Here is a 57,438-nt window from a genome sequence, read left to right as displayed (position 1 = left end):
GGAAGAACGTGGACACTTTGATGCCCCCGGCCGTGCTGGCGCTGCCGCCGCCGATGAACATCAGCACGATCAGCAGCGGATAGGTCTCCTCCTGGAGTTCGGCGATGTTCAGCACGCTGAACCCGCCGGTGCGGCTCAACGCGATCTGCGTGAACGATGCGAGCGTCTTGCCTGCGGCGTCGTACGAGCCGATGGTGTTGGCGTTGGTCCACTCGGCGGCGAGCAGGCCGGCGAAGCCCAGCAGCAGCAGGACGAGGCTGCCCCAGATGGTCAACTTCGTGGCCACCACCCACCCCGCCGGCCTCCGCCACTCGCGGACGGCCTCGAACAGGGCGGGAAACCCGAGCCCGCCGACGATTCCACCGAACGCCAGCGGCAGCGACACCCACGGATCGCGGGAGAAGGCCAGTAGACCGTCGCTGTAGAGCGCGAATCCACAGTTGTTGAACGCCTGGACGGTGTGGAACACCCCCGACCAGAGGGCCCGGCCCGGCCGGTAGTCGTACGCCCACCAGAGCCGGCCGGCGACCAGCGCGGTCATCACCGCCTCGCAGGCGAAGACGGTCACCGCGATCCGACGCAGCAGGCGGGCCACGTCGGCGATCCCGAACTCCGCCGTCTCGGCCTGCACCAGAAGGCGGTTGCGCAGGCCCAGTTGGCGCGAGACCGCCAGGATGACCAGCGCCGCCGCGGTGAGGATGCCGAGACCGCCGAGCTGGGTGAGCAGGGTGATCACCACCAGCCCCGCACCGGACCAGTAGTTGGGGGTGTCGTTGATCGCCATTCCCGTCACCGACACCGCTGAGGTGGCGGTGAACAACGCGGTGACCAGGGGTGGGCGTTGGTGATCGACCGTTGCCCAGCGCGCCATCAGCAGCCCGGTGCCCAGCAGGATCGGCACCAGGAACCCCAGCGGCACCAGCCGCACGGGGTTGCGGAAGAACCAGCGCACCAGACAATCTTCCTTTTCCGGGCGAGCGCCGGAGCGGGAACGCCCATTCCGGAGATTCACCTCCCGGCCAGTCGCCGACAAACTCCCGGCCAATCACGGGCGGTCTGCTGACGGGCAACCCCCGACGACAGGAGACGGCGTTGCGACGTACCCTCTCGACCCTCGGCGTGGCCGGCGCGCTGCTCGCCGCCGCTGTGGCCGTGCCCACGATGGCCGCCGCCGAGCCCTCGACCGGAGCGGACCGCACCCGGGCGACCGACCGTCCGATCGTGATCGGTCACCGAGGCGCCAGCGGCTACCGGCCGGAGCACACCCTGGAGGCGTACCGGCTGGCGATCCGGATGGGCGCCGACTACATCGAGCCGGACCTGGTGTCGACAGCCGACGGCATCCTGGTCGCCCGGCACGAGAACGAGATCTCCGGCACCACCGACGTGTCGACCCACCCGGAATTCGCGGCCCGCAAGGCGACCAAGACCATCGACGGTGTCGCCGTGACCGGCTGGTTCACCGAGGACTTCACCCTGGCCGAGCTGAAGACGCTGCGAGCCAAGGAACGACTGCCGCAGGTACGGGTGGCGAACACCGCCTTCGACGGCCGCTTCGAGGTGCCGACCCTCCAGGAGGTCATCGACCTGGCCCGGACCGAGGGGCGGGCACGGGGCCGCACCATCGGCATCTACCCGGAGACCAAGCACCCGACTTACTTCACGTCGATCGGCAAGCCGTTGGAGGAGCCGCTGCTGAAGGTGCTGCGGCAGAACAAGCTGGACCGGAAGAACTCGCCGGTGTTCATCCAGTCGTTCGAGACGGCGAACCTGCGTCGGCTGAGCCGGCTCACCGACGTGAAGCTGGTGCAGCTACTCGACGCCACCGGCCGCCCGTACGACTTCACCGTCGCCGGTGACACCCGCGGCTACCAGGACCTCGTCACGCCGGCCGGGTTGAAGTGGATCGCCGGGTACGCCGACGGCATCGGCGCGAACAAGAACCTGCTGGTGCCCCGGAACGCGGCCGGGGCCCTGCTCGCCCCCACCACCGTCGTACGTGACGCGCACCGCGAGCGGCTGCTCGTGCACTCCTGGACGTTCCGCGCGGAGAACCAGTTCCTCCCCGTGGACTTCCGGATCGGCACCGACCCCAACGCTCGCGGCGACATCACCGCCGAGTACGAACTCTTCCTCGGCCTGGGCCTGGACGGCGTCTTCAGCGACCACCCGGACACCGCCGTCGCCGCCCGCGCCGGCCTCGCCTCCTGACCCCGGCCCGGAGCTGACCCGCTCCGAGCCGACCGCTGGGCCGATCACGCCCGGCCCACCCGCTGGCCCGTCGTCCGCCACCCGGACGGCGGGCCGGCGTTGTGCCCGCCCTGCCCTCGCCGCAGTGCCCTGCCCCGGATGCCTGGCGGCGTGATCGACTCCTGGTCGGCGATGTGGGGGTGTCCGCCGCTCGGGATGGCACCACCTCGTCGAGGTGGAGTCGATCATCGAACGGCTGAGCGGCGGATGGCGCGAGGAGACACACGTCGAGTGCGGTCCGTGGTGATTCGGGCCATCAGCGCCGATTGCTCTCCGGTGGGCGGGCGGCCCGTTGTAACCTCCGGCCACCTCATTCCCGTTACTTGTGTGTTTCCGCCACATAGCCCGTGGGTGACGTCACTTCTAGCGTGAGCCGACAACACAGCATCCTGTCCTCACCTGGAGTCGCGATGACGGTCCGGCACACGCGGCGGGCGTTCCTGTCCGCCGCCACGATGATGGCCGCGGCGCTGGCCGCCACGGCCTGTGGTAGCCCGCAGGACACCGCCACCGGCGGCGGCGACAGCGCCGCGCCGGTCAAGGTCGGCTTGGTGTACTCCCAGTCGGGTGCCCTGGCCAGCTACGGAAAGCAGTACATCGAGGGGTTCAAGGCCGGGCTCGACTTCGCCACGAAGGGCACCGGCAAGGTCGGCGACCGGAAGATCGAGTTGACCGAGGTCGACGACGCGGGTGACCCGGCCAAGGCGGTCTCCGCCGCGAAGGACCTGATCGGCAAGGGCACGAAGATCATCGCCGGTTCCACCGCCTCCGGCGTCGCGTTGCAGGTCGCGCCGATCGCGGCGCAGAACAAGGTCCTGTTCATCAGTGGGCCGGCCGCCACCGACGCGGTGACCGGCGCGAACAAGTACACGTTCCGTTCCGGCCGGCAGTCCTACCAGGACGTGGTGACCGCCAAGTCGTTCATCGGCGACCCGACCGGCAAGAAGGTGGTGGTCTTCGCGCAGGACGGCGCGTTCGGTGACGCCAACGAGGCGGCCGTCAAGGCCGTCATCGGCGGGGCGGGGGCCACCGTGAGCAGTGTCCGGGCGCCGGCGAGCGCCACCGAGTTCACCCCGTTCGCCAGCCAGATCAAGGCCGCCAAGCCGGACCTGCTCTTCGTGGCCTGGGCGGGCACCACCGCCCCGGCGATGTGGCAGACCCTCGACCAGCAGGGCGTGCTCGCGTCCACCACGGTCGTCACCGGCCTGGACATCCGTGCCTCCTGGCCGACCTTCGGGGCCGCCGGCACCAAGATCTCCTTCCTGTCGCACTACTTCGACGGTGCCAGCGACACCGAGGCCAGCAAGGCGCTCAAGGCGAAGGTCAACACCATCGACCTGTTCCACCCGGACGGCTTCGCGGCCGCGCAGATGGTGGTCCGGGCGGCACAGGAGGGCGGGGACGACGTCGACAAGATGGTCACCGCTCTGGAGGGCTGGAGCTTCGACGGGGTCAAGGGCAAGATGACCATCCGGGCCGCCGACCACGCGCTGCTCCAGCCGATGTTCCAGGCCAAGCTGACCGGCAGCGGCACCGAGTTCACGGCCACCGCGCAGAAGAGCCTCACCGGTGACGAGACCGCGCCACCGGCCGTGGCCATGAAGGGCTGAGCCATGCTCGCCACCCGCGGTCTGACCTGGCGGATCGGTGAGGTCGCCATCGTCGACAGCGTCTACCTCGACCTCGAGCCCGGGGAGTTCCTGGGCGTCATCGGGCCGAACGGCGCCGGCAAGACCTCACTGTTCAACCTGATCACCGGCCTGCGCCGGGCCACGGAGGGCCGGATCACCCTGGACGGGCAGGACATCGGGGCGCTTCCGCCGCACCGGCGGGCCCGCCTCGGGTTGGGCCGTACCTTCCAGGCGTCCTCGGTCTTCGGCTCGCTCAGCGTGCGGGAGAACGTCCGGCTCGCCGTGCAGGCGCACTGCGGGGGCTCGATGGCACTGTGGCGGCGGGCGGCGGCCGACCGGGAGGTCGCCGCCGCCGCCGACACGGCGCTCGACCGGGTCGGCCTCTCCCACCGGGGTACGGCGCTCGCCGGCACCCTGGCCCACGGCGAGAAGCGCAAGTTGGAGATCGCCCTGCTGCTCGCCGGTGAGCCCCGGGTGATGCTGCTGGACGAGCCGATGGCCGGGGTCAGCGCCGAGGACATCCCGGAGCTGGTCGCCGTCATCAAGTCACTGACCGGCGACAGCGGCCGGGCGGTGCTGATGGTCGAGCACCACATGGACGTCATCCTGGAGTTGGCCGACCGGATCGCCGTGATGCACCACGGCGCGCTGCTGGCCTGTGACACCCCGGAGACGGTGATGGCCAACCCCACCGTGCAAGAGGCCTACCTGGGGGAGTCGCTGTGAGCGCGAGGAGTGAGCCGGGTTTGCGAGCCCCGCAGTCGCGAACGGAGGCAGCGCTGTGAGCGAACCGATCCTCAGTGTGGAGGAGCTGTCGGTCCGGATCTCCGGGCTGCACATCCTCCAGGGGGTGTCCTTCACTGTCGCCCCGACCGGCGTGACGGTTCTGCTCGGCCGCAACGGCGTCGGCAAGACCACCACGTTGCGCGCCATCCTCGGGCTCACCCCGCCCGCCGGGGAGGTCCGCGGCACCATCCGGATGGGCGCGCAGAGTCTGCTGACCCAACCCACCCACCGGCTGGTCCGCGGTGGGCTCGGCTACGTGCCGGAGGACCGGGACGTGTTCGCCGGTCTCACCGTCGCCGAGAACCTCCGGCTCGCCGAACGGCGCGGCACCAGCCCGGCGTACGACAAGGTCTTCGCGCTCTTCCCGGAGCTGGACCGGCGCGGACGGCAACGGGCCGGCTCGCTCTCCGGCGGGCAGCAGCAGATGCTCGCGATCGGTCGGGTGCTGCTCAACGACAACCGGCTGCTGCTCGTGGACGAGCCGACGAAGGGGCTGGCGCCCAAGGTGGTGACCGAGGTGGCCGAGGTGCTGGAACGGGTCGCGGAGTCGGTGCCGGTGCTGCTCGTGGAGCAGAACCTCGCCGTCGTACGCCGACTGGCCCGCGACGCGGTGGTGCTGGCCGCCGGTCGGGTGGCCTGGACCGGCGACGCCAACGAGCTGCTGTTGGAGACGGCGTTGACCAAGTCACTGCTGGGTGTCGGCTCGGCGGAGGTGAAGCACTGATGGGGACCGTCATTCTCCTGGCGTTGACCGGGCTCGGCCTGGCGGCGCTGTACTTCCTGGTCGCCTCCGGCCTGTCCTTGGTCTTCGGTCTGGCCGACGTGCTCAACTTCGCGCACGGGCTGTTCCTCGGCGTCGGCGCGTACGGCACCTGGTGGGCGGCGGGCAACCTGCCCGGCGCGGGGCCCGACGGGTTCGGCTTCGTGCTGGCCGTCGCGTTCGGGGTGGCCGCCGGCACGCTGGTGGCGATCCTGGTCGAGCTGGTGCTGATCCGTCCGCTCTACTCCCGCACCATCGAGCAGGTGTTGGTCACCGTCGGCCTCTCGCTGGCCGGGGTGGCGCTGTTGCAGGCCACCTGGGGTGCGGACGCTCGACCGTTCCCGCGTCCGGACTGGACCCGGCAGGTGACCGGGATCCTGGGGGCACAGGTGCCGAACGGGGGCCTGCTGCTGATCATCGCGGCGGTGCTGGTGCTCGGCGCGATCCTGGCGTTCCTGCGCTGGACCCGGTACGGCCTGGTGATCCGCGCCGGGGTGGAGAACCGGGAGATGGTGACCGCGCTCGGCATCGACGTGCGGAAGGCGTTCACGCTGGTCTTCGCGATCGGCGGGGCGGCGGCGGCGCTCGCCGGGGCGCTCGGCGGCGTCTACTTCGGCACCGTCTCGCCCGGTCAGGGCAGCTCACTGCTGATCTTCGCGTTCATCGTGGTGGTGATCGGTGGGATGGGCTCGGTGGTCGGCTCCGCGTACGCGGCGGTCGTGGTCGGGCTGGTGCAGCAGTTCGTCAACTACTACGGCACGTCCGGGCTGGGTGACATCTGCGTGGTCGGGCTGCTGGCCGTGGTGCTGCTGCTGCGCCCGCAGGGCATCGCCGGAAAGGTGGCAACGGCATGACGGTGATCGACGCGCCTCCCGCGCAGGTGCCTGACGAACTGACCCCGCAGCGCGGGCGGTGGCACCGGTTCCGCCCGTTCCTGCCGCTCGTCGCGCTCGTCGTGCTGGCGGTCCTGCCGTACTCGACGATCTCGCTGCCGGGGATCTTCGAGGGGCCGGTCAACTCGCCCGGCACCCTGCAACTGCTCGCCATCTGCCTGATCTTCGGCGGGCTGGCGGCGGGTTACGACCTGCTCTTCGGCCGGACCGGGATGCTGTCCTTCGGGCACGCCCTGTACTTCGCCGCCGGCGTCTACGGCACCGACATCCTCGTCACCCGGGCCGGCCTGCCGCTGTGGCAGGCGGCCCTGCTGACCGTCACCGGCGGCACGATCCTCGCCGCGCTGCTCGGCGCGGTGGCGCTGCGGACCGTGGGCATCGCGTTCGCCATGGTCACATTGGCCTTCGCGCAGGTCGGGGCGATCCTGGTGGCCCGCGACTTCGGTGGCCTCACCGGCGGTGAGGAGGGACTGCCGCTGGACGTGTCCGGGCTGCCCGCCGGGCTGGTCGGGGTGACCAACACCGTCAACCTGTACTGGCTGGCGCTGGCGTACCTGACGCTCGTGGTCTTCGTGGTGCACCGGGTGAGCGGGTCGCCGACCGGTCGGGTGCTCGCCGGGCTGCGCGACGACGAACGGCGGATCGGCGTGCTCGGGTTGGACCCGTACCGCTACAAGCTTGTCGCGTTCACCCTGGCCGGTGGGTTGGCGTCGACGGGTGGGGTGGTCTACGTCCTGATCGTCGGCGGCGCGTCGCCGCACATCACGTCCTCCGAGCTGACCCTGTCGCTGCTGGTCATGGTCGTGCTCGGCGGGCCGGGCACCCGGTGGGGGCCGGTGCTCGGCGGTGTCCTCTACATGTACCTGGACCACCGGCTCACCGCCTTCGGCACCAGCGACGCCGTCGACAACCTGCCGGCCGTCCTCAGTCACCCGTTGAGCCAGCCGCTGTTCGTCCTGGGCACGGTCTTCATCCTGGCCGTCTACTTCTTCCCCGGCGGCCTGGCGGGCCTGGCCCCCCGCGTAGCCCACCTGACCCGAGCCCTCCGCCCCCGCCGCTGACCCCGCCCCCGCCCCCGCCCCCGCGCCTGACCATGTTGATCAAGAGGTTTGCGTCAGGATACGGCCGAACGATGACGCAAACCTCTTGATCAACAGGGATTGGGCGGCGGCCCCCCGTGTGGCCGCCGCCCGCCCGTATGGGTCAGCCGTTGAGCATCTCGTACGCCATGGCCGGGGCCTTGGTGGCGGCGCTGCCGGTGGGGACGGTGATCTTCGGTGCGGTGCCGTAGTCGGTGTAGTTGACGACGTAGTCGTACGCCTTCGCCTTGCCGGCGGCGGGGATCTTCAACGTCAGCGAGGTCAGGCGCTTCTCCTCGTCGACGACCGCGGTGAACGGCACCGTCTTACCGGCTTCGCCGAGTGCCGCCGCCTCGCCGTCGTCCAGCACCTCGGCCGCGTTGCCAGCGCTCACGTCGACGACACCGACGTACTGGCCGGGGCTCTGCTCCTGGACCGAGGTGGCCGCCTCGATGAGCGGACCGGCGTTGCCCTGGTCGGCGCTGTCGTAGGCCGGGATGGTGTCGCTGCCGGTCAGCTTCGTGCGGTCCAGCTTCATCCACTTGTCCGGGAACTTCGGCAGGCCCGGCTTGCCGCTGAACTTCGCCTTCAGCCACGCCTCCTCGCCGATGAGTAGGAACGACATCTTCGTGGTGATGCCGTCGGAGCCCGGCGCGCCGGTGATGCTGAGTTCGACAGCCTTCGACGCGGGGTCGACCCGACCGGTGTGCGTGTTGGTGGAGTCCTTCCCACTGAACTGGAACGTCCCCTCGGTGCCGTCCGGGACGGCGTCGAGGAGCGCCCGCTTCGGATCGACCGTCGGGCTGGCGCTCGGGCCGCTCCGCGGTGCCGCGGCGGGCTCGTCCTTCGGCCCGCAACCGCCGAGGAGGGTGGTCGCGGCCAGTACGGCGGCGATCGTGCCGACCGTCCGTCCGAAGGTGCCGGCGGTGCCCGTTGCCTGTGTCATCGCATGTCTCTTTCTCGCTGCGTGGCTTCTGCCGATGACGATGTTGCGGACCATCACGGCCGTCCGGCTGCCGATATGCTGCCGTCCGGCTGCCGGGCACTGCCGTCCGGTGCACACGGGGGTGTCAGGAGCGGAAACTCGCATGTCAGGACAGCTGCGTTTCGAGATCCTCGGGCCTCAGCGGGCCTGGTATTCCGACCGGGAGATCGACCTCGGTCCGGGCAAACAGCGCGCGGTGCTGACCGTGCTGCTGCTTTCCGCGGGCCGTCCGGTGTCCACCGGGCAGATCATCGAGGCGGTCTGGCCGGAGGATCCGCCCGCGAACGGCCCCAACGTCGTGCAGAAGTACGTCGCCGGGCTACGCCGGGTGCTGGAGCCGGACCGTTCGCCGCGTACCCCCGGGCAGGTGTTGGGCCTGACCGATGCCGGTTATCTGCTCCGCGTGGATCCGGACGCGCTCGACGCGGTCCGTTTCCAACGGGGCATCCACCGCGCCCGGCAGCGGCGGGCCGAGGGCCGTGCCACCGAGGCACTGACCGAGCTGGCCACCGCCCTGGCGCTCTGGCAGGGCGAGCCGTTCAGCGGCTTCACCGGGCCTCCCCTGGAGGCGGCCCGGCAACGGTTGGTCGAGCTGCGGGCCGTCGGGTTGGAGACCCGGGCCGACCTGATGCTGGATCTCGGCCGGCACCGGGAGATGGTCGGGGAGTTGGTGGAGTTGGTGGCCGAGTTCCCGGTCCGGGAACGACTGCGGCACCAGCTCATGCTGGCGCTCTATCGCAGTGGGCGGCAGGCGGAGGCGCTCGCGGCCTACCGGGAGTTCGGTGACCTGCTCCGGGAGGAGCACGGCATCGGACCGGGCGAGCCGCTCCAGGAACTGCACCGGCGCATCCTCCGCTCCGACCCGACCCTCGTGGTGGCGGAGCCGCCGGGTGAGCCGGAGTCGCCCCGCCCCCTACCGACCCCCAGCCCACCCGCACCGATCAGCCCACCGGCGCCGACCAGCCCGCCCGCGCCGACGAACCCGGCCGCGCCGGCCAGCCCGCCCGCGCCGACGAACCCGCCCGCGCCGACCAGCCCGCCCGCGCCGACGAACCCGGCCGCGCCGGCCAGCCCGCCCGCGCCGCCTGGCCTGACCGGCCCGATGCCCGTCCCGCAGCCTGTCCCGTCTCCGCCCTGGGCGCCCAGGGACCGGCACTCATCCCGGGACACCTCGGCGCACTCGGTGCCGCGCTGGCTGAGTGTCACCTCGACGATCGTCGGCACCCTCACCGCCGTGTTCTCCTTCGGTCTCCTCACCTGGTTGGTGGTGCTGGTCTACGCCAGTTGGCGGCGGAGCTGGCGCAACGGGCTCTTCGCCGTGGGGTACCTGGCGCTGTCGGTCACCTTCATCGGCGTACTCGGTAGCGGCGACTCGGAGGAGGTGACCGACGCCGAGGGTGTCCTGATCCTGGCCTGGCTGCTCGGCTGGTTGCTCGGCGTCCTGCACACGATCCTGCTCAACGGTGCGATCTGGTCGGCCCTCACGAACCGGATCGGGGGGTCGGCCGAGCCGGTGGTCGACGACCGTCGGGTCCGCCGCGAGCAGGCCCGCTACCTGCTGTACCACTACCCGGCGGCGCGGCAGGAGCTGCACATCGGCCGACCCGACCTGCCCCGCACCTTCGACGACGGTGGCCTGGTGGATGTCAACGCGGTCCAGGAACGGACGATCGCCGAGCTGCCCGGGGTCACCGCCGGGCAGGCGCGGCAGGTGGTGATGGACCGTTGGCTTCGTGGGCCGTTCGGCTCGATGGAGGACCTGGCTGCCCGCTGCCTCCTCCCACCGGCGCTCACTGATTCCCTGCGCGAGCTGCTCATCTTCCTTCCCCCGCCGGCCGTGCCCGCCCCACCCACGGCCGCACCCGGCCGGGTCGAGTGAGGCGACCGGCACAGGGCGCGACGGGCCGGACCGTCCGCCACTGCTGGTAGAAATGCCGGATGAGCCACGATCGAGCGGCGGTACGGGAGCGGGCCGAGGCGGTGCTGCGCCGGCTCGCCGGTGACCATGCCCGGCTGCGCGAGGACCAGTGGCGGGCCATCGAGGCGCTCGTCGTCGACCGGCGGCGGGTGCTCTGCGTGCAGCGCACCGGTTGGGGCAAGTCGGCTGTCTACTTCGTGGCGACAGCGCTGCTGAGGGACGGCGGGGAGCACGGCCCCACGGTGATCGTGTCGCCGTTGCTGGCGTTGATGCGCAACCAGGTCGAGGCGGCCGCCCGGGCGGGCATCCGGGCCCGCACGATCAACTCGGCGAACCTCGACGAGTGGGACGAGATCACCGCCGAGATCCAGTCCGGGGCCGTCGACGTGCTGCTGATCAGCCCGGAACGGCTCAACAACCCGGACTTCCGCGACGGCGTACTGCCCAAGCTGGCCGCGACCACCGGGCTGCTGGTGGTCGACGAGGCGCACTGCGTCTCCGACTGGGGGCACGACTTCCGGCCGGACTACCGGCGGCTGCGCACGTTCCTCGCCGAGCTGCCCGAGCGCACGCCGGTGCTGGCCACCACCGCCACCGCCAACTCCCGGGTCACCCAGGACGTCGCCGAGCAGTTGGGCGACGCCCTCGTCCTGCGCGGGACCCTGGACCGCGAGTCGCTGCGCCTCGGGGTGCTCGACCTGCCCAGCCCGGCGCACCGGTTGGCCTGGCTCGCCGACCATCTGGACCAGCTGCCCGGCTCCGGCATCATCTACACGCTGACCGTGGCGGCAGCGGGGGAGACGGCCGAGTTCCTGCGTTCCCGGGGCTACCCGGTGGCGTCGTACACCGGGCAGGCCGACGACGCCGACCGGCGGGCCGCGGAGCAGGACCTGCTCGACAACAAGATCAAGGCGTTGGTCGCCACCAGCGCGCTCGGCATGGGCTTCGACAAGCCCGACCTGGGCTTCGTCGTGCACCTCGGCGCACCGCCCTCGCCCATCGCGTACTACCAGCAGGTCGGCCGCGCCGGTCGCGCCGTGGAGCACGCCGAGGTGTTGCTGCTGCCCGGCGTCGAGGACGCCGCGATCTGGCGATACTTCGCCTCCCTGGCCTTCCCACCGGAGCAGCAGGTCCGGGCCGTGCTGGCCGCCCTGCAGACCGACCGCCCGCTCTCCACCCAGGCCCTCGAACCCCTCGTCGACCTGCGCCGGGCCCGCCTGGAACTGATGCTCAAGGTTCTCGACGTGGACGGCGCGGTCCGTCGGGTGCGCGGTGGCTGGCTCGCCACCGGCGAGCCCTGGACCTACGACGAGGCCCGGTTGCGCCGCGTCGCCGAGGCGCGCACCGTCGAGCAACAGGCCATGCGGGAGTACGCGACCACGTCCGACTGCCGGATGCGGTATCTACGGGAACGCCTGGACGACACCGGGGCGGTCGACTGCGGCCGCTGCGACAGGTGCGCCGAGCCCCTCTTCGCCGCCGACGTGTCGACGGCCGCTCTCGCCGCCGCGCAGACCTTCCTGGGCCGACCCGGTGTGGAGATCGCCCCGAAGAAGCTCTGGCCGACCGGGCTCGACGCGGTGGGCGTACCGCTCAAGGGCCGGATCGCCCCCGCGGAGCAGGCCCTGCCGGGCCGGGCCGTCGGGCGTCTCTCCGACCTGGGTTGGGGTGGTCGACTGCGGGATCTCGTCGGCCCGGAGGCGGCCGACACGCCGGTGCCCGACGACGTGGCCGCGGCCGTGGTGGAGGTGCTGAAGGCGTGGGCGCACGGCGACGACCCGTGGCCCCGCCGTCCGGTGGCCGTGGTCGCGGTCGGCTCCCGGCGGCGGCCCCGGCTGGTCGGGTCGCTCGCCGAGCGGATCTCCGCCGTGGGCCGGCTGCCGCTCCTCGGGCAGGTCACACCGGCCGGTGCGGGCGGCCCAGGCGGGCCGCGCGGCAACAGCGCCCAACGGGTACGCGCGCTGCACGACACCTTCACCGTGCCGACCGAGCTGGCCGACGCGCTGGCCGGCCTGGACGGCCCGGTGCTGCTCGTCGACGACCTGATCGACTCGGGTTGGACGATGACGCTCGTGGCGCGGGCACTGCGCCGGGCCGGTGCACCGGACGTGCTCCCGCTCGCCCTGGCCGTCGCCGGGTGACCCGCGCGGCGGCTCGCTTCGGTGCCGGTCGGTGGACAAGTCCCCGCGTAGCGGCTCGGTGATCGCGCGGTGGTGTGGTGGTCGCGCGGCGGCTCGCTCAGGTGCCGGTCGTGGAGAAGTTCCCGGGCGGCGTCGAATGCGATGGTCGCCACGCCGTCCGGGCGTCGGTCCGGGTCGGCCCGGCGCGACGGTACCGTGGGCGGCATGACCGACCAGCAGCCCGACACCCGCGCCGTCGCGGGCCGGACCGCCGCCGACCAGGCGGTTCACGTGCTGGGCGTCGGCGGTGCCTGACCAGGTCTCCGCCGCGCCGGTGCCTGACGAGGTCTCGGCCGCGCCGCTGCCTGACGAGGTCTCGGCCGCGCCAGACCGGGCCACACTCCGGCTGGCACTGGTGGTCGGCGGGCTGGTGCTGGCGGTCCTGCTCGGTTTCGGCCTCGGCCGGCTGAACGAGGGCGGCACCACCACCGGCGCGCCTTCGCCGGCCGCCGAACACACCGACCCACCCGGCGTCGGCCCGCACAACCACGGCGCCGCCACGGGCACCGACCAGGGCGCGCCCACCGAGCCGGGTGGCCTGGCGGTCAGCTCGGCCGGGCTCACCCTGGTGCCGTCGTCCACCGAGTTCGCGGCCGGTCGCCCCGGACAGCTCCGCTTCCAGGTACGCGACGTGCAACGCCGACCGGTCACCCGCTTCGCCGTCGTGCACGACAAACCGATGCACCTCATCGTCGTCCGCCGGGACCTGACCGGCTACCAGCACCTGCACCCGACCATGGCGGCCGACGGCACCTGGTCGGTGCCGTTGACCCTGGCGCAGCCCGGCGTCTGGCGCGCGTACGCCGACTTCACAGTCGTCGCGGACAACGGCGCGCAGACCGCGGTGACCCTCGGCACGGACCTGGTCGTGCCGGGTGACTACCAACCCCGTCCGCTGCCGGAGCCGGCCACCTCGACGACTGTCGAGGGGTTCGCGGTCGGCTACCAGGGCACCCCGCAGGCCGGGACGACGGTGCCCCTGACCTTCCGAATCGACGGCGCGGACGGTGCCGCCCGGCTGGAGCGTTACCTCGGTGCGTACGGGCACCTGGTGGCACTGCGCGAGGGGGACCTCGGCTACCTGCACGTGCACCCGGAGCCGGAACTGGTCGACGGCCAGGTCAAGTTCTGGCTGACCGTCCCCGGCCCGGGTCGCTACCGCCTCTACCTCGACTTCCAGGTGGGCCCCACCGTCCACACGGCCGAGTTCACCCAAACCGTCCCCTAAAGCCCGCTGGGCGCCTCCCCAGCCCCGGCCCCGTTGGGAGTCGGAGTCGTGTCGGTCATCCCTGACGTCGTGCCTGCCGGCACCGGAGTGTTCTTCACCGGGAGATCCGCGCAACATCGGGGATGTTGCTGTGTCCCGCGTGTCTGAGGCAGCAACATCGCCGATGTTGTGAGGATCTTGGGCGCGGGGCGCGGGGCGCGGGGCGCGGGGCGCGGGGCGCGGGGCGCGGGGCGCGGGGCGCGGGGCGCGGGGCGCGGGGCGCGGGGCGCGGGGGTTAGCCGGCGCGGCGGATGGGGCGGCGGGCGAGGTAGCGGAGCAGGTCCCGGATGTGGTGCTTCTCCTCGGCGGGGACCGTGGGGTCGGCCAGCCGATCCAGGATGGCGCGGACGTCCGCCTCGACCGGGCCGTCGTCGTGGCGTCGTCGGGGCGTGGGGCCGGCGTCGGGTAGCCCGAGCGCGCGGAAGGCTGCCGCGACCGGAAGATCCAGTGCGGCGCAGAAGCCGCGCACCTTGGCGAGTTCGGGATAGTCCTGCCAGTCACCCGCGAGCCAGCGGAACACGGTGGAGCGACCGACGCCCGTGTGCGAGGCAAGATCGGTCACGGTCCAGCCACGCTCGTCGCGGGCGTCATCGATGGCGCGCCGGACGAAGCGGGCGAAGGCCATCTGCGGTGATACGTCGGCTGATGCCATCCCTGTGTGACTTTCCCTCCTGCCGGAGCACGGGACGATGCGCCTTCCGAGGGTAGTACGCCCAGCGGCGGAAACAATTGACTGACCGCACAAACTGTCCCGTGGATGAGACTTTTCTCCGGCAGCATGATGCGGACCGGAACCTGCATCGAGCGATCATCATCGTTGTTCCACTAAGCTCGGTGCCCGTCCCGGCCTGGCGTCCTTCGCCTGCCGACGTCCGACCGCACCACCGCCGAGGAGCACCATGGCCGACCCGAGCCGCCCCCAGCCGTACCAGCCCGGTGCGGTGAGTCTCTTCTTCGTCGCCAAGGCCGGCGTCTTCGCTGCCGGGTTCTGGATCTGGCTGCTGGTCCTGGTGCTCCGCACCGGTTCCGCGACCGGTCTGCACGTGTTGGCCGCCACCGGCGCGATCACCACGACGCTTGTCGGTGTCGTGCTGGGTGCCCGGATGGCGTTGCAACACAACGCGGCCACCCGGCACGCCGAGGTCAAGAAGCTGCTGGTGGACATCTCCTGGAACGCCTTCGCGGCGGCCGGCAACGCCGAGAGCGCGGGCAAGGTCGTTCCGTTCCCGACCGCCCCGGGGGACAACCATCGGTCCGGCACCGACCGGGTGTCCGTCCTCGACGGCGGCGCCCGCGACCGTAGCGACCGCCGCCGTTAGGGGCTGCGTTCCCAGGGGCTGTTTCACAAGAGCCGGCGGGCCCGGACGACGCCCGGTGGCGTTGCGGTCGCGTCGGGATACGACACCGGTTTCCGAACGCGACCGCGTCTTGCCGGATCGCCGCCCGGACTCCGCCTCGGTTCGCCCGCCCCTATGAACTCGGCTCGACCGCCCTTATGTAACAGCCCCTACTCGCCGGAGAGCAGGGTCTCCAGCCGAGGTGTGACCTGCCACTGGTCGACCAGCTCGCGGTACTCCGCCCGCTGCGCCTCGGTCTGCCCACCACCGGTACGACGGGCACGGATCAGCAGGTTGCGCGGCGTGTGCTGGGAGTCCACGAACTCCACCACCTCGGCCCGGTATCCGTGGACTCGCAGCAATCCGGCGCGCAGCGCGTCGGTGAGCACGTCGGCGAAGCGCTCACGCAGGATGCCCTGCCGGGTCAGCAGCTCGTACGGGGACGGGGTCGGCTGGGCGCGGAGCTGCTTCGCCAGGTCGTGGTGGCAGCACGGGGCGGCCAGCACCCAGCGGGCGTCCCAACGCACCGCGCGGGCCAGCGCCTCGTCGGTGGCGGTGTCGCAGGCGTGCAGTGCCAGCACCAGGTCGGGTGCGGGGTCGACGACGGCGTCGGCGATGGTGCCGGCCACGAAGCTGACCTGGTCGGCCCAGCCCAACCGTTGTGCCAGCTCGGTGTTGCGCTGCCGCTGGTCCTCGCGGACGTCCACGCCGACCAGGTGCACGTCCAACCCTCGACCGGTCAGGTAGCGGTACGCGGCGAACGTCAGGTAGGCGTTGCCGCAGCCCAGGTCGACGACCCGCAGCGGGCCGGTCAGGTCGTCGGGCAGGGTCGCGGCCAAAGCCCGCAGGAACGCGTCCACCTGGCGGCGTTTGGCCGCCGAGCCGCCGATCTCGGCGAAGATCGGGTCGCCCGGGTCCAGCAGGTAATCCTTGGCCCGGTCGTTTCCGCTGGGCGTGGCCGCGACGCGGGTGGTAGCGGCCCGGTGTACCTGCGCCTCGCCGGACTTGGTCACCCGCAGTTGCAGCGTCGCGTCGGCAGTCTCCACGTGCCAGTTACCGAACGGCTCGGCCAACAGTTCGTCGACCGCCACGGCGGCCTCCGCGCCGGGGGCGACGTTGCGGGTGTACGGGCGAGCGCCGTCCGACGTGGCGATCTGGATGCGGGGCCCGGCCTTGAGCGTCACCGGCCGCAGTTCGGCCCGAACCACGGAGGGGCGGTGGCCCCGGCGTCGTCCGGCGGCGACCGCCCGGGTCAGCGCGGGGTCGAGTAGCAGCGCCCGGACCTCGGTCAGGGCGGCGTCCAGTGGTTCCGGCATCGTTCCATCTTCGGCAGGCGGGGTGGGAAGGGAACATCCCCCGTACCGCGCGGGGCGGTGCGGGGGATGTCAGGTGTGGCAGTCGGTCAGTCGGCGGTCGCCTCGGCCGGCGTACCCGCACCGGAACCGCCACCACGGCGACGCCGGCGGCGACGGGGCTTCGACGGCTCGCCGTCGGATGCGGCGGCCGGCTCGGTCGCACCGGGCTCGGCGGCGATCACCGTGGTCGCCTCGCCCGCGACCACCTCGCCGGCCCGGCGGCGACGCCGGCGGCGGGGGGTACGGGTGCCTTCGTCGGCGGCGTCGCCGGCGGGTGCCTCGGCGGTGGTCGCGGTGTCGGCGTCGGAGCGGCCGCGACGGCTGTCACCTCGACCACGGCGCTCGCCACGGCCCTCACCGCGACGGGAGCCCCGACCGCCGCCGTCACCCCGACGGGAGCGGGTCGTGCCACCCAGGTCCTCTTCGATCTCGGCGGCCAGCCCGGCCCGGGTGCGCTCGGCCGTGGGCAGCGTGCCGCTGACCTCGGTGGAGATGTGCAGGTCGGTGTAGAGGTGCGGCGACGTGTGGTACGTCTCCGGCGGCTCCGGCATCTCCAGACCGAGGGTCTTGTCGATGATGCGCCAGCGCGGCATGTCGTCCCAGTCGACGAAGGTCACCGCGACACCCGTCGCGCCGGCCCGGCCGGTACGACCGATCCGGTGGGTGTAGGTGTCCTGGTCTTCGGGGCAGTCGTAGTTGATCACGTGGGTGACGCCGGTGACGTCCAACCCTCGGGCCGCCACGTCGGTGGCGACCAGAATGTCGATCTTGCCGGCGCGGAAGGCGCGTAGGGCGCGCTCACGAGCACCCTGGCCGAGGTCACCGTGCACCGCGGCGACCGCGAACCCGCGGAAGTCGAGGTCCTCGGCAACCCGGTCGGCGGCCCGCTTGGTACGGGTGAAGATCATGGTCAGCCCTCGCCCCTCCGCCTGGAGGATGCGCGCCACCACCTCGACCTTGTTCATCGAGTGGGTGCGGTAGACGAGCTGCTGGGTCTGCGGCGACGGGCCGGTCTCGGCGGTGTGCCCGGCGTGGATCGTCATCGGCTGGCGCAGGAAGCGCCGGGACAGGGTGACGATCGGGTCCGGCATGGTGGCCGAGAAGAGCATCGTCTGCCGGTCTTCCGGAAGCATCGCGAGGATCTTCTCGACGTCGTCGAGGAAGCCCAGGTCGAGCATCCGGTCGGCCTCGTCCAGGACGAGCGCGTGCACCCGGTCCAGACGGAGGTGCTTCTGCTTCTGCAGGTCCATCAACCGGCCGGGGGTGCCGACCAGGATCTCCACGCCCTTGCGCAGCGCGTCGATCTGGGGCTCGTACGCCACGCCGCCGTAGATCGGCAGCACCCGGACGCCGCGCGTCCGGCCGGCGGCGGCCAGGTCCTTGGCGACCTGGATGCCCAGCTCACGGGTGGGAACGACGACCAGCGCCTGCGGGACGCCGTCGCCTCCCTCGCCCGGCGCGAAAACCCGATCCAACAGGGGTACGCCGAAGCCGAGGGTCTTACCGGTGCCGGTGGGCGCCTGGCCGATCAGGTCGACGCCGCGCAGCGCGATCGGGATCGCGTACTCCTGGATGGCGAAGGCGCGGGTGATGCCGGCCGCGGCCAGGGCCTCGACGGTCTCGGCACGGGCGCCGAGTGCGGCGAACGTGGGGGCCTCCGGTCGAACCGGGGCGGTGGGGGCCAGTTCCTGGCCGTCCATCAGATCTTGAGTCAACTCGCTCATCTGGATGTGGGGGTGCCCTCTCGTGGGTGCGCCCGTCATGTCCTCAGGGCGCGTTCGGTATGACGCGGGCCACACGGTCGGCGGCAGACTGCCGAGCCGGACCGGGCCGCACGCGCGCCGCGGGCTGAGCTTCGATCAGATCGGCGCCCACGGCAACTGCTCCATGCTACCTGAACAGGCATGCCCCCGTCCCGATTCCCATCCGGCCATTCGCCACGCGGGGCAAGTAAATGTGACCTACGTCACACAACTTCGGGTGCTCGGGTACGGGGTAACCTGCGCTCGTGTCCACGCCGACCACCCCCGGTCCCGCCGTCGCCGACCTGCTGGGCCTGGTCGCCTTCGGAGAGCTGCTCGCCTTCGAACGAATGGCCGGTGATGCCCGGCTCGCCCCCGACCTGCGCCGACGAGCCGCGCTGAACGAGATGGCCGCCGCCGAGATCGTCAACTACCGGCGTCTCGCCGACCGCCTCGACGCGCTGGGTGTGCCGCCGGAGGCCGCGATGGCCCCCTACGTCCAGCCGCTGCAGGCGTACCACGATTCGACCGAGCCTCGGGACTGGGCGGAGGTGGTCACCAAGGCGTACGTCGGTGACGCCGTCACCGACGACTTCATCCGGGAGATCGCCGACGTGTTGGAGGAGCCGGACCGGGCACTGGTGCTCGACGTCCTACACGACTCCCGTTACGCCGAATTCGCCGCGACCGAGATCCGGGCGGCAGTCGCCGACGACCCGAGGATGGCCGGTCGGCTCTCGATGTGGGCGCGGCGGCTGGTCGGCGAGGCGCTGTCCCAGGCGAGCCGCGTCGCCGCCGAGCGGGCCGCACTCACCACGCTGGTCGCGCGGGATGACCGGGTCGACGTGCCTGGGCTGTTCGGCCGGCTCACCGCCGCGCACACCACGCGGATGGCCGCCGCCGGGCTGAACAACTGACCGACCGGGCGAACGGGGGCGGGGTGCCCTGCGGCGCGGTCGGGGCCGGAGCCGGCCTGCGGCAGGCGGGCCGGACGCCGACCTGCCGCGATGGCCGGACCGGTCAGCGGACGGTGAAACCGACCGCGCGGGGCGACGCCTCGGCGATCTCGACGTAGGCGACCTTCTCGACCGGAACGATGACCCGCCGGCCCTTCTCGTCGGTCAGGGAGAGCGTGCCGCCGTTGCCGGCGAAGGCGTCGGTCACGATCTGCTCGATCTCGGCCGGCGACTGCGCGCTGTCCAGTACCAGCTCGCGCGGCGCGTACTGCACGCCGATCTTGACCTCCACTGTGCCTCCTCAACTGGGGCGATGGAACCGCCCTGCGAAGGCTATCCGATCACGGGCCCGGCGGTCAGGCTGACTCACCTTGCAGCGGGAAGCTCGCGATCCCCCGCCACGACAACGCGGCCACCAACGCCTCGGCCTCGGCCTTCGGCACCTGCCGGCCACCGGCCAGCCAGAACTGGGCGGCCGTCTCCGCCGCGCCGACCAGCCCGGAGGCGAGCAGTTCGGCGTGCGCCCGGCTCACCCCGGTGTCCGAGATGATCGTGTCGGTGATCGCCGCGATGCAGCCCTGCTCGACCCGTTCCACCCGTTGCCGCACCGCCGGGTCGTTGCGCAGGTCCGACTCGAAGACGAGCCGGAACGCCTCGCTCTCGTGGTCGACGAAGTCGAAGTACGCGCGTACCGACGCGCTGACCCGTTCCTTGTTGTCGCTGGTGCCACGCATCGCTTCGTGCACCTTGGCGACGATGGCGTCACAGTGCGTGTCGAGCAATGCCAGGTAGAGGTCCATCTTCCCGGGAAAGTGCTGGTAAAGCACCGGCTTCGACACCCCGGCCCGCTCGGCGATGTCGTCCATCGCGGCGGCGTGGTAGCCCTGCGCGACGAACACCTCCTGCGCCGCAGCGAGAAGCTGCTTACGACGCGCGGAGCGGGGCAGGCGGGTGGGCCGGCCAGCGGTCTGTGCACCGTTCCCCGCAGCGGTCATGGGATCCTCCGAGTTCTCCGTACGAGCCGGCATTTTCCCCGGACCGGCGAGGTCACCGACCACAGTCGCGGAAATGCCCCGCCGCTGTAACTTATCGCCACTCTCGGCACACGGTAGCCTCAGCGGGGGCGACCAAGGAGCGCGCGGTGAGTGAAACAGGGCAACCCGGAGCCGCCACCCCGGGAGAACACGGTGACGGAGCGGGTCAGCACGACGACCCGAGCCGTCCCGTCAGTGGGTGGGCGCCTCAGGCGGGTGGGTGGCCTCGCGCCGCCGACCGTGAGGACGCCCGGGAGCAGGCGCCGCGCTGGCAGCCCGACCCGGCGTCCGGCTGGCGCACCTCCTCGAAGCGGCACGGTGACCTTCCGCCGCCGCTGGCCGAGCCGCCGGGTGACCCGGAGCCGCCGGGCCGGGTCAATGGTCATCACGCCAACGGTGTGCACCACCCGGAGGACGCCAACGGCGTCCGTCGCCCCGGTCTCGAACCGACGGTGGGCCGTCCCACACCGGTGAGCGCACCACCCGGGCTGCCCAGCGACGGGCGGTCCGAGCAGCCCAGCGACCGGCTGGTGGTGCCCGCCCAACGTCCCGCCCCTCCGGCGGAGCAGGGCGCGGGCGAGCCCGACACGGGCACCGGTCAACGGTCCGCCGATCCGACCGCCGCGCACCGCGCCCGCTGGGCCGAGCCCGGGCCACCCACCTCGGCACCGCCGGCGGTCCAGGTGCCGCCAGTGGGCACCGCCGCGTCGGGTTTCGAGGTGCCGCCCGGCTTCCACGCGCCGATCGGGGAACGCCTCGCCGCCGACGACCCGTCGGCCACGCCACGCGACTGGCGCGACCCGCTCACCCCGGAGCATCCGACCGCACCGGGACGTGCGCCCGGGCCGGTCGGGCACGCCGACGCCGCCGAGGGCCCCCACCCGGGAGACACGCACCGAGGCGGGGAGCCGCCGACGGTCGAGCCGGACTGGTCGGGGCCGAGCTGGGACCGCGGTTGGGCGCCACCCTGGTCCCGTCAGTCCGACGAGCCGGACGGTCCGCCGACGCGCGACGAGTCCGCGCCGGGCTGGGTCGCCGAGCCGGTCCAGCCGTACGAGCCGGTGCGGGCCGAGTCGTCCCGCCCGTACGAGCCGGTGCGCGCCGACTCGCCGCGTGGGTACGACCCCGCCCGACCTGAGTCCGTGCCGGAGCGCCCCGCCGACCCGGCCAGCGTGCCGCCGACGGACCGCCCGTCCTGGGCCGCTCCGTCGGCTGTCCCACCTGCCGACCGTCCCCTCCGGTCAGTCGACTCGGACCCGTCCCCGACCAGCGGTCCGCCGGTGTCGTCGCCGCCCGCCGTCGAGCGCCCGAGTTGGGCCGGTGGCCCGACGCCGACCAGCGGTCCACCGGCCGACCGGCCGTCCTGGGCCGGGTCCGGGGCGACCCGTGCGTCCCGGGCCGACCGCCCGTCCTGGGCCGGGGGAGCTGATCCGGAGCCGACCGGCGCTTCGCCGTCGCGCCCGTCCTGGGCCGGAGGGTCCGATCCGGAGCCGACCGGCGCTTCGCCGTCCCGCCCGTCCTGGGCCGGAGGGTCAGACCCGGCACCGACCAGTGCTTCGCCGTCGCGTCCGTCCTGGGCCACCAACCCGGCGTCGCCCGCCACGCCACCTCCCGCGCCAGCGGGGGCACCTCCCACGTTGGCCGACCCGCCGCCGGCTCCGGCGGGTCCACCGCTGGTGGCGGAACGCCCCTCCTGGGCCGGCGGCTCACCGAAGCCCAACCATGAGGAGCGTCCGGACTGGTCCGAGGGGCGGATTCCCGCCGCCCCGGTCGAGCGTCCGTCGTGGGCGGCGATCCAGTCGGCCACGTCGCCGCGTGGGGGTGACGACGAGACTCCCGGCAGCCCGGTCCGGCCGACTGGGCCGTTCCGGCTGCGCCCGGCTGCGCCCGAGCCGCCCGGCCCCGTCGACTCGCACCGCCCCTCCGCGCCGACGAACGTGCCGTCGAGCACCGACGTCAGGTCCTCCTCGTCGGGGGTGACGCCACCCTCCGCGAACGGGCCCGAACCCCGCGACCGGCCCGCCCCAGCGCTCCCCTCTTCCTACGCGGCGCGCCGATCCGCACCCGACCCGGCGTCGTCCGCCGACGACGACCGGCAGTCGGACCCGAAAGCGGTGCTGCCGCAGCGCGTCCCCGCAGAGCCGGACGTGCCTGTCGTGCCGGAGCCGCCAGCCGTGGACCCGCCGGCCGAAACCCCGGAACTCGCGCGCATCGCGACGCACCTTCGCCGCGACGACGAGCCGGCACCGCTGCGGGAGCGCCCCGAGGGGTTCGACGTCAACGCGATCCTGGACGCCGTTCGGGAGGTGGCGGGTGTCCGCGACGCCGCGCTGCGGCGTACCCCGGCCGGGGCGCACAGCCTGCGACTGGACCTCGCCGACGGTGCCGACCCGGCCGAGGTGAGCCGACAGGTGGCTCGGCTGCTCCAGGATCGGATGGGGCTGGCCGCCGCCCCGCAGAACGTGCCCGGCCTGCCCAGCACGCCGCCCCCGCCGGTCCGCCGTCGCGTGGCCGAGCCTCGGGTCGCCGAACGGCGTACCCCGGATTCCCAGACGCGCGACGCCGGTGCCGACCCGCGTGACGGTGAGGCCCGGGCGGCCGAGTCGACGTCGGGTGCCCGACCGTCCGGCGGTCGGGTGCAGGCCGCGCCGACGGGCCCGGAGCAGCGACCGGGCACGGAGACCTCGCGCCGTCGCCGGTCGAACGCGCCGCACCGGGGTCGCGCCACCGTCGAGGAGCCGGGTTCGGTCTCGGCCGCACCGGCCGGTGCCGCCACCGGCAGCCCGGCGACGCTCGGCACGTCGTACTCCGGTGGTCAGGTGACCACGACGGAGTCGGCGCCGTCCCGGCCGTTGGAGACGGGCGGCGCGCCGGGGCCGCGGGTGGTGATCGACCACGTGCAGGTCAGCACCTTCGGTCTGGACGCGAACGTGGAGGTCCGGCTGCTGGCCGGGGGCGAGAGCGCCTCCGGGTACGCGACCGGGCCGGCGGTGGACGGCTACGTGTTGCGGCTCTGCGCGGTGGCGGCGGCCGCCGCTGTCGACGAGTTGCTGCGCGGCGCCGACAACGCCGATCGGGGGCGCTGTTTCGTCGAGCACGCGGCGGTGGTGCCGTTCGGCAACTGTGAGGTGGCCACTGTGGTGGCGCTGCTCGTCTGCGAGGGCTGGGTCGAGCAGCTCGCCGGTTCGGCTCTGGTCGCCGGTGATCCCCGGCAGGCCGTGGTCCGGGCGACGCTGGCAGCGGTGAACCGTCGGCTGGAGGCGCTGCTGTCCTGAGTGGTCCGGGGCAGACTGGAACGATGAGACGTGCCACCCTCTGGCCGGACCACCTGCTCCCCGACGACCGTGTTCCGCCGCCGTGGCCGGGCCGGGAGGTCCGCCTCGACGGCCTGGTCACGTACGTACGGGCCACGCCGGCCACGGCGGCCGGCGCGGAGCCGGCGCTGTACGTGCACGGGCTCGGCGGGTCGTCGCAGAACTGGACGGACCTGGCCGGGTTGCTGGCCGACCGGCTGGACGGGCAGGCCATCGACCTGCCCGGCTTCGGTCGCAGCGAGCCGGGGCCCCGCTACACGATCCCGGCGTTCGCGGACCTCGTCGTCCGCTGGATCGAGCATTCCGACCGGGGTCCGGTGCACCTGTTCGGCAACTCGCTGGGCGGGGCGGTCGCGGTCCAGGTGGCCGGGCTCCGGCCGGATCTGGTCCGTACGCTCACCCTGATCTCCCCGGCTCTGCCGTTCCTGGACTTCCGTCGTTCGTTGCAGGGGCGGATGCTGCCGGTGCTCGCCATTCCGCGTGGCGAACGGTTGGTCGCCCGGCGGCTCACCCAGCTCCCTCCCGAGGTGATGGCCCAGCAGGTGTTGGAGGCGTGCGTCGCCGATCTCAGCCGGATCTGCGACCAGCGCCGGGCCGAGGCGCTGGAGGAGATCCGAATCCGCTACGAGGCGGACCACTACGCGGCCGCGTACGTCCGGACGTTCCGTGGTCTGGTCTCCAGCTTCCTGCGGTCGTACCTGCCGGGGCCGGGGTCGCTGTGGCGGCTCGCGGAGGCGGTACGCGCACCGACGTTGGTGGTGGGCGGTCGACAGGATCGTCTGGTCGACGTGCGGGTCGCGCCGCAGACCGCGCGGGTCATCCGCGACAGCCGGTTGATGATGCTCGACGGCGTCGGGCATGTGGCGCAGTTGGAGGTGCCCCGGCTGGTGGCCAGGGCGGTGGTCGGCCTGCTCGCCGAAACGGGGGACTCCGCCGGGCGGTCCGATCTGGCAGGCTGACCGGGATGCCCAGCTCAGCCCGCCTCCCGGTCCGTCGTCAGCGACGCTTCGCGCTCTTCGCCCAGTTGGTGGCGGTGGTGCTGGCGGTGGGCGCGGCGGTGGCCGTGATCGCGGAGGGGCCGGGTGGGCACCCCGGCGCCGAACGGTTGGCCGCCGACGAGATCTCCACGGTGCCGCCGCTGGTGGCCGCGCCGCTGCCGCCGTCGGTGAGCCCGTCGCCCTCCGCGGTGGTCCCGTCCAGCCCGGCGCCCCCGGTGCTGCGGATGCCCGGTGCGGTTCCGAGCGCCGGCACCGGCGATTTCGGGTACGACGCCCGCTCCGGCCCGGTGTTGGGGCGAGCGGGTGAGCTGCGGCGTTACCGGGTCGCGGTGGAGTCCGGCAGCGACGAGGACGCCGCCGACTTCGCGCTGGCGGTCCAGACGGCGCTCGCCGGGCCGGGCAGTTGGGTGGACAGCGGCCGGTTGCGGCTGCAACAGGTGCCGGGGGCTGCGCCGCGCGACTTCACCGTCTACCTGGCGACCGCCCGCACGGCGGGTCGGATGTGCGCCGACGGGGGAGTGGACATCCGGGTCGGAGGTCGGCCCTACACGTCCTGTCGCGCGCCCGGCCAGGTGATCATCAATCTGGACCGGTGGCGGCTGTCCGTGCCGCACTTCGTCTCCGCCGGGGTGCCGTTGGAGGTCTACCGGACGTACGTGGTCAACCACGAGGTGGGTCACCAGCTCGGGCACCGGCACGAGCGTTGCCCGGGTGCGGGCCGGCCGGCGCCGGTGATGATGCAGCAGACGCTCTTCCTGAACGGGTGCCGGGCCAACCCGTGGCCGTATGTCGACGGGCGTCGGTACACCGGCCCGGCCCTCTGAGCGACACGCCGCCTGCCACCCCTCCATCAGGCGTCTTGCGGTAATAGCGGCGAAAACGGAGAAATGCCCGAATAATCTGGCAGGCTCGACGTCATGACGCCGTCGTCCCGATACGGCCCACCCCAGCCGCCCGACCCCTCGGGCCGGTCGGCGTACGTGCGTCCCACGCTGGCCCTGATGCATCGGCGACGTCGCCGTACCCTGCTGCTCGGCCTGCTCGTGCTCACCGCCGCCATCGGTGTGCCGCTGGCCAGGGGCGACGGCGAGCCGGCGGCGGTCACTCCCGCCGTCACCACCCAGGGCGGTACGGGTCGCGGCGGCGGTGCGGCGCATCCGGCGCCGACCGGCTACCCGTCGGTCGGGGCGGGACGCTTCGCGGCGGCCGACGGCGAGACGCCCGTGCACGGCACGGACGGGCCGCTGCGGCGGTACCGGGTCGTCGTCGAACGCGGCACCGGCCAGGACGCCCAGGCGTTCGCCACCCGAGTGGACGAGGTGCTGGCCGACCCACGGAGCTGGATCGGCTCGGGCGAGCTGCGGGTGCAGCGGGTCGCCGACGCCGGGGCCGCCGACTTCACCATCTACCTGGCCACGCCTGTCACCTCCGAGCGGATGTGCGCCGAGGGTGGGCTGACCACGGAGCAGTACACCTCCTGCCGCCTGCCCGGTCAGGTCATCATCAACCTGGCCCGCTGGATGGAGGCGGTCCCCGACTACGGTGCCTCGCTGGACACCTACCGCACCTACGTGATCAACCACGAGGTCGGCCACGAGTTCGGCGAGCAGCACGAGGCCTGTCCCGAGCCGGGCGAGCCCGCCCCCGTCATGCAGCAGCAGACGTACGGCCTGGAGGGGTGCGTCGCCAACGCCTGGCCCTACCTCGACGGCCGTCGCTACGCCGGTGACATCGTCCCCTGATCGGCGGCATCGTCGGTTATTCCCGCTCCCGCATCGCGGACCACGTGTCGTCCCTCATGGCCGAGGGGGGTCTGCGCGAGCGACAATGGCGCGGTTCACGCCGCCGATCCCGGGGAGTCCACCGTGTCGTTGCCCCCGCTCGTCGAACCCGCCGCCGAGCTGACCGTTGACGAGATCCGCCGTTATTCACGCCACCTGATCATCCCGGATGTCGGGGTGGCCGGGCAGAAGCGGCTCAAGAACGCCCGGGTGCTCTGTGTCGGCGCGGGTGGCCTCGGGTCGCCCGCCCTGCTGTACCTCGCCGCGGCCGGGGTCGGCACGCTCGGCATCATCGACTTCGACACCGTCGACGAGTCGAACCTGCAGCGCCAGGTCATCCACGGCGTGTCCGACATCGGCCGGTCCAAGGCCGAGTCCGCCGCCGCGTCGATCCGCGAGATCAACCCGCTGGTCACCGTGGAGATCCACAACACCGCGCTCGACCGGGAGAACGTCCGCGAGATCTTCGCCCAGTACGACCTGATCGTCGACGGCACCGACAACTTCGCCACCCGCTACATGGTCAACGACGCGGCGGTGCTGCTCGGCAAGCCGTACGTGTGGGGTTCGATCTACCGCTTCGACGGCCAGGCGTCGGTGTTCTGGGCCGAGCACGGCCCCTGCTACCGCTGCCTCTACCCGGAGCCGCCGCCCCCCGGCATGGTCCCCTCCTGCGCGGAGGGCGGCGTGCTGGGCGTGCTCTGCGCGTCGATCGGCTCGATCCAGGTGAACGAGGCGATCAAGCTGCTCACCGGCATCGGTGAGCCCCTGGTCGGCCGTCTGATGGTCTACGACGCCCTGGAGATGGAATACCGCAAGATCAAGGTTCGCAAGGACCCGAACTGCGTGCTCTGCGGCGAGAACCCGACGGTCACCGACCTGCTGGAAGACTACGAGGACTTCTGCGGCGCGGTCTCCGAGGAGGCCCAGGAGGCGACGGTCGACTCGACCATCACGGCCCTGGAGCTCAAGGAGTGGCAGGACGCCGGCAAGGACATCTTCCTGGTCGACGTGCGGGAGCCCGCCGAGTACGAGATCGTCCGGATTCCCGGCGCCACCCTGATCCCCAAGGGCGACATCATCTCCGGCGAGGCCCTCGCGAAGCTGCCGCAGGACCGGCAGATCGTGCTGCACTGCAAGTCCGGCGTCCGCTCGGCGGAGGCGCTCGCGGCGCTCAAGGCGGCCGGTTTCCGGGACGCCGTGCACGTGCAGGGCGGCGTGCTCTCCTGGATCAAGCAGATCGACCCGTCGCTGCCCGCGTACTGACCGAACGGGTCGGGGCGGCCGAACACCGCCGCCCCGACCCGCAACCGTCCCGCCCGGTCCTACGCCGCGCCGGCCATGTCGCGCCGCCCCGGCCCACGCCGCGCCGCGCTGCTGGCCTGCGCCGCGCCGCGCTGCTGGCCTGCGCCGCGCCGCGCTGCTGGCCTGCGCCGCGCCGTCCGCCCTGGGCCACGCTGCCGCCCTTGCAAATCGACGCAGATGACGCCGAGCAGCCCGACGGCCGGAGCGACGCAGCCAGTTCGAGCTGGCCGATTCTCTGAGGCGGCATCGCGTCTGCGCAGGTAGCGTCTCCGCCGTGGTCGACTTGGAAGCCGCGATCGGGTTCGTCGTGGCGCATGGGGATGCGGTGGAACGTGCGCGCCTCTCCTGGCTCCGCAACGGCACCCCCGTGCCCGCCGAGTTGCTGGAGACGGCCGAGGTCGGCCAGTCACCGGATGGCGGTTGGCCGGCCACCTGGGGCGGCCCGATCGCCTCGATCGACGCCACCTGTTTCCGGCTCGCCGAACTGGACGACCTGGGCGCGCTCGGCCGTCCCGCAGCCCGACGGGCGCTGGACTGGCTGGCGTCCCGGCAGCAGGCCGACGGCGGATGGGAAGAGGACGCGTCGTTGGCCGACTCGGCGCCGGAGTGGGCCCGGCCGGGCAATCCGGAGGCCGGGTTCCTCGTGTCCGCCAACGCCGGTTTCTGGCTCACTGTGGCCGGCCTGGATGCCCGAGCCTCGGGCCCGCTCGACCACCGGGTCGGTGGGGCGTACGCCGGGGTGGTGCAGGCGGCGGCCCACTCGCTCGCCGCGCGGCTGCGCCCGGACGGCAGTTGGCCGTCGTTCCTCGCCGCAGGCTGGCTGAGCGCGGCCGTACTGCACCGGCAGGAGATGTTCCAGGAGTCGGCGCGGATCCAGGTGGTGCTCGCCGAACGGATGCCGAAGATGTCCCCGGGCAACGTGGCGTGGTTGGCGGCCACGCTGCGCCGGGCCGGCGTCGACCCGCAGGACTGGATCATGGTGCGGGCGCTGCGCCGGCTGGCCGAGACACAGCGCAGCGACGGCGGTTGGGAGAGCGACGACGGCCACCAGTTCGACGTACACGCCACGCTGGCCGCGATCCGAGCCGCCCGGCCCGCGACGGCCGGATCCGCCGCGTAACCGGCTAGCGCAGGTGCCCGTCGCCGGTGACCACGTACTTGGTGCTGGTCAGCTCGGGCAGACCCATCGGGCCGCGAGCGTGCAGCTTCTGGGTGGAGATGCCGATCTCCGCCCCGAACCCGAACTCGCCGCCGTCGGTGAACCGGGTCGAGGCGTTGACCATCACCGCCGCCGCGTCCACCCGGGCCACGAACTCGCGGGCCGCGCCCGCCGAGTCGGTGAGGATCGCCTCGGTGTGCCCGGTGCCGAAACGGCGGATGTGCGCCACCGCCGCGTCCAGTGAGTCGACCACCGCGACCGAGATGTCGGCGGACAGGTACTCGGTGGCGAAGTCCTCCTCGGTGGCCGGAACGACGGCCGCGGAGTACGCGGCCACCTCGGGGGAGCCGTGCACTGTCACCCCCGCCTCGGCGAGCGCGGCCAGCATCGGCGGCAGGAACGCGTCGGCGACGTCGGCGTGCACCAGCAGCGACTCGGCGGTGTTGCAGGTGGACAGGCGTTGCGTCTTGGCGTTCAGCGTCACCGCGACGGCCTTCGCCACGTCGGCGGCGGCATCCACGTAGACGTGGCAGTTGCCCACCCCGGTCTCGATCACCGGCACTGTCGACTCCTCGACCACCGTGCGGATCAGCGACGCGCCGCCGCGCGGGATGAGCACGTCGACGAGCCCTCGGGCGCGCATCAGCTCCTTGACCGAGTCGCGGGAGCCGGCGTCGAGCAACTGCACCGCGTCGGCGGGCAGCCCGGCCCCGGCCACCGCGTCGCGCAGCACCGCGACGAGCGCGGCGTTGGAGTGCGCGGCCGAGGACGACCCGCGCAGCAGCGCCGCGTTGCCGGACTTGAGGCAGATCCCGGCGGCGTCCACCGTCACGTTCGGCCGCGCCTCGTAGATGATGCCGACCACCCCGAACGGCACCCGGATCTGACGCAGCTCCAACCCGTTGGGCAGGGTGGAACCACGGACCACCTCACCGACCGGGTCGGGCAGCGCGGCCATCTGGCGCAGCGCGTCGGCGATGCCGGCCACCCGGCCCTCGTCGAGGGCGAGCCGGTCCAGCACGGCCGCGCTCAGCCCGGCCTCGCGCCCGGCCGCCAGGTCCGCCTCGTTGGCGGTGAGGATCTCCGGGGTACGCGCCACCAGCGCGTCGGCCATCGCCACCAGCGCGGCGTCCTTCACGGTACGGGTGGCAGTGGCCAGGTCGGCAGCGGCGTCCCGCGCCCGACGTGCCTGCTCGACGACGGTCATGCCTGCACTCCTCACAGCAGCACGAGGTCGTCGCGGTGGACGACCTCTCGTTCGTACGCCGGGCCGAGCGCCGCGGCGAGTTCGGACGTGGAACGGCCGAGCAGACCCGGTAACTCCACCGCGTCGTAGTTGACCAGCCCTCGGGCGACCGACGCCCCGGCGGTGTCCACCAGGTCCACCGGGTCGCCCGCGGTGAACGTGCCGTCCACTGCGGTGATGCCGGCCGGTAGCAGCGACTTGCGTCGCCCGACGACCGCGGCCACCGCGCCCGGGTCGAGGTGCAGCCGCCCTCGGGGCGACGTGGCGTGGGCCAACCAGAACAGTCGGGCCGTCGGGCGTTGCCGCTGCGGGTGGAAGAGCGTGCCGACGGGCTCGCCGGCCAACGCCGGGCCGGCCAGGTCGGCGGCGGTGAGCACCACCGGGATGCCGAAGCCGGTGGCGATCCGGGCCGCCTCGACCTTCGTCACCATCCCGCCGGTGCCGACGCCGGAGCGGCCGGCACCGCCGATGGTGATCCCGGCGAGATCCGCGTCGTCGCGGACCTCGGCGATCCGGGTCGACTGCGGGTTGGTGGGGTCGCCGGTCCAGAGCGCGTCGACGTCGGAGAGGAGCACCAGCAGGTCGGCGTGCACCAACGCGGCCACCAGGGCGGCCAGCCGGTCGTTGTCGCCGAACCGGATCTCCTGGGTGGCCACCGTGTCGTTCTCGTTGACGATCGGCACCGCCCGCAGGTCGAGCAGTTTGCGCAGCGTGCGGTACGCGTTGCGGTAGTGCGCACGCCGGGTCACGTCGTCGACGGTGAGCAGCACCTGCCCGACCGTGCGGCCGTGCCGGGCGAAGCTGGTCGCGTACCGGCCGATCAGGAGGCCCTGCCCGACGCTGGCGGCGGCCTGCTGGGTGGCCAGGTCGCGCGGGCGTCGGGGCAGCCCGAGCGGGGCGAGGCCGGCGGCGATCGCGCCGGAGGACACCAGAACCACCTCGCGCCCCTCGGCGGTCAGCCGACCGAGGATGTCGACCAGCGCGTCGACGCGCTGGTCGGCCAGACCGCCGGTGGCGGTGGTCAACGAGGAGGATCCGATCTTGACGACGACCCGCCGGGCCGTCGTGACTGCGTCACGCACCCGCCCATTCTGCGTGGTCACGGCCGCACCGCCCGGCGGCGTTCCCATATGGTGGCGGATTGTGACACCTGACGAGTACGTCGAGGCGGTGCTCGACCTGGTCGAGCGGATCCCGGAGGGCCGGGTCATGTCGTACGGGGCGGTCGCCGACGCGCTCGCCGAGCGGTCGGGTCGCACCTCGGCGCGACTGGTGGGCAGCATCATGGCCCGCCACGGCGGCTCGGTGCCCTGGCATCGGGTGGTGACGGCGGCGGGGCGGCTGCCTCCGGGCCACGAGCGGGAGGCGCGGGCCCGGCTGCGCGCCGAGGGGGTGCCGCTCCGCCCGGCCGGGGTGGACATGGCGGCGGCCGGTTGGTCGCCGGACGAGGATCGGTGACCAGCGCCGAAGCGACGTGCGACGCGGTGCCCCGTTCCGGGTGGGGAACGGGGCACGGCGAGGCGGGTCAGAGCGGGATGGGGGACCGGGCCTTGTTGTCGGCGGGCTTGAGGTCGGGCCAGGGGCGGTCCTGGCTGTCGTGGTGTTCGACCTCGAAGGTTCTGGTGTGCGCGTCGGGCCCCGGTTTACCCGGCACCAGTTGGGTGAACGTGTAGCGGCGCGATTCACCGCCCGGCACCCCGGGTAGCAGGCACGACAGCACGTACTTCTGCGGTGCGGGGTTCGGGTCGCACTTCGACCAGTCCCCGCCCGCCCGTTCGCCGACGTCGATGGAGTGGAATGCGACCTGCGGCGCGTCGAGCGTGCCGGCGTTGGTGACGGTGAAGACGGTGGTCAGTTCGCGCCGGGTGTCGGCGCCGGGGACGTCGACCAGTTCGTGGGTCATGCTCAGCTTCAGGTCGGTGCGTCGGGGGTCCGTGCCGAACGCGGTGGGGCCGTCGGTCTGCGCGAACCGCTCGCCGTCCCACCGGTACGTCCGTACCTGCTCCCGCCGCAGGTAGGTCGGTGTGCCACAGCACGGCACGAGGTCGGCGACGCGCACCTCGATCGACCCGGTCTGGTTCACCTCCACGGCGCGAACGTCCATGAACCCGTCGCCGGTCCGCACCACCCTGCCCACCGTCACGATCCGACCCTCCGGATCCCGGTCGAAGGCCACCACCTGCTTCGCCGACGCCTCGCCGTACCGGCAGGCGACGACGGCGAGGGTCTCGACGGCACCGTCGTCGTCCAGGTCGCCGTACCGGAAGGCGTCGTCCGCCAACTCCGGCACGAACAAGTCGGTCGTGTTGGTCTTGAGGCGAACCTTCGAGGTGGTGCAGCCCTGCTCCGCCAGGCTCGACGGCCAGCTCGGCAGGTCGACGCGGGTGGCGAGCAGTTGGGCTCGACTGATCCGTCCGTCCGGGGCGCTCGGGGTGCCGGTGGTCGCCGACGGTGACCCGGTCGGTGGGGGCGTCGGCGGCGCCGACGTCGGTGGGGCCGTCGGCTCGACGGACTCGGCCGGCACCGGCGGGTTCCGGTCGCCGCGCAGCGCGGCGTTGGCGACGACGGGGGCCACCACCAGGACGACCGCCGCGGCGGCCACGGCCACCGCCGTCATCCGTCGGCGTCGGCGGAGGAGATGCCGGGCCTGGTCCGGGCCCGGGCCGGCGGCCTTGGTGACCACGTCGTTGCGGTAGGCGGTGAGCCGCTCGCGCAGTCGCGCATCCAGGTCAGACATCGCGCACCCCCTCGGTGTTCTCGTCGAGCAGCCCGGCCAGGGCTGTCCGACCGCGGTGCAACCAGGACTTCACGGTGCCCTCGGCCACCCCCTCCTGGAGGGCGATCTGACTCACCGACAGATCGGCCAGGTAGTGCAGGATGACGGCCCGACGGTGGTTGGCGGGCAGTTGCGCCAGCGCCGCGTCGATCGCCACCCGGTCGGGGTTCGGGCCGGCGACCTCCGCCTCGCCGGGCCGCTGCCGCAGCAGGTGGTTGCGGGCGGTACGCAGGCGTCGCCAGCGGCTGCGGGCCAGGTTCCAGGCGACCCGGCGGACCCAGGCCACCGGGTCGTCGTAGCGGACCAGGCGGTCCCAGCGGGCCAGCGCCCGGTAGAACGCCTCCTGGGCCAGGTCCTGCGCCTGTCCGAGATCCCCGGTGTACGCGCACAGCTGGGCGGTCACGCTGCCGAAGTGCGCGTGGTAGAAGTCGTCGAAAGTGATCGTCACCTCGGCCGGGTCGGCCGTTCGTGCGGCCGGTGGCTCGTTGGCGCGGGCTCCCATCGTTGCTGTCACTGCCCCTCCCCCGTCACCGCCGGGCAGGTCTGCCGTCGGCGCTGATAACACTCCGCGAGTGCGGAGGCGGTTGCGTGCCGTACTGCCGTCAACCCGACTGTGCGGATGCCCGTCAGGGCCGACGGATGAGGGGATGTGACCTCCGACATAACGTGAGTAACATTCGGGCCCATGAAAACGCCGCCGGGCACCGGCTCGTCAGCCGCCGGTCCGCTGCCTCGCCCGGTGCACGCCGGCTACGCGCTCGGCTCGCTGGCGACCGGTGCGTTCGGCACCGTGCCCGGCCTGCTGCTGCTGCCGTACCTGACCGACACGCTGGGCGTCGCCGCCGGACTGGCCGCCCTGCTGGTGCTGCTGCCGAAGGCATGGGACGTGCTGGTCAACCCGGTCGCCGGGCGGATCTCCGACCGCACCCGGTCACGCTGGGGCGCTCGCCGCCCGTACCTGCTCGTCGCCGGTCTCGCGCTCGCCGTGCTCTTCGCGTCGATCTTCGCCGCGCCGTTCGGCAACGGCCCGGCCGCCGCGGCTTACGTGGCGTTCGCCTTCCTCGCCACCGCCACCGCGTTCGCCTTCTTCCAGGTGCCGTACGTGGCGATGCCGGCGGAGCTGACCGACGACTACGCCGAACGCACCAGGCTGATGACCTGGCGGATCGCGGTTCTCGCGTTGGCCATCCTGGTCTCCGGTGCGGTCGCCCCGCTGGTGGTGAGCGCCGGTGGTGACGGTGTGGCCGGGCACCGGTGGATGGGGCTGTTCGTGGCGGCGCTGATCGCCCTCGGCGCCCTCGGGGCGTTCCTGGGCACCCGGTCCGCCCCGACCGGCACGGTGGGCGGGAGCGAGCCGACCCTGCGCGCCCAACTCGCCGTGGCCACCGCCAACCGTCCGTTCCGGGCGCTGCTGATCTGTTTCGTCGTGCAGTCCGCCGGGGTGGCGACGATCCTGGCCGGGGTCAACTACTTCGCCGGGCAGATCCTGCGCGACGACGAGAGCGGGCCGACCCTGCTCTTCGTCTGCTTCGTCGGGCCGGCGCTGCTGGTCATGCCGATCTGGTCCCGGGTCGGTGCCCGGCTGGGCAAGCGGACCGCGCTGGTCGTCGCCTCGCTGATCCTCGCCGCCGGGGCGCTCGCCCTGGTCGCCGCGTCGGTGCTGCCGACTGTCGCCGTCTACCTGGTGGTCGCGCTGATCGGCGTCGGGTACGCCGGGCAGCAGGTCTTCGCGCTGGCGATGCTGCCGGACTGCATCGCGTACGACACCGCGCGCACCGGTCGGCGACAGGCGGGTGTGTTCACCGGCCTGTGGACGGCGGGGGAGACCCTCGGTCTGGCGCTGGGTCCGGGCATCTACGGACTGGTGCTCCAGCTCTCCGGCTACGTGTCCTCCGACACCGGAACAGCCGCCGCGCAGTCCGACGGTGCCCGCCTGGGCGTCCTGCTGGGCTTCACCGTCATCCCGGCCCTGTTGATCGCCCCTCCGATCCTCCTGCTCCGCCGCTACACCCTCACCCCGGCCGTGCTGGCCGACGTGATCCGTGACGACCGCGTCGATCATGGAGTTGTGGTGGGGACGAAAGCCGTTGACAGTCACGAGAAGGGCACCATGACTCCATGATCGACGAGAGCACTGTCGAGGACCGGGCCGCGTTGCCTGTCGGGGTCGCGGCGGAGGTCGCGTTGGCCGAGGTGCGGCAGTTGCGCGCCGGGGACCGGCCCACGCACGGCGGGCAGCTGTTCGCGTACGTCTACGACCCGGCGGTGCCGGGCCTGGACGAGTTGACCGCCGCCGCGCATCGAGAGAGCGCGCACGTCAACGGGCTCGACCCGACCGCGTTCCCGTCCCTGCTGGCTATGGAGAACGCCCTGGTGGGCGCCGCCGCCAGGGTCCTCGGAGCCGGCCCGGGCACTACCGCCCCGGACGTCGTCGGCAGTGTCACCAGCGGCGGCACCGAGTCGCTGATCCTCGCGGTCAAGACGGCGAGGGACGCGCACCCGGAGATCGCCGAGCCCCGGATCGCGGTGCCGTCGAGTGCCCACGCCGCGTTCGCCAAGGCGGCGCACTACCTGCGGGTGGCGATGGACGTCGTGCCGGTCTCCCCGGACACGTTGCGTCCCGACCCGGCCGCGATGGCCGCCGCGATCCGTCCGGAGACGGTGCTCGTCGCCTGCTCCGCGCCGTCGTACGCGCACGGGGTGGTGGACCCGGTCGCGGAGATCGCGGCGGTGGCCGCCGAGGCCGGGGTGCGCTGCCATGTGGACGCCTGCTTCGGCGGCTGGACCCTGCCGTACCTGCGTCGCCTCGGTGAGCCGGTGCCGGCGTTCGACTTCGCGGTCCCCGGGGTCACCTCCATCTCGGTGGACCTGCACAAGTACGCGTACGCGCCGAAGGGTGTGTCGGTGCTGCTGCACCGCGACGCCGCGCTGCGAGCGCCGCAGTACTTCGCGTACGCGGACTGGCCCGGCTACACGATGATCAACCCGGTGATCGCGTCCACCCGTTCGGGCGGGCCGATCGCCGCCGCGTACGCCACCGTGCGGCACCTGGGCGACGACGGTTACCTGCGACTCGCCACCGTCACCCGGGACGCGGTCGCCGGTCTGGCGGACGCGGTCCGCGCCGTCGACGGACTGCGGCTGATGGCCGAGCCGGAGTCCACAGTGGTCTGCTTCACCGCCACCGATGACGGCCTCGACCTGTTCGTCCTGGTCGACGAGCTGACCGCACGCGGGTGGCACACCCAGCCCCAACTGTCGTACGCGGGGCTGCCGGCGAGTGTGCACCTCACGGTGACCGCCTCGGTCGCGCCCCGGGTCGCCGAGTTCGGGCCGGACCTGGTGGAGGCGGTGGCCGCCGCCCGGGCGGCCGGTCCGGTCGCCCTACCGCCGGAGCTGACGGCGCTGGCGACGTCACTGACCCCGGACGCCCTCACGCCCGAACTCGTCGCCGGGCTCGCCGCCGGCCTCGGACTCGGTGGCGGGGGCGCGTCGACGCCGGACCGTCTGGCGGTGGTGAACACGCTGCTCGACGCCGCCCCACCGGCGTTGCGCGAACGCCTGCTGGTCGAGTTCGTCGGCCTGCTGCAACGTCCCACCTGGTGACGCCGCACGGTCCGGTCCACCGCCGCCTGACGGTGGACCGGACCACACCGGTTCAGCGGTAGGTCATCCGCACCCGGTTGTCGGCGTCGTTGACGTCCGGCAGGAAGTTGAAATCGCCGTCCATCGGCCGGACGTCCACGTCGGCCTTCCCGGTGCCCACCGTGATCCCCACGCCCACCCGGAAGCTCAGGTCCAACCGCACCTCCGCCCCGGCCGCCAGCCGACCCAGGTCGCAGGTCACCGGCTCGCTGGTGTGCTGGGGCTCGCCCGAGCACGGTGCCCACCCGTCGACGTCCGGGCGTACCGGTGCGGGCACACCCAGCCGCAGCGCCACGTGGGCGACCGGTGCCGTGCCCCGGTTGCGAACCCGCACCGTGGCGGTGCCCGTCCGGGAGCCGTCGTCCGCCGTCGTCAGCACGAGGTCGGTGGCGGTCACGGCGACGTCCGCCCGGTTCGGGTTCGGACCGAAGCTCGTCGGCCCGGAGACCTGGGCGAAGGCGTCGCCCGTCCAGCGGTAGCCCCGCCACTGCCGCTGTGACCACTCGGCGGGCCAGCCGCCCCCGGGGGCGATGTCACCCACCTGCACACGGACCGTGCCGTCGCCCACCACGTCGAGGGCGAACAGCCACTGCGGCTTGTCGATCGTCGTCGCCACCACCCGGCCGAGCGTGATCACCTTCCCCTGCTCGTCCCGGTCGAAGGCGACCACCTGCATCGGACCGCCGGTGCCGAGCACGCACTGCACGAGCGCCACCGTCTCCACCGCCCCGTCCCCGTCGACGTCGCCGTGGTCGAGAGCTGCCAGCCAGTTGACCCCCTCGCGGTCGTCGCCGCTGAGCCGTACGGCCGACGTCGGGCAGCCGCGCCCGGCCCGCCACGCCGGCAGGGTCACCGACGCGCCGAGCAACTGGGCCCGGCTGAGCTGGCCGTCCGGCACGGCGGAGGCGGGGCCGCCGGTGGTCACGGAGGGGCCGGGAGTCGGGCTGGTCGAGCCGTCCGGAGTGGGCGACGCCGAGATGCTCGGTGTCGGGTCGACCGGACCCGGCTGGTGGTCCGGGCCGCTCATCGCCGCGTACCCGATGGCGGACCCGCCGAACAGCGCGAGCGCCGTCGTGGCGGTGGCTCCCCACCGGCGTCGGTTGCGACCTCGCACCGTCCGCCGGACGGCGGCGGGACCGGGCACCTCGACCTTGTCCAGCACGGTACGGCGGTAGGTGGCGAATTCCTCGGCGAGGCCGAGGGTCTCCTGCTCAGACATCCCGCACCTCCTCGTTGGTGTCCCGCAGATGTGTCGCGAGGGCTGTGCGGCCCCGGTGCAGCCACGACTTGACGGTGCCCTCGGCGACCCGCTCCTCAGCGGCGATCTCGGCGACCGACAGATCGGCGAGGTAGTGCAGAACGACCGCTCGCCGCTGCTTCGGCGGCAACTTCGCCAGCGCGACGTCGAGGGCGACCCGGTCGGGGCTCGGCCCGGCGACGTGGGTCTCCCGCTGCCGCGACAGCCACGACTGGGCGGTCCGCAGCCGCCGCCAGCGGTTGTGTCCGAGGTTCCAGGCGACCTTGCGTACCCAGGCCAGCGGGTCCTCGTACCGGGCGAGCCGGTCCCAGCGGGCGTACGCCCGGCAGAACGCCTCCTGGACCAGGTCCTGCGCCTGCCCACGGTCACCCGTGTACGCGGTGAGCTGCACCACCAGCGACCGGAAGTGAGCGTGGTAGAAGTCGTCGAAGACCAGTTCGGTGACGGCCGGGGTGGAGTTGCCCAGCGGGTCCGGCGGTCGTCCGCCCACCCGTACTTCTCCTGTCACAAGCACTCGTCCTCCCCGTGGTGGCCGCGGGCGGCGTGTTCGCCGGCACCGGTCACACACTCAGGTCCGTCGGAGGGTTGCGCGCCGATCAGTGTCGATTCCGTGTCGGCTCCGGGACAGCCGGCGGGGACTCCAGGCCACTCACCACCGGACCGGGGCGCCGCCGCCTGTGATTCACTGTCGATGACGAGAGGGGGCGGTCGTGCAGCTACCGGCAGTGCTCGGTGAGCCGATCCGGTTCGTGTTGAACTGGGGGCGTCGCTACTCGCTCTGGGTGTTCAACTTCGGCCTGGCCTGCTGCGCGATCGAGTTCATCGCCACCAGCATGGGTCGTCACGACTTCATCCGGCTCGGCGTGATCCCGTTCGCCCACGGCCCCCGGCAGGCAGACCTGATGGTGGTCTCCGGGACGGTGACGGACAAGATGGCTCCGGCGATCAAGCGGCTGTACGACCAGATGCCCGAGCCGAAGTACGTCATCTCGTTCGGTGCCTGCTCCAACTGCGGCGGCCCCTACTGGGATTCGTACTCGGTGACCAAGGGTGTCGACCAGCTCATCCCGGTCGACGTCTACGTGCCCGGCTGCCCGCCCCGGCCGGAGGCGCTGCTGCACGGCATCCTGCGCCTGCAGGAGAAGATCGCCGCCGAGCAGTCCGGCATCGGTGGCGTGCCGCAACGTGACGTGTTGGCCGCACCGCTGGACGCGCCGCCCCGAGAGGCCGCCGCCCCGCGTTCCGTCGACTCCCTCACCGCGCCGCCGGTGCGCCCACCCGCCGCGAACTGACGGCGACCGACCGCCGCCCGGACGAGTCCGAGCGGCGGCCGGGCTCACAGGTCAGCCGTTCGCGCCGACAGCCAGCGCGGTCCGCACGACGTTGTCGCTCGGGTCGACGTCGGGAGTCTCCGGGTACCAGTCGGTCGTCACCTCGATGTCGATCAACTTGGTGGCGTCGGCCGGATCGGTCGGCGGGCTGATGACCAGGGCGAAGCTGAACTCCTCCCCGGGCATCAACTGAATCCCCGGCACCGGCACCAGGGCGCCGCCGCTACCCACCGGGCCGCTGCCCGGGTCGGTGTGCCGCAACACGGAGCCTGCCGGCAGGGAGCCGGCCTGCACCCAGAAACTGTTGTGCGGCGCGTCGCCGTCGTAGCGGATCGTCACCGGCACCCGCAGGTCGCCCGCACCGTCCGGGAACTCCGTCACCGGGCCGTTCAGCCTGATCGAGGCGTCCGGCTGAGCGTCCTGGACGTACGGTCGGGGACGGATCAGCGACCCGGTGGTGGACCGGAACAGGGCGTTGACCGACGTGCTCGCCACCAGGCCGCCGTTGGTGGAGTAGGCCTCCACCCAGCCCCCGCTCATGATCATCGGGTACTGCCGGGGGTCGGTCAGCACGTGGAAGTCCAGCACGTTCTGGATGCTCTGGCCCGGGGCCAGGTCGACCCAGTGGTCGGTCAGGGCGCAGTTGAACACGCGGCGGTTCTGCTCCACCCTCATGTCGAACATGTCGCAGTTGAGGTCGTCGGCCTGGAATGCGCCCGGCACCGGCTCGCGCAACTTGTAGTGGAAGTAGTCGGTGGCGCTGCCGGTGTTGGTGATGGTCATTGAGACGCTGCCCTGGTACCCCCGGTCGGTCGGGGTCAGGATCAGCCTGCCGACCGAGAGCGTGTCGTCACCGGCTGGCGCGGCGACCGCCGGGCCGGTCGTGGCGACCGTCGCGGTCAGGCCGAGCAGCACGGCGGTGAGTAGGGTCCCCGTTTTCCTGAACACGTGTGTCTGGTCCTCCCGTGATGGCAGCCGGTGCCGATCGCGCCGGCCGCCTAGATAGACGTCAGCGAACCGGTGGTTTGGTTGCCGTCGTACAACCATCAATTCGCGTCGGTCCAGCATCGTTGACGAAGCCACCCAGAGCGGCCCCGTGTTGACCTTCCGGTCGAATCGGGCAAGTCGGTCAGTTGGCGTTCGGGGTGGCCGCGCCCGGCTAGCGTGCGGGTCATGAGCAGCAGTTCAGTGGCCCAGCGGTCCGCCCACATCGTCGACGTGCTCATCGAGGAGTTCGGCGCGTCGATGGCGATCGACCCGGCCGCCTTCCGCCGCAAGTTCCGCAAGATGGCGGCGTCGCCGTTCGCCTTCTACCGAGGTAGCGCCGCGCTGTTCTACGCCGACCAGCGCGGCGACTTCGCTGACGACAGGTTCTCCGACGAGCGGACCAGCCGGGTGTGGATCCACGGTGACCTGCACGCGGAGAACTTCGGCACCTACATGAACGCCTCCGGGCAGCTGGTGTTCAACGTCAACGACTTCGACGAGGCGTACGTCGGGCCGTTCACCTGGGACCTGCGGAGGCTCGCGGCCAGCGTGGCGCTGCTCGGCTACGGCAAGGCGCTCTCCGACACGGCGATCGGGGACCTGGTGGCCGGCTTCGCCCGGTCGTACCTGACCGAGCTGCGGGCCATCGCCGCCGGCGGTGACGACGCGATCGGCTCGATCACCCTGGACAACGCCGACGGCGTGCTGCGCCGGGTGCTCCAGCAGGCCCGCCTCAACACCCGCGTCGACCTGCTCGCCGCGCAGACCACGATCGACAACTACGAGCGGCGGTTCTCCCTCGGTGACGGCGTCTTCGAGATCGACGACGCCACCCGGGACCTGGTGAGCGCCGCCTTTCAGGACTACCTGGGCACCCTGCCGATCGGTCCGACGCAGCCACGACCGGTGGCGGCGCGGATCAAGGACGTGGTGCTGCGCAAGGGGGTGGGCATCGGTTCGGCCGGGCTGCCGTCGTACAACCTGCTGTTGGAGGGGCACACCCAGGCGTTGGAGAACGACGTCGTCATCTACATGAAGCAGGCGCAGGTCCCGGCCGTCGCGCGGTACGTCACCGACGAGTCGGTTCGTGGCTACTTCCAGCACCAGGGGCACCGGACCGCCGAGTCGCAGCGCGCGTTGCAGGCGCACGCCGACCCGTGGCTGGGCTTCACCGAGTTGCACGGGGCCGGTCAGCTCGTCGCCGAGGTGTCCCCGTACGCCGCCGACCTGGACTGGTCCGACGTGAACGAGCCGGAGGAGCTGACCGGGGTGCTCGTCGACCTCGGTCGGGCGGTGGCCCGGATGCACTCGGTAGCCGACGACGAGTCCAGTCACGACCTGGTGGACTACTCCACCGAGGAGGCGATCGTCGCGGCGGTGGACGCCGACGAGCGGGGCTTCGTGGCTCACCTGGTGGAGTTCGCGCACGCGTACGGGGTGCGCGCCCGACAGGACCATCAGCTCTTCGTCGACCTGTTCCGCAACGGTCGGCTACCGGGGATCTGACCGGATGGGCGTCGTTCAGGACGCGAACTCCAGCACCACCTTGATGTCGTCCGGCCCGGGGGTGTACGCGTCGGCGTACCGGTTCACCGGCACCCGCCGGGTGACGAGGGACTCGAGCCAGACCTGGTCGGCGCGGGCGAGCGCCTGTGCGGCCATGCTCCAGTGCCGCCGGTTGGCGTTCACCGAGCCGAACACCACGTTGTTCTCCAGCACCAGGGACCGGTTGAGCGCCCCGGCGTCGAAGTCGATGGTTCGGCCGCCGCTGGACACCCCGGCCAGGCAGACGATCCCGTTCGGCGCCGCCTTGCACATGACGTCGAGGACCACCGTGGGCGCACCGGTGCACTCGATCACCACGTCCGGCTCGAACGGCAGCTCGTTGACGGGCACCGCGTGATAGGTGGCGCCGAGCCCGGCGACCAACTCCGGCTTCGGCCCCTCGGTGGCCCGGTCCAACACGTGCACGGCGAGCCCGCGCTGGGTGCCGAGCAACGCGGCCAGCAGCCCGATCGGGCCGGCCCCGGTCACCAGGACGGTCTGCGGTTGCCACTCGGCCCGGTGCCCGATCCGCTCGATGTGGTCCCAGGCCTTCGCCACCACGCTGGTCGGCTCCAACAGCACGCCGACCTGGGCCAGCGCCGGGTCGAGCTTGACCGCGTACTGGTGCTCGATCCGCCAGCGGTCGCGGGCGAACCCGGGTAGCGCCTTGATGCCGTGCTCGGTGTACCGACCGTTGCGGCACATGTCCCACTCGTCGACGGCGCAGTTCGGGCACGGCACCGGGTCGGGGTGCCGGACGATCCCGGCCACCAGGTCGCCGGTCTGCAGGGTGCCGGTCGGGTCCTCGATCACCCGGCCCAGCGACTCGTGCCCGATGATCAGGCGGTCCGCGCCCGGGGGCGCCTCGCCGTAGTCCCCGGCGATGATCTCGTGGTCGGTGCCGCAGATGCCGACCGCCAGCGCCTCGACCAGGACCGAGCCCTCCTCGGCGGCAGGCTCCGGTTGGTCCTCGACGAGGCGCAACGAGTCGGCCACCCCTGGTGTCACAGTCACAGCGCGCACGCCCTCATCCTTCCCCGCCGAGGGCCGCGCCGCGCCCAAAGCCGGCAGATCGCCGGGCATCGGCGGCGACCAGGCGCGGGCGCGGGCGGCACTAGGATCAGCGGCATGACTCCCGAAGAGGTCGGCGCTCGGCTGGTCGCGCTGCTCGCGCCGGTCGAGGCGACCCCGTCGGTCTCCGGCGGGCAACGGTTCGCCCGTGCCACGGTCGACGTGCCGCCCGCGAGCTGGTTGACCGCTGTCCGCGCGGCCCGCGACGACACCGAGCTGGCCTGCGACTTCTTCGACTGGCTCTCCGCCGTGGACGAGCTGGCCGAGGGCTTCGACGTGGTGGCGCACCTGTGGTCGACGCGGCTGCGCCACGGAGTGCTGCTGCGTACCCGGTTGCCGCGCGGTGAGCCCGCTGTCGCCTCGGTCGTCGACGTCTACCCGGGTGCCGCCTGGCACGAGCGGGAGACCCACGAGATGTTCGGCATCGACTTCGCCGGCCACGGGGGACTGCGTCCGCTGCTGCTGCCCCCCGAGTTCGAGGGTCACCCGCTGCGTAAGGAGTTCGTGCTCGCGTCCCGGGTGGCCAAGCCCTGGCCGGGCGCGAAGGAACCGGGCGAGTCGGAGGCCGGCGGCGGGCGTCGGCCGATCCGCCCACCGGGCGTTCCCGCTCCGGGCGAGTGGGGCACCACGCCCACCCCGGCCGGCGCGGGTGGGGTGGGGGAGGGCCCGCGCGGCGGCACCCCGGCCAGGCCCGCCGGGGAACGTCCGGCGCGGCCCGCCCCGGGGGCCCGTCCGGCGCGTACCCCCCGGCCTGCCGCCGGTGACGACGGCCCGACGCCGACCGACCGGCCCGCACCCGGCGCAGGCCCGGCCTCCACCGACGGACCCGGGTCCGACGGAGGCCCGGCGCCGACCGACCCGGCCGCGCCCCGGCCGGCGGCGGGCGACGACCGGCCCGACCACGACGGGGGTACGACCTGATGCCGCTCTGGGTGGAGCTGGCGCTCCGGATCGGCGGGGTGGTGGTCGCGTTCCTCACCCTGCCGTTGCTGGTGGGCCAGGCCGAGCACAAGGTGATGGCGCACATGCAGGGCCGGCTCGGCCCGATGTACGCGGGCGGCTTCCACGGCTGGGCCCAGTTGGTCGCGGACGGGGTCAAGTTCGTGCAGAAGGAGGACGTGACTCCGCGGGAGGCGGACCGGGCGGTGTTCCGGCTGGCCCCGGCGGTGGCGCTGGTGCCCTACCTGCTGGTGCTGCTGGTCATCCCCCTCGGCCCGAACGACCTGGTCGGGCAACCTCTGGACATCGGCCTGTTCTTCGTGCTGGCCGTGGTCGGCGTCGGGGTCGTGGCGGTCCTGATGTCGGCGTGGGCGTCGGCCAACAAGTACAGCCTGCTCGGTGGGCTGCGCGGGGCCGCCCAGCTACTCGGTTACGAGCTGCCGTTGGTGCTGGCCGCCGCGTCGGTGGCGATGGCGGCAGGCACGCTCAGCCTCTCCGGCATCGTCGAGGCCTGGCGGCCGTGGTGGCTGCTCTGGCAGGCGCCCGCGATGATCATTTTCTTCGTCGCGGGGCTGGCCGAGATCCGGCGACCGCCGTTCGACATGCCGGTGGCCGACTCGGAGCTGGTTTTCGGCTACATGACCGAGTACACCGGGCTGCGGTTCGCGTTCTTCCTGCTCGCCGAGTACGTCGGCATCGTGGTGATCGCCGCGCTGACCACCGTGCTGTTCCTCGGCGGCTGGCAGGGCCCGTTCGCCGACGACCAGCTCGGCTGGCTCTGGACGCTACTCAAGATCTTCGCCGTGTCGTTCGTGATCATCTGGCTTCGGGTGTCCTACCCCCGGCTACGCGAGGACCAGTTGCAACGGCTCTGCTGGCTGGTGCTGGTGCCCGCGTCCCTCGCGCAACTGGTCCTCACCGCAGCAGTGCGTATCGCCCTCTGACAGCGCGACAGTGCCCGGACGTCGGGCCGGAAGTGCCCGGACGTCGGGCCGGATCGCTCAGCGCGGGGCTTCGAGGTGGTCGGTAGAGACGCTCGACCTCGCGCGACAGTGCCCGGACGTCGGGCCGGATCGCTCAGCGCGGGGCTTCGAGGTGGTCGGTAGAGACGCTTTCGAGCTGATGTCGTAGACGAATCGCTGTCGCTGTCGCTGTGCCGGTGCGGCCGGTGCTGTCGCTGTGCCGGTGCCGCCGCTGCTGTCGCTGCCGCCGGTGCTGCCGCTGCTGTCGTCGCCGTCGCTGTCGTCGTCGCGGCCTGGATGCCGCCCGATGTCACAAACGATTCAGCTCGAAAGCGTCCTTACGACCATCCCCGCGCCGGGCTCCCGACCGGCAAGCCCGACCGACCCCACGTCCCACGCCCGACCGCCCGACCGCCCGAGATCCGCGCAACTTCCCGGGGGTAGTTCCATCCTGAGTTGGCTGGTCAGGGGGTCTTGACGGTTGGTGGTGGTGGGTGGGAGGTCCAGGTTGGTGGTGAGGTGATCTTTGGGTTGATCGTTTGCCGTGGGTGGTTAGCGGGTGGTGTGGGTTTGGGTGAGGACGGTGAGTGCGCGGATCAGGGTGGTGGCGTGGTGGTGGTTGCCGCGTAGTCGGTCGAGGATTCGCCAGTTCTTGAGGTCGTTGAAGGCGTGTTCGTTGGTTGCTCGTTCGCGGCTGATGAGGGTGTTGACGATTGTTTGGTGGCGGGTGAGGGGTTTGCCGCGGGCGGCGCGGCGGCCGGTGATGATGGTGGGTTGGTCGTGGGGGTGGCCGGGGTGAGCGCCGCGGGGGCGAGGTGTGTGGCTGATGCCGGGTTGGTCGTCGAGGCGGGTGAAGCCGAGGTCGCAGATGGCGGCGAGGTCGGCTGCGCGTAGGTGTGCGGGGATGCGGTTGCGGCGGGCGGCGGTGATTTCCGCGGTGCGTGCGGGTAGGGCTGCGGAGGTCCAGAGCAGGTTGCCGTTGAGGTCGGTGATGGCGAGGACGAGTAGGCCGAAGGTTTTGTGTTTACCGCTGTAATGGGTGCGGCGGCGGTGTCGGTCGTGGGGGCGTTGGACCGGGATGAGGGTGCCGTCGAGCAGGACTACCTCGCTGTGGTGGCGGGCGCGGCGCAGGACCCGTGACAGGCGGGGCATCTCAGCGGCCAGGACAGCGATGACTTGCGCGACCCATCGACGGACGGTGGAGGCGGATATGCCGTTGCCGGCGGCCAGGTCGTGAGGGCGTTGGTTATGGCGCAATACCGCCAGCACGATCATCGCCGCGCGGTGATCGGACAACTTGCGCCATCGGGAACGCACCCGTGAGCGGTGCTGACGGATCGCGTTGACGACCAGGGTCAGGGTCTTCGTGGACAGCGCAAGGCTCGACTGGTAGACAAGCGGCGAGCCCTCGGCCACCGGGTTTTTGTGTGTCACGACCGAACACCCTGGCCGAGGGCTCATCTATCTTCTGCACGCCACACCGTCACCACCGGCAAACGATCACCGCGAAGATCACCAGCGGTTGACCTGCTCCATCCCCGCCACCCCCGCACCGTCAAGACCCCCTGACCAGCCAACTCAGGATGGAACTACCCCCCGGATGTTGCTGCCTCCGACGGGCGGGAGACACCAACATCCCTGATGTTGCGCGGATCTTGGGGACGAGCCGGCGCGAGGTGGCCCGCTCAGCGCAGCGGGGTGTGCGCGGGGTCGACCGGCTCGACCGGCGGCGGGGGCGGGGTGCCGTCGCCGAAGGGGCGACCGCCCAGCGCCTCCCGGCCGTGCGGAGTGAGCCAGTTGGACAGGTCGGGCCCGAGCGGCACGATCCCGGTCGGGTTGATGTCGCGGTGCACCTCGTAGTAGTGCCGCTTGATGTGGTCGAAGTCGATCGTGTCGCCGAAACCGGGGGTCTGGAACAGGTCCCGGGCGTACGCCCACAGCACCGGCATCTCGCTCAACTTCTGCCGGTTGCACTTGAAGTGACCGTGGTAGACCGGGTCGAAGCGGACCAGCGTGGTGAACAAGCGCACGTCCGCCTCGGTGATGGTGTCGCCGACCAGGTAACGCTGGTCCGTCAGCCGCTCGGAGAGCCAGTCCAGGCGGTCGAAGAGCCGGTGGTACGCCTTGTCGTACGCCTCCTGGCTGCCCGCGAAACCACACCGGTAGACGCCGTTGTTGACGTCCCGGAACACCACGTCGTTGACCTCGTCGATCGGCGCCCGCAGGTGCTCGGGGTAGAGCTGCGGGGCGCCGTCGCGGTGGTACGCGTCCCACTGCGTCGACAGGTCCAGGCTCATCTGCGCGTAGTCGTTGGTCACCACCTGCCCGGTCGGCACGTCCACGATCGCCGGCACGGTGATGCCGCGCTCGTAGCCGGGGAAGCGCTTGAAGTACGCCTCCTGGATGCGTTCGATGCCGAGCACCGGGTCCCGGCCGTCCGGGTCGAGGTCGAACGTCCAGCTCCGGGCGTCGTGGGTCGGACCGGCCACCCCCATCGAGAGGGCGTCCTCCAGGCCGAGCAGCCGCCGCACGATGATCAGCCGGTTGGCCCACGGGCAGGCCCGGCTCACCACCAGCCGGTACCGGCCCGGCTCCACCGGGTACCCGTCGCGCCCGTCCTTGGTGATCCGAGTGGCGATGTACCGCTGGTCGCGGGTGAACTCGCCACCCGGCTCGACGTACTTGCCGCCTGTCTGCTCGCCCACGTCAGCCTCCCGGTCCTGTTGCTGCCCTGCTCCCATCCTTACCGATCTCCGAGCTGTCGACGCGGCGAGCCCGGATACCCTCGCCGGCATGACGGATGTGGAGGCGGCGGCCCGACGGTTCATCGCCGACGTGTGGAACGCGCGTCGGGAGGAGTCGGCGTACGAGTTGGTCGCCGAGGAGTGCCCGGGGCTGGGCGGCACCGGGCCGGAGGCGACGTTGGCCTGGCACCGCGAGCGACGGGCGGCCTTCCCGGACCTACGCTACAAGATCGTGGACGTGGTGGCCGCCGACGAGCGGGTGGCGGTGCACTGGCGGGCGGCCGGCACCCACGTCGGGCAGTTCGGGCCGGTGCCGCCGACCGGTCAGGTGGTGAGCTACTCGGGCGCGACGTTCCTGCGCTTCGACGCGGCGGGCCGGATCGTGGAGGTGTGGAGCTGCAACGAGTTGTTCCAGTTGCTGCAACAACTCGGCGTCGAGATGCTGCCCCCGACCGTCGTCAACGGGCCCGGGGCGTGAGCCGACTGGTCGGCGGTTCACCGCGCTCCTCGCGTACCCCGTAGGGCCGTCGACCCACGGGTGGTGGTCGCGCGCGCCGGGGCCACAGGGCAGGATGGTCGACATGAGCGACCCCAGCGAGCACGGTGGCGCCAGCGAACGCGGGGGCCTGCCCGGCGCGGGCCTGGTGAAGGGGTTGGCGGTCACCCTCAAGACGATGACCAGCCGGTCGACCACCCAGCAGTACCCGGACGTCGCCCCCGACCTGCCGCCCCGCTCGCGGGGTGTGATCGCGCTGTCGGAGGAGAACTGCACGGTCTGCATGCTCTGCGCGCGTGAATGTCCGGACTGGTGCATCTACATCGACTCGCACAAGGAGGAGGTGGCGGTGCCCGGCGCCGCCCGCCCCCGGCAGCGCAACGTGCTCGACAAGTTCGACATCGACTTCTCGCTCTGCATGTACTGCGGCATCTGCATCGAGGTCTGCCCGTTCGACGCGCTCTACTGGTCGCCGGAGTTCGAGTACGCCGAGTACGACATCAAGGACCTGCTGCACGACAAGGATCACCTCGGCCAGTGGATGGCCACCGTGCCGCCGCCGCCCGCGCACGACCCGAACGGCGAGCCGGCCAAGGAGGAGACCGCCGCCGCGCGCAAGGCAGCCGCGGCCCGTCCGGCTCCTCCTTCGGTACGCCCCGAAGCCGACGAGGATCCCGCGTCGTGACCGCCCGAGCCGCGGAGGTGCACCGGTGACCGGGGCGGACGTGCTGCTGCTCGCCCTCGGCGCGGTGGCGGTGGGTGCCGGTGTGCTGGTGGTGACCACGAAACACCTGGTCCGGGCCGGTCTCTACCTGGTGGTGTGCCTGGGCGCGTTGGCCGGTGACTTCCTGGTGCTCAGCGCCGAGTTGGTGGCCTGGGTGCAGGTGCTGATCTACGTGGGCGCGGTGGTGGTCCTGCTGTTGTTCGCGGTGATGCTGACCCGCGCTCCGATCGGGGCCTCCGACGACCTGGACCGACCCGGCTGGCCGGCCGCCCTGATCGGTGGCGGCGCAGGGCTGGGGTTGACCGCGCTGCTCGTCGACGCGTACCGGTGGAGCACGGTCACGTCGCCCGACACGGGCACCGCCGAGCGGCTGGGCGAGCAGATCTTCCAGTCCTGGGTGCTGCCGTTCGAGGTGCTCTCCGTGCTGCTGCTGTCCGCCCTGGTGGGCGCGATCGTGCTGTCCCGGCCGGACATCGGCCGTCAGCCCAGCGGCGCGGCGGCCTCCTCCGAGCCGGCCGACGTCGAGCCACGGGGGCGCCGGTGAGGCCGGTCATCCCGTACGTCACCGCCGCGCTGCTGTTCGGGCTCGGCGTCTACGGCGTACTGCGCCGACGTAACGCGGTACTGGTGCTGATGTCGGTCGAGTTGATGCTCAACGCGGTCAACCTGATCCTGGTCACCGCGGACACCACCGCCCGCGCGGTGCTCCCGCACTCGGGGCAGGTCTTCGCGCTGTTCGTGATCGTCCTCGCCGCCGCCGAGATCGGCGTGGGGTTGGCCATCGTCCTGCAGCTCTACCGGCTGCGGGCCACGGTGGCGGTCGACGACGTGCCGTTGACCGAGTCGGCGCAGACCGCCGACCGGCGTGAGCCGGCCGTCCTGGACACGGAGGTCGGCCGGTGACCGGGCTGCTCGGGGCGTTGCTGCCCGCCGTGCCGCTCGCCGCCGGCCTGGCCGGTCTGTTGCTGCCCCCGGCTCCACGTCACGACGACACGACCGGCGGCGGCCGGGCCCGCCGGGCCGCCGTCGCGCTCGGCGTCACCGGTGCGGCCGGTGCCCTGGCTCTGGCCGTCGCGCTGCTGCTGACCGTCGACGGGCCGACGGAGACCTCGACCACCTGGGTCGACCTCGGCGGGCTGGCGGTGACCCTCGGCGTACGCCTGGACGGCGCCGCCGCGCTGGTCGCGGTGGCGGTCACCGCTGTCGCCCTGGCGGTGCAGGTCTACTCGATCGGCTACCTGCGGCGCGGTCCACACGACGACATCGACGTCGACCACCGCTACCCGCCGTACGCCGCCCAGATCAGCCTCTTCACCGGCGCGATGCTGCTGGTGGTGGTCGCCGGGGACCTGCTCATGCTGCTGGTCGGTTGGGAGGTGATGGGCCTCTGCTCGTACCTGCTGATCGCCCACGACCGCCGACTGCCCGGCGCTCCGGCGGCGGCGATGAAGGCGTTCCTGGTGACCCGGGTCGGTGACGTCGGGTTCCTGCTCGGCATCGCGTTGCTGGGCGTGTCGACGGGCAGCTTCCGGATCGCCGACGTGCTCGCCCACGACCACTCCGGCGCGACACTGACCGCGGCGGGCCTGCTGCTGCTCGCCGGGGTCGCCGGTAAGAGCGCGCAGTTCCCGCTGCACACCTGGCTGCCGGACGCGATGGCCGGTCCGACGCCGATCTCCGCGCTGATCCACGCCGCGACGATGGTCGCCGCCGGGGTGTACGCGGTGGCCCGCCTCTACCCGCTGTTCACCGCCGCTCCGGTGACACTGACGGTGCTCGGGGTGGTCGGCGCGATCACCCTGCTACTCGGCGCGCTCGCCGCGACCGCGCAGGACGACATCAAGCGCGTGCTGGCCTGGTCGACGGTGTCCCAACTGGGCTACATGACCGGCGCGCTGGCGGTCGGCTCGCCGTCGGCGGCGCTGTTCCACCTGCTCACCCACGCCGCGTTCAAGGCGTTGCTGTTCCTCGCCGCGGGCGCGGTGATCCACGCGGTCGGCACCACGCTGATGTCGGAGATGGGCGGGCTGCGGCGCAGCATGCCGGTCACGTTCTGGTGCACGGTGGTGGGTCTCGGAGCACTGGCCGGGGTGCCACCGTTCGCCGGCTTCTGGAGCAAGGACGGCGTGCTGACGGTGGCCGAGTCGGCGGCGCTGGAGGGCACCGGCCCGGCGCCGTCCTGGGTGGGGTGGATGGTCTGGATCGCCGGGTTGCTCGGCGTGGCGATCACCGCCTGGTATGCGGGTCGCCTGCTGCTGCGTGCCTTCTTCGGCGCGCCCCGCCTGCCGCTGGTCCGGCCGCACGACCCACCGGCCGTGCTGCGCTGGCCGGTGCTGCTGCTGACCGTGCCCGCCGCGCTGCTCGGTCTGGCCGGGTTCGTCGGGGCGTTCGCCGACCGCCTGCGTTTCCCCACCGTTCCGGTGGCCGGCTCCGAGGACGGCCTGGTCCACCTCGGGCCGGGGCTGCTGCTGCCGCTCGCGCTGCTGCTGGTCGGCGCGGGGCTGGTGGCGTTGCGTTGGCGGCGGGATCCGTCCGCCGACCCGGCGGACGCGCTGGGTCCGCTGGGGCCGGTCTTCGCCCGCGCGTTCCGGCTCGACGACGTCCAGCACACGGTTGTCGTACGCCCCGTCCGGGCGCTGGCCCGCGCCGCTCGGGCGAGTGACGAGGTGGTGGTGGACGGCGCGGTCGAGGGCAGCGGTCGGGCCGCGTCCGCGCTGGGGGCGGGGTTGGCCGTGCTGCACCGGGCGGCGCTGCCCCGGGCCGCCGCCGGTGTGCTGGCCGGCGCGCTGCTGATCGGCCTGGCCGTGACCGTGATCGGAGTGACCCGATGAGCGCGAGGAGTGCGCCGGGTCTGCGAGCCCCGCAGTCGCGAACAGAGGTGGTCCCGTGACGCTCGGGCAGGTGTTGCTCGTCGCCCTGCTGGCGGTGCCGGCGCTCGGTGCGGTCGCGGTGGCGGCGACGCCCCGGGACCGGGCGGCCCGGCTGGTCGGCACTGTCGCGGCGGCGTTGACCCTGCTGGCCGCGGTGCCGCTGGTGTTCGGCCGTGCGGACTGGCTGGTCTGGTCGGGCGACGAACCGGCGGTGCGGCCGTGGCACCAACTGGACCTGCGGTGGGTGCCCGGCCTGGAGTTGCGCTTCCACCTCGGCGTCGACGGCATCTCCTGGCCGCTCGTGGTGTTGACCGCGCTGCTCACGCTGCTGTGCTGCGCGTACACGATGTGGCGGGTGCCCGACGGCGGCAGTGGCCGGGCGCTCGTCGCGTTGCTGCTGGTGGTCGAGGTGGGCATCCTGGGCACGTTCCTCGCCCTGGACCTGGTGCTGTTCTTCCTCTTCTTCGAAGTCGTGCTCCTCCCGATGTACGCGATCATCGCCGGCTGGGGCGGCGCGGACCGTCGCCGGGCGGCCCGTAAGTTCGCCCTCTACACCCTGTTCGGCTCGGTGCTGCTGCTGGTCGGTGTGTACGTGGTGGTCGCCGCCGCCGGCACCGCCGACGTGGTGGCGTTGACCGGCGGCGCGGGGATGTCCCGGGGCACCCAGTTGGCCGCGTTCACACTGCTCGCCCTGGCGTTCGCGGTGAAGAGCCCGCTGTGGCCGCTGCACTCCTGGCTGCCCGACGCGCACACGCAGGCACCCACTGTGGGCAGTGTCGTGCTGGCCGGGGTGCTGCTCAAGATGGGCACCTACGGTCTGATCCGGGTGGCGGTGGGGGTAGCGCCGGAGGGTGCCCGTTGGGCGGCGCCGGTGCTCGGCGTGCTCGCCGTCGCCGCGATCCTGGTCGGCTCGCTGGTCTGCCTGGCCCAGGTCGACGTGAAGCGGCTCATCGCGTACTCCAGCGTGGGGCACATGGGCTTCGTTCTGCTGGGTGTCGCCACGCTGACCACCGTCGGCATGCAGGCGGCGCTGATCGGCAACATCGCGCACGGGGTGATCACCGCCCTGCTGTTCTTCCTGGCCGGCGCGGTGAAGGACCGTACCGGCACGGGCACCCTCGCCGAGCTGTCCGGGCTGCGGGAGACCGCGCCCCGGCTGGCCGGTCTGCTCGCGTTCGCAGCGGTCGCGTCGCTCGGCCTGCCCGGGCTGGCCGGTTTCTGGGGTGAGGCGTTCGCGGTGATCGCCGCCGTCCAGGTGGGTGGCCCGCTCTGGACCACCCTCGGGGTGCTGGCGGCGGTCGGCGGTGCGCTCACCGCCGCGTACTTCCTGCGGCTGCTGCGTCAGGTCACCCACAACCGTCCGAGCCCCGCCGTCGGGCAGGTCGGCCCCGGCCTGGCCGGTGCGGAGCTGACCGCGTGGGTGCCGTTGGTGCTGCTCGCGTTGGCCATCGGGCTGGCCCCGGCGCTGGTCCTCGGCGTCGCCGAGGCCCCCGTCGACGCCCTGATCGGGGTGGTCTTCCCATGACTGGTGTGCAGAGCGTGGACAGCGTCGCGCTGTTGCCGGCCTACCTGGCCGCCGGCACCGCCGTGCTCGTCCTCCTCACCGACCTGCTCCTGGCCCGGCCACGGGCCACGGTCGTGGTGGCCGCGCTGGGCGCGCTCGGCACGGCAGTCGGCTCCGCGGTGGTCGGCGCGGGCGGGGAGCGGCGGACCTTCTGTGTCGGCGTCGACTGCTCCTGGATCTTCGGCGGCCGGGCCGCCCTGGTCGGCGTCGTGGTGGCACTGCTCACCGTGGGCGTGCTCGGGCTGTCCGTGCCCGCGCTGCGCGCCGGGCGGTCGCCGGTGGGGGAGTACGCCTTCCTGCTGGCCTGCTCGATGACCGGCGGCGTGGTGCTCGGCGCGGCCGGTGACCTGATCACCCTGATCGTCGCCCTGGAGACGTTGACCCTGCCGCTGTACGTCCTGGTGGGCCTGCGTCGGGGCAGCCTCGCCAGCGCCGAGGCGGCGGTGACGTTCTTCGTGGTCAGCGTGGTGGCGACCACGCTGACCCTGCTCGGCGCGGCCCTGCTGTACGCGGTGACCGGTGGGCTGCACCTGGACCGGCTCGGCGCACTGCTGGCCGAGCGGCCGGAGCTGCGGGACCTTCCGCTGACCACCGCGGCGGTGGCGGTGCTGCTGGTCGGGCTGGCCTTCAAGGTGGCGGCGGTGCCGTTCCACGCGTGGGCACCGGCCACCTACGACGGCGCGCCGCTGCCGGTGGCCGCGTACCTGTCCACGGCGTCGAAACTGGGTGGCGTGGTCGCCCTGCTCGCCGTGGTGCAGCGGGCCCTTCCGGCGGACCAGACCGGCCCGGTGCTCGCCGTGCTCGCGGTGCTCACCATGACGGTCGGCAACCTGGTCGCGTTGCGCCAGCGGCGTACCGTCCGGTTGCTCGCGTGGTCGTCCGTCGCGCAGGCCGGCTACATCCTCGCCCCGCTGGGGGCGTTGGCGCTGGCCGCGGGCCGCACCGACGACGCCCGGTCCACCGCGTACGCCGCCGCGGTGGCGTACGCCGTCTTCTTCGTGGTGTTGGAGCTGGCCGCGTTCGCCGGGGTGACCGCCCTGCGGCCGACCGGTGCCGACGGCGGCACGCTCGACGACCTGCGCGGGGCGGCCCGTCGGCACCCGTGGCGCGGCGCGGCGCTCGGTCTCGCGCTGGTGGGCCTGGCCGGTCTGCCGCCGGGGCTCGCCGGCCTGTTCGCGAAGGTGACTGTGGTGCGGGCGCTGCTGGACGGTGGGGCGGCCTGGTTGGCGCTGGTGGTGGCGCTGAACGCGGTGATCGGGCTCGCCTACTACCTGCGGGTGACCGCCGCGCTGTGGGCGCCGAGGTCCTCGGCCGCCCCGAGTGGCGGCGGTGTCGCGGCCGTACCCCTGGTGGGCGTGGTGGCCGTGGTGCTGGCGGTGGCGACGGTGGCCGCCGTGGTGCTCGGCGTCGCCCCGCAGTTGGTGCTCGACGTCGCCGGCCGCTGACCCGACCTGACCTGACCTGCGGCGCAGTCTCAGTCAACTCTCAGCGTTGTAACGGATGGTTGGCGGGTACCGGGTTGTTGCACCGGTCAGCGGATCCCGGCGATCCGTGCACCGAAGGAGAGATCGTGCACCACAACCGTCTGAAGACCGCAGCGCTGCTCGGCCTGCTCAGCGCCCTGATCCTGGCGGTGGGTTACTGGTTCGGTGGCAGCGGTGGCCTGGTCATCGCCGTCGTCGTGTCGCTGGTGATGAACGGCGTTTCCTACTTCTACTCCGACAAGATCGCACTGCGCTCGATGGGGGCGCAACCGGTCACCGAGGCACAGTTCCCCGAGCTGTACCGCATGGTGCGGGAGTTGGCAGCCGACGCCCGGCAGCCGATGCCCCGGCTCTACGTGAGCCCGACCGCTCAGCCCAACGCGTTCGCCACGGGTCGTAACCCGCAGCACGCGGCGGTCTGCGTGACCCAGGGCATCACCGAGATCCTCGACTACCGCGAGCTGCGCGGTGTGATCGGCCACGAGCTGTCCCACGTCTACAACCGGGACATCCTGATCTCCAGCGTGGCGGCGGGCCTGGCCAGCATCATCACCCTGCTCGCGAACCTCGCCTTCTTCATCCCGATCGGCGGTGGGGACGACGAGGACCGGCCGAACCCGGCCGTCCTGCTGCTGACCCTGATCCTGGGCCCGATCGCGGCGACCGTGATCCAGTTGGCGATCAGCCGGAGCCGTGAGTTCCAGGCGGACGCCTCGGGCGCCGAGTTGAGCCGCGACCCGCTGGCCCTGGCCAGCGCCCTCCGCAAGATCGATGCGGTGGCCCGACGTCGGCCGTTGCCGGCCGAGGGTCAGCTCACCAGCACCGCGCACCTCATGATCGCCAACCCGTTCCGGGGCGGCGGCGTGGCGGCGCTGTTCGCCACCCACCCGAAGATGGAGGACCGGGTCGCCCGGCTGGAGCAGATGGCCCGCAACTCCGGGCCGGTGCAGTTCCAGCGCTGACCCGCTGATCGACGCCTCCGCCCGTACCCGGTCGCCCGGGTACGGGCGGAGTGCTGTGTCGGTGCCGATAACCGCTGTCTACCGTCACAGGGTGCCGTTAGGGTCGTAAACGGCCCATGCTCATTACATCCTCCAGGAGGTCCACCGTGGTCGCGCTGCGTCAGTACCTGGGAGTCTGGCGAATCCCCGGCGCGCCGATGCTGCTGGTCACCGGCATCATCGGGCGGCTCGGGATCGGCATGACCCCGCTGGCGCTGCTCCTGGTGGTCGAGCAGGTGACCGGGCGATACTCGTTGGCCGCCGTGGCGGGCGGGATCTACGCCGTCGCCGGTGCCGCGCTCAGCCCGGTCGCCGGGCGGATCGCCGACCGGGTCGGCCCCAGCCCCGTCCTCCTGGTCACCGCCGTGGCCCACCCCCTGGCGCTCACCGGGCTGCTGCTGGCCAGCCGCTCGGGTGACGACGCCCTGGCGGCCATCTACCTCGCCAGCGGCGTGGCCGGCGCCACCTACCCGCCGCTCACCGCCGCCATCCGGGGCGCCTGGAACGACCTGACCGGCCCGGCCTCCGGCCGGTACCCCCTGCGCAACACCGCACTGGCCGCCGAGACCACGCTCTTCGAGATCGTCTTCGTGCTCGGCCCGCTGCTCGTCGCCGGCTTCGTCCTGGTCGCCGACGCGGCAGCCGCGCTGATCGGCGCGGCAGTCGTCACCCTGGCCGGCACCACCGCCGTGGCCCTCGGCCGGGTGATGCGTGGCTGGCAGCCGCACCCCAAGGAGCACCACGCTCGCGGCCTCGGGCCACTGCGGGTCGCCGGCTTCCCGGCCCTCCTGGTCTGCGTCGCCGGGCTGGGCATCGCGTTCGGCGCTGCCGGGGTGATCGTCCCGGCCTACGCGAGCGGCCACACCACCGACGATCCGGAGAGTCTCGCCGGCCTTCTCCTCGCGGTCTGGGGGCTCGGCAGCGCCGCCGGCGGGGTCTGGTTCGGCGTCCGCAAGCCGGCACCGAACATGACCCGCCAGTTCGCCCTGCTCCTCGCCGCCCTCGCCGGCACCTTCGCGGTGTTCTCGGTGATGCCCACCCCGCTGGCCCTGGGTGTCGCGCTCGTCGTCGGCGGAGCCACCATCGCGCCCGCGCTGACCCTGGAGAACACCCTGGTCGGCCGGATCGCCCCCGCCGGCATGCTGAACGAGGCGTATACCTGGGTCGTCACCGTGGCGGTCGCGGCGAGCGCGGCCGGCGGTTCGGTCGCCGGCCTGATCGTGGACCACGCCGGCGGCGTCCGCTGGGCGTTCCTGTTCGCCGGAGCGGCGGTCGCCGTCGCGGCCGGGGTCGCCGCGCTCCCCGCCGGGCCCATCGCCCGTGCGGAAACCACGGCGGTACGCGCCGAACAGCCCGTCCCCGCCTGACCGCCCCTTGCCGCGTCGCGCCGGTCCTTGATCCACTCGGTTTCCTTGATGTCGGGCTGTCCCGGCGCCAGACATCGAGGAACATGCGCCGTACCCTCGGCTGATGGCCAAGGTTCTGTATTCGGCGTCCGCGTCACTCGACGGCTACATCGCCGGCCCGGGCGGTGACATGTCGTGGCTGACCGACCACCTCGGGGGCGAGAACCCGACGGCGGAACGCCTGCTGCACAGTGTCGGCGCGATCCTGGCCGGCAACGGCACCTTCGGCGGCGACGACCCGAACCGCGGCACCGACAGCGAAGGCGCCTTCGGCGGCCAGTACCACGGGCCCGTCTTCGTCCTCACCCACCGACCCCCGGCCGAACCATCCGCCGACGTCACGTTCGTGAGTGACCTGCACACCGCCGTCGCCCAGGCCAAGGAGGCCGCCGGGGACAAGTACGTCAACATCCTCGGCGCCAACGTGGCCAAACAGTGCATCGAGGCCGGGCTGCTCGACGAGGTCCTCATGTTCTTCGCCCCGGTGCTGCTCGGCGACGGGGTACGCATGTTCGACCACCCGGGCGGCAGCAAGGTGCGGTTGGTGCCACTGCCCGGCGAGACCGAACACTGGTACCGCGTCGCCTACTGAGCCCGCTCGCCTTCGGTCTCCCGCCGCGTGCCCCGCGCCTCGTGCCCCGTGCTCCGCGTCCCGCGTC

General features: G+C 72.5%; 49 protein-coding genes and 2 pseudogenes (1 of these 51 only partly in view). 34 read left to right on the top strand and 17 right to left on the bottom strand.

Features of this window, described 5'->3' with window-relative positions; all coding sequences use genetic code 11:
• Positions 1-952, bottom strand: partial view of a potassium transporter TrkG gene (locus O7616_RS02140; RefSeq protein WP_282305386.1) — the 5' portion only. The gene continues 383 nt to the left of window position 1, outside the view; the window shows 952 of its 1,335 coding nt (coding positions 1-952); it begins with the start codon at positions 950-952; its stop codon lies off the left edge, out of view.
• 140 nt (positions 953-1,092) lie between these two features.
• Here O7616_RS02140 and O7616_RS02135 point away from each other — a divergent pair, with 140 nt between their 5' ends.
• The 6 genes from O7616_RS02135 to O7616_RS02110 all read left to right on the top strand — a co-directional run bounded on the left by O7616_RS02135 (position 1,093) and on the right by O7616_RS02110 (position 7,381).
• On the top strand, positions 1,093-2,211 hold the full coding sequence (locus tag O7616_RS02135) for a glycerophosphodiester phosphodiesterase (RefSeq protein WP_282305385.1): 1,119 nt from the start codon (positions 1,093-1,095) through the stop codon (positions 2,209-2,211).
• A gap of 449 nt (positions 2,212-2,660) precedes the next feature.
• Positions 2,661-3,860, top strand: a complete 1,200-nt coding sequence (locus O7616_RS02130) for a substrate-binding domain-containing protein (RefSeq protein ID WP_282264399.1) — start codon at positions 2,661-2,663, stop codon at positions 3,858-3,860.
• 3 nt (positions 3,861-3,863) lie between these two features.
• Positions 3,864-4,607 (top strand): ABC transporter ATP-binding protein, encoded by a 744-nt coding sequence (locus tag O7616_RS02125; protein ID WP_282305384.1) that lies wholly within the window; start codon positions 3,864-3,866, stop codon positions 4,605-4,607.
• A 55-nt stretch (positions 4,608-4,662) separates the two neighbouring features.
• Entirely contained in the window at positions 4,663-5,391 is a 729-nt protein-coding gene (locus tag O7616_RS02120) for an ABC transporter ATP-binding protein (RefSeq protein ID WP_282305383.1), read from the top strand.
• On the top strand, positions 5,391-6,281 hold the full coding sequence (locus O7616_RS02115) for a branched-chain amino acid ABC transporter permease (protein ID WP_088987511.1): 891 nt from the start codon (positions 5,391-5,393) through the stop codon (positions 6,279-6,281). The genes O7616_RS02120 and O7616_RS02115 overlap by 1 nt, the downstream gene beginning before the upstream one ends.
• Positions 6,278-7,381, top strand: coding sequence for a branched-chain amino acid ABC transporter permease (locus tag O7616_RS02110; protein WP_282305382.1), 1,104 nt, complete (start codon positions 6,278-6,280; stop codon positions 7,379-7,381). Before O7616_RS02115 ends, O7616_RS02110 begins: the two co-directional genes overlap by 4 nt.
• 142 nt (positions 7,382-7,523) lie before the next feature.
• On the opposite strand, the gene O7616_RS02105 is transcribed toward O7616_RS02110, so the two are convergent.
• Entirely contained in the window at positions 7,524-8,345 is an 822-nt protein-coding gene (locus O7616_RS02105; RefSeq protein WP_282305381.1) for a hypothetical protein, read from the bottom strand.
• Between the two features lie 142 nt (positions 8,346-8,487).
• On the opposite strand from O7616_RS02105, the gene O7616_RS02100 reads away from it, so the two are divergent.
• The 3 genes from O7616_RS02100 (at position 8,488) to O7616_RS02090 (ending at position 13,710) form a co-directional block, all read left to right on the top strand.
• Positions 8,488-10,263 carry an AfsR/SARP family transcriptional regulator gene (locus O7616_RS02100; RefSeq protein WP_282305380.1) on the top strand — a complete coding sequence of 592 codons (1,776 nt, stop codon included), beginning with the start codon at positions 8,488-8,490 and terminating at the stop codon, positions 10,261-10,263.
• A 59-nt stretch (positions 10,264-10,322) separates the two neighbouring features.
• Positions 10,323-12,443 (top strand): RecQ family ATP-dependent DNA helicase, encoded by a 2,121-nt coding sequence (locus O7616_RS02095; RefSeq protein ID WP_282305379.1) that lies wholly within the window; start codon positions 10,323-10,325, stop codon positions 12,441-12,443.
• Between the two features lie 340 nt (positions 12,444-12,783).
• A complete protein-coding gene (locus tag O7616_RS02090) occupies positions 12,784-13,710 on the top strand; it encodes a hypothetical protein (protein WP_282307503.1) in 927 nt (308 codons plus the stop codon).
• A gap of 274 nt (positions 13,711-13,984) precedes the next feature.
• Here O7616_RS02090 and O7616_RS02085 read toward each other — a convergent pair whose 3' ends face one another.
• Complete coding sequence (locus O7616_RS02085) at positions 13,985-14,401, bottom strand: helix-turn-helix domain-containing protein (RefSeq protein ID WP_088987517.1); 417 nt, start codon at positions 14,399-14,401, stop codon at positions 13,985-13,987.
• A gap of 247 nt (positions 14,402-14,648) precedes the next feature.
• Between O7616_RS02085 and O7616_RS02080 the strand changes: the two genes are divergently transcribed.
• Complete coding sequence (locus O7616_RS02080) at positions 14,649-15,068, top strand: hypothetical protein (protein ID WP_282305378.1); 420 nt, start codon at positions 14,649-14,651, stop codon at positions 15,066-15,068.
• A 188-nt stretch (positions 15,069-15,256) separates the two neighbouring features.
• On the opposite strand, the gene O7616_RS02075 is transcribed toward O7616_RS02080, so the two are convergent.
• Both O7616_RS02075 and O7616_RS02070 read right to left on the bottom strand, forming a co-directional pair.
• On the bottom strand, positions 15,257-16,402 hold the full coding sequence (locus tag O7616_RS02075; RefSeq protein ID WP_282264416.1) for an SAM-dependent methyltransferase: 1,146 nt from the start codon (positions 16,400-16,402) through the stop codon (positions 15,257-15,259).
• Positions 16,403-16,488: 86 nt separating this feature from the next.
• Positions 16,489-18,165: a DEAD/DEAH box helicase gene (locus tag O7616_RS02070; RefSeq protein WP_282264418.1), complete on the bottom strand. Its 1,677-nt coding sequence runs from the start codon at positions 18,163-18,165 to the stop codon at positions 16,489-16,491.
• A gap of 284 nt (positions 18,166-18,449) precedes the next feature.
• Between O7616_RS02070 and O7616_RS02065 the strand changes: the two genes are divergently transcribed.
• Positions 18,450-19,100, top strand: a complete 651-nt coding sequence (locus tag O7616_RS02065; protein WP_282305377.1) for a ferritin-like fold-containing protein — start codon at positions 18,450-18,452, stop codon at positions 19,098-19,100.
• Positions 19,101-19,203: 103 nt separating this feature from the next.
• Here the strand turns inward: O7616_RS02065 and O7616_RS02060 are convergent, their stop codons facing one another.
• Both O7616_RS02060 and O7616_RS02055 read right to left on the bottom strand, forming a co-directional pair.
• The gene (locus tag O7616_RS02060; RefSeq protein WP_030329796.1) at positions 19,204-19,431 is read right to left on the bottom strand and encodes a DUF3107 domain-containing protein; all 228 of its coding nucleotides are present in this window, start codon (positions 19,429-19,431) and stop codon (positions 19,204-19,206) included.
• A 64-nt stretch (positions 19,432-19,495) separates the two neighbouring features.
• Entirely contained in the window at positions 19,496-20,134 is a 639-nt protein-coding gene (locus O7616_RS02055) for a TetR/AcrR family transcriptional regulator (RefSeq protein ID WP_282264422.1), read from the bottom strand.
• 146 nt (positions 20,135-20,280) lie between these two features.
• Here O7616_RS02055 and O7616_RS02050 point away from each other — a divergent pair, with 146 nt between their 5' ends.
• The 6 genes and pseudogenes from O7616_RS02050 to O7616_RS02025 all read left to right on the top strand — a co-directional run bounded on the left by O7616_RS02050 (position 20,281) and on the right by O7616_RS02025 (position 28,691).
• Positions 20,281-23,448 carry a hypothetical protein gene (locus O7616_RS02050; RefSeq protein ID WP_282305376.1) on the top strand — a complete coding sequence of 1,056 codons (3,168 nt, stop codon included), beginning with the start codon at positions 20,281-20,283 and terminating at the stop codon, positions 23,446-23,448.
• 23 nt (positions 23,449-23,471) lie between these two features.
• Positions 23,472-24,446 carry an alpha/beta hydrolase gene (locus O7616_RS02045; protein ID WP_282305375.1) on the top strand — a complete coding sequence of 325 codons (975 nt, stop codon included), beginning with the start codon at positions 23,472-23,474 and terminating at the stop codon, positions 24,444-24,446.
• 5 nt (positions 24,447-24,451) lie between these two features.
• Complete coding sequence (locus O7616_RS02040) at positions 24,452-25,309, top strand: DUF3152 domain-containing protein (protein ID WP_282305374.1); 858 nt, start codon at positions 24,452-24,454, stop codon at positions 25,307-25,309.
• Positions 25,310-25,486: 177 nt separating this feature from the next.
• On the top strand, positions 25,487-26,227 hold the full coding sequence (locus O7616_RS02035; protein ID WP_282305373.1) for a DUF3152 domain-containing protein: 741 nt from the start codon (positions 25,487-25,489) through the stop codon (positions 26,225-26,227).
• Between the two features lie 56 nt (positions 26,228-26,283).
• Positions 26,284-27,532 (top strand): annotated as a pseudogene (gene moeZ, locus O7616_RS02030) (adenylyltransferase/sulfurtransferase MoeZ).
• A gap of 262 nt (positions 27,533-27,794) precedes the next feature.
• Positions 27,795-28,691: a prenyltransferase/squalene oxidase repeat-containing protein gene (locus O7616_RS02025; RefSeq protein ID WP_348773869.1), complete on the top strand. Its 897-nt coding sequence runs from the start codon at positions 27,795-27,797 to the stop codon at positions 28,689-28,691.
• Positions 28,692-28,695: 4 nt separating this feature from the next.
• Here the strand turns inward: O7616_RS02025 and O7616_RS02020 are convergent, their stop codons facing one another.
• Together O7616_RS02020 and proB are read right to left on the bottom strand one after the other, a co-directional pair.
• Positions 28,696-29,937 (bottom strand): glutamate-5-semialdehyde dehydrogenase, encoded by a 1,242-nt coding sequence (locus tag O7616_RS02020; protein ID WP_282305370.1) that lies wholly within the window; start codon positions 29,935-29,937, stop codon positions 28,696-28,698.
• Positions 29,938-29,948: 11 nt separating this feature from the next.
• Positions 29,949-31,106 carry a glutamate 5-kinase gene (gene proB / locus O7616_RS02015; protein WP_282264428.1) on the bottom strand — a complete coding sequence of 386 codons (1,158 nt, stop codon included), beginning with the start codon at positions 31,104-31,106 and terminating at the stop codon, positions 29,949-29,951.
• 13 nt (positions 31,107-31,119) lie between these two features.
• Between proB and O7616_RS02010 the strand changes: the two genes are divergently transcribed.
• A complete protein-coding gene (locus O7616_RS02010; RefSeq protein ID WP_282264429.1) occupies positions 31,120-31,434 on the top strand; it encodes an MGMT family protein in 315 nt (104 codons plus the stop codon).
• A 67-nt stretch (positions 31,435-31,501) separates the two neighbouring features.
• On the opposite strand, the gene O7616_RS02005 is transcribed toward O7616_RS02010, so the two are convergent.
• Together O7616_RS02005 and O7616_RS02000 are read right to left on the bottom strand one after the other, a co-directional pair.
• Positions 31,502-32,713 (bottom strand): hypothetical protein, encoded by a 1,212-nt coding sequence (locus O7616_RS02005; RefSeq protein WP_282305369.1) that lies wholly within the window; start codon positions 32,711-32,713, stop codon positions 31,502-31,504.
• The gene (locus O7616_RS02000; RefSeq protein WP_282307502.1) at positions 32,706-33,254 is read right to left on the bottom strand and encodes a SigE family RNA polymerase sigma factor; all 549 of its coding nucleotides are present in this window, start codon (positions 33,252-33,254) and stop codon (positions 32,706-32,708) included. Before O7616_RS02000 ends, O7616_RS02005 begins: the two co-directional genes overlap by 8 nt.
• A gap of 183 nt (positions 33,255-33,437) precedes the next feature.
• On the opposite strand from O7616_RS02000, the gene O7616_RS01995 reads away from it, so the two are divergent.
• Together O7616_RS01995 and O7616_RS01990 are read left to right on the top strand one after the other, a co-directional pair.
• Positions 33,438-34,874, top strand: a complete 1,437-nt coding sequence (locus O7616_RS01995; protein ID WP_282305368.1) for an MFS transporter — start codon at positions 33,438-33,440, stop codon at positions 34,872-34,874.
• Complete coding sequence (locus O7616_RS01990) at positions 34,871-36,358, top strand: aminotransferase class V-fold PLP-dependent enzyme (protein WP_282305367.1); 1,488 nt, start codon at positions 34,871-34,873, stop codon at positions 36,356-36,358. The genes O7616_RS01995 and O7616_RS01990 overlap by 4 nt, the downstream gene beginning before the upstream one ends.
• 52 nt (positions 36,359-36,410) lie before the next feature.
• Here O7616_RS01990 and O7616_RS01985 read toward each other — a convergent pair whose 3' ends face one another.
• Positions 36,411-37,616, bottom strand: coding sequence for a hypothetical protein (locus O7616_RS01985; protein ID WP_282305366.1), 1,206 nt, complete (start codon positions 37,614-37,616; stop codon positions 36,411-36,413).
• Positions 37,609-38,145 (bottom strand): SigE family RNA polymerase sigma factor, encoded by a 537-nt coding sequence (locus tag O7616_RS01980; protein ID WP_282305365.1) that lies wholly within the window; start codon positions 38,143-38,145, stop codon positions 37,609-37,611. Before O7616_RS01980 ends, O7616_RS01985 begins: the two co-directional genes overlap by 8 nt.
• A gap of 220 nt (positions 38,146-38,365) precedes the next feature.
• Here O7616_RS01980 and O7616_RS01975 point away from each other — a divergent pair, with 220 nt between their 5' ends.
• A complete protein-coding gene (locus tag O7616_RS01975) occupies positions 38,366-38,947 on the top strand; it encodes an NADH-quinone oxidoreductase subunit B (protein ID WP_196929437.1) in 582 nt (193 codons plus the stop codon).
• Between the two features lie 51 nt (positions 38,948-38,998).
• Here the strand turns inward: O7616_RS01975 and O7616_RS01970 are convergent, their stop codons facing one another.
• Positions 38,999-39,934, bottom strand: a complete 936-nt coding sequence (locus O7616_RS01970) for a hypothetical protein (RefSeq protein WP_282305364.1) — start codon at positions 39,932-39,934, stop codon at positions 38,999-39,001.
• Positions 39,935-40,159: 225 nt separating this feature from the next.
• On the opposite strand from O7616_RS01970, the gene O7616_RS01965 reads away from it, so the two are divergent.
• A complete protein-coding gene (locus tag O7616_RS01965; RefSeq protein ID WP_282264436.1) occupies positions 40,160-41,479 on the top strand; it encodes a DUF2252 domain-containing protein in 1,320 nt (439 codons plus the stop codon).
• A gap of 15 nt (positions 41,480-41,494) precedes the next feature.
• Here O7616_RS01965 and O7616_RS01960 read toward each other — a convergent pair whose 3' ends face one another.
• Positions 41,495-42,541, bottom strand: coding sequence for a glucose 1-dehydrogenase (locus O7616_RS01960; protein ID WP_282305363.1), 1,047 nt, complete (start codon positions 42,539-42,541; stop codon positions 41,495-41,497).
• A 105-nt stretch (positions 42,542-42,646) separates the two neighbouring features.
• On the opposite strand from O7616_RS01960, the pseudogene O7616_RS01955 reads away from it, so the two are divergent.
• Positions 42,647-43,213 (top strand): annotated as a pseudogene (locus tag O7616_RS01955) (NADH-quinone oxidoreductase subunit C); the annotation flags it as partial.
• Between the two features lie 296 nt (positions 43,214-43,509).
• Complete coding sequence (locus tag O7616_RS01950) at positions 43,510-44,472, top strand: complex I subunit 1 family protein (RefSeq protein WP_282264438.1); 963 nt, start codon at positions 43,510-43,512, stop codon at positions 44,470-44,472.
• 570 nt (positions 44,473-45,042) lie between these two features.
• On the opposite strand, the gene O7616_RS01945 is transcribed toward O7616_RS01950, so the two are convergent.
• Both O7616_RS01945 and O7616_RS01940 read right to left on the bottom strand, forming a co-directional pair.
• Complete coding sequence (locus O7616_RS01945) at positions 45,043-45,924, bottom strand: transposase family protein (protein WP_282303345.1); 882 nt, start codon at positions 45,922-45,924, stop codon at positions 45,043-45,045.
• Between the two features lie 251 nt (positions 45,925-46,175).
• Positions 46,176-47,231 carry a glutathione S-transferase C-terminal domain-containing protein gene (locus O7616_RS01940; RefSeq protein WP_282305362.1) on the bottom strand — a complete coding sequence of 352 codons (1,056 nt, stop codon included), beginning with the start codon at positions 47,229-47,231 and terminating at the stop codon, positions 46,176-46,178.
• 52 nt (positions 47,232-47,283) lie between these two features.
• Here O7616_RS01940 and O7616_RS01935 point away from each other — a divergent pair, with 52 nt between their 5' ends.
• The 10 genes from O7616_RS01935 to O7616_RS01890 all read left to right on the top strand — a co-directional run bounded on the left by O7616_RS01935 (position 47,284) and on the right by O7616_RS01890 (position 57,371).
• Positions 47,284-47,712: an ester cyclase gene (locus O7616_RS01935; RefSeq protein ID WP_282264440.1), complete on the top strand. Its 429-nt coding sequence runs from the start codon at positions 47,284-47,286 to the stop codon at positions 47,710-47,712.
• A 94-nt stretch (positions 47,713-47,806) separates the two neighbouring features.
• Complete coding sequence (locus O7616_RS01930) at positions 47,807-48,415, top strand: NADH-quinone oxidoreductase subunit I (protein WP_282305361.1); 609 nt, start codon at positions 47,807-47,809, stop codon at positions 48,413-48,415.
• 25 nt (positions 48,416-48,440) lie between these two features.
• Positions 48,441-48,998, top strand: coding sequence for an NADH-quinone oxidoreductase subunit J (locus O7616_RS01925; RefSeq protein WP_282305360.1), 558 nt, complete (start codon positions 48,441-48,443; stop codon positions 48,996-48,998).
• Entirely contained in the window at positions 48,995-49,357 is a 363-nt protein-coding gene (gene nuoK / locus O7616_RS01920; RefSeq protein WP_282305359.1) for an NADH-quinone oxidoreductase subunit NuoK, read from the top strand. Before O7616_RS01925 ends, nuoK begins: the two co-directional genes overlap by 4 nt.
• Entirely contained in the window at positions 49,354-51,285 is a 1,932-nt protein-coding gene (locus O7616_RS01915; RefSeq protein WP_282305358.1) for an NADH-quinone oxidoreductase subunit L, read from the top strand. Before nuoK ends, O7616_RS01915 begins: the two co-directional genes overlap by 4 nt.
• 55 nt (positions 51,286-51,340) lie before the next feature.
• Positions 51,341-52,849 (top strand): NADH-quinone oxidoreductase subunit M, encoded by a 1,509-nt coding sequence (locus tag O7616_RS01910; RefSeq protein WP_282305357.1) that lies wholly within the window; start codon positions 51,341-51,343, stop codon positions 52,847-52,849.
• Positions 52,846-54,333, top strand: a complete 1,488-nt coding sequence (locus tag O7616_RS01905) for a proton-conducting transporter membrane subunit (RefSeq protein WP_282305356.1) — start codon at positions 52,846-52,848, stop codon at positions 54,331-54,333. The genes O7616_RS01910 and O7616_RS01905 overlap by 4 nt, the downstream gene beginning before the upstream one ends.
• 125 nt (positions 54,334-54,458) lie before the next feature.
• A complete protein-coding gene (gene htpX, locus O7616_RS01900) occupies positions 54,459-55,334 on the top strand; it encodes a zinc metalloprotease HtpX (RefSeq protein WP_269682290.1) in 876 nt (291 codons plus the stop codon).
• A 146-nt stretch (positions 55,335-55,480) separates the two neighbouring features.
• The gene (locus tag O7616_RS01895; RefSeq protein ID WP_282305355.1) at positions 55,481-56,740 is read left to right on the top strand and encodes an MFS transporter; all 1,260 of its coding nucleotides are present in this window, start codon (positions 55,481-55,483) and stop codon (positions 56,738-56,740) included.
• 103 nt (positions 56,741-56,843) lie between these two features.
• Complete coding sequence (locus O7616_RS01890) at positions 56,844-57,371, top strand: dihydrofolate reductase family protein (RefSeq protein ID WP_282305353.1); 528 nt, start codon at positions 56,844-56,846, stop codon at positions 57,369-57,371.
• Positions 57,372-57,438 lie beyond the last annotated feature (67 nt).

Source organism: Micromonospora sp. WMMD964, assembly GCF_029581455.1.
GTDB lineage: Bacteria > Actinomycetota > Actinomycetes > Mycobacteriales > Micromonosporaceae > Micromonospora.
The sequence above is the reverse complement of the archived record's forward strand: the minus strand, read 5'-3'. Positions and strand labels throughout refer to the sequence as shown.

Coding starts and splice junctions, on each gene's coding strand:
- O7616_RS02130 (WP_282264399.1), top strand. CDS start 2,661: ATGACGGTCCGGCACACGCGGCGGGCGTTCCTGTCCGCCGCCACGATG.
- O7616_RS02125 (WP_282305384.1), top strand. CDS start 3,864: ATGCTCGCCACCCGCGGTCTGACCTGGCGGATCGGTGAGGTCGCCATC.
- O7616_RS02115 (WP_088987511.1), top strand. CDS start 5,391: ATGGGGACCGTCATTCTCCTGGCGTTGACCGGGCTCGGCCTGGCGGCG.
- O7616_RS02110 (WP_282305382.1), top strand. CDS start 6,278: ATGACGGTGATCGACGCGCCTCCCGCGCAGGTGCCTGACGAACTGACC.
- O7616_RS02105 (WP_282305381.1), bottom strand. CDS start 8,345: ATGACACAGGCAACGGGCACCGCCGGCACCTTCGGACGGACGGTCGGC.
- O7616_RS02100 (WP_282305380.1), top strand. CDS start 8,488: ATGTCAGGACAGCTGCGTTTCGAGATCCTCGGGCCTCAGCGGGCCTGG.
- O7616_RS02095 (WP_282305379.1), top strand. CDS start 10,323: ATGAGCCACGATCGAGCGGCGGTACGGGAGCGGGCCGAGGCGGTGCTG.
- O7616_RS02085 (WP_088987517.1), bottom strand. CDS start 14,401: ATGGCATCAGCCGACGTATCACCGCAGATGGCCTTCGCCCGCTTCGTC.
- O7616_RS02080 (WP_282305378.1), top strand. CDS start 14,649: ATGGCCGACCCGAGCCGCCCCCAGCCGTACCAGCCCGGTGCGGTGAGT.
- O7616_RS02075 (WP_282264416.1), bottom strand. CDS start 16,402: ATGCCGGAACCACTGGACGCCGCCCTGACCGAGGTCCGGGCGCTGCTA.
- O7616_RS02070 (WP_282264418.1), bottom strand. CDS start 18,165: ATGAGCGAGTTGACTCAAGATCTGATGGACGGCCAGGAACTGGCCCCC.
- O7616_RS02055 (WP_282264422.1), bottom strand. CDS start 20,134: ATGACCGCTGCGGGGAACGGTGCACAGACCGCTGGCCGGCCCACCCGC.
- O7616_RS02045 (WP_282305375.1), top strand. CDS start 23,472: ATGAGACGTGCCACCCTCTGGCCGGACCACCTGCTCCCCGACGACCGT.
- O7616_RS02040 (WP_282305374.1), top strand. CDS start 24,452: ATGCCCAGCTCAGCCCGCCTCCCGGTCCGTCGTCAGCGACGCTTCGCG.
- O7616_RS02035 (WP_282305373.1), top strand. CDS start 25,487: ATGCATCGGCGACGTCGCCGTACCCTGCTGCTCGGCCTGCTCGTGCTC.
- O7616_RS02020 (WP_282305370.1), bottom strand. CDS start 29,937: ATGACCGTCGTCGAGCAGGCACGTCGGGCGCGGGACGCCGCTGCCGAC.
- proB (WP_282264428.1), bottom strand. CDS start 31,106: ATGGGAACGCCGCCGGGCGGTGCGGCCGTGACCACGCAGAATGGGCGG.
- O7616_RS02005 (WP_282305369.1), bottom strand. CDS start 32,713: ATGTCTGACCTGGATGCGCGACTGCGCGAGCGGCTCACCGCCTACCGC.
- O7616_RS02000 (WP_282307502.1), bottom strand. CDS start 33,254: ATGGGAGCCCGCGCCAACGAGCCACCGGCCGCACGAACGGCCGACCCG.
- O7616_RS01995 (WP_282305368.1), top strand. CDS start 33,438: ATGAAAACGCCGCCGGGCACCGGCTCGTCAGCCGCCGGTCCGCTGCCT.
- O7616_RS01990 (WP_282305367.1), top strand. CDS start 34,871: ATGATCGACGAGAGCACTGTCGAGGACCGGGCCGCGTTGCCTGTCGGG.
- O7616_RS01985 (WP_282305366.1), bottom strand. CDS start 37,616: ATGTCTGAGCAGGAGACCCTCGGCCTCGCCGAGGAATTCGCCACCTAC.
- O7616_RS01965 (WP_282264436.1), top strand. CDS start 40,160: ATGAGCAGCAGTTCAGTGGCCCAGCGGTCCGCCCACATCGTCGACGTG.
- O7616_RS01950 (WP_282264438.1), top strand. CDS start 43,510: ATGCCGCTCTGGGTGGAGCTGGCGCTCCGGATCGGCGGGGTGGTGGTC.
- O7616_RS01940 (WP_282305362.1), bottom strand. CDS start 47,231: ATGGGAGCAGGGCAGCAACAGGACCGGGAGGCTGACGTGGGCGAGCAG.
- O7616_RS01935 (WP_282264440.1), top strand. CDS start 47,284: ATGACGGATGTGGAGGCGGCGGCCCGACGGTTCATCGCCGACGTGTGG.
- O7616_RS01930 (WP_282305361.1), top strand. CDS start 47,807: ATGGTCGACATGAGCGACCCCAGCGAGCACGGTGGCGCCAGCGAACGC.
- O7616_RS01905 (WP_282305356.1), top strand. CDS start 52,846: ATGACTGGTGTGCAGAGCGTGGACAGCGTCGCGCTGTTGCCGGCCTAC.
- O7616_RS01890 (WP_282305353.1), top strand. CDS start 56,844: ATGGCCAAGGTTCTGTATTCGGCGTCCGCGTCACTCGACGGCTACATC.